Genomic DNA, 43111 nt, shown 5'->3' on the forward strand with positions numbered 1-43111 from the left:
GAATTTTGGCTTCAGGAACTGGAGTTTCAGCTTATCGCCCAGATGTAAGACGAGATAATAGAGGACGCAAGAAATCTACTATAATGCAGTCTGTTGGGTAAGAAGCTCACATTTCAGCGTAGCGAATGTGAGTAGTTCACCTTCAAGGAATATAAATAAAGAAAATTTGCAGTTATTAATATAATATAAAAAAATCCCCAAAGCTGGGGATAATAGCAGAAAATATTATGATTATTTTATCGGTGGAAAATCAAACTACCTATTCAGCAGTCGCAAATTCCCCTTCATTATTTTGGTTACGACGACGACGGGTAGTTAAAGTATTAAATAACATTTTACCGATCGCCATTATCAAGTTACCTTCTAACTCTTGGAACATTTTCATATTCATACCAAAAGCATCATTAGCTTCTTGTACAATGCGATCAGCGGTTTCTTGATCTACGGGTAAATCATTTAAAGATTGACGATATTTATTTTTAAAGACTTTTTCATCATCAATGGTTTCAAACTCATAAAAAGCAGTACCCTCACCGTCAAGGTTCATGGCTTTTTGGGCGATATTTTTGAGAATTTGACCCCCAGAAAGGTCTCCTAAATAACGAGTGTAGGAATGGGCGGCAAATAATTCGGGAGCGCTTTGGGCAATTTCACGAATACGATCTACATAAGCCTGTCCGTGGGGAGTGATTTCGATTTCATTTTTCCAGTTAGAACCATAAAAGAATTGAAGGTCTTTGGCTAAATTCGGTTGACGATTCAACTCAGGGAAATAAATAGGTTTAATGAGGGGATGATCTTTGAGACGCTCCATTTCTTCTTCCATGGCACCATAGACGAAGTAAAGGTTAGCGGCTAGTTTACGATAGGAATTTTTTTCGACTACCCCTTTTAAAAAGCATTTGATAAACCCCATGTTTTCTGCCATAGAGTGGGATTTTTTGGTGCCTTCTTTCAGCATTGTGGCTAGATTTACGCTCATATTTTATTTATTCCTGAATTATTAAGTTTTATGTTTATAAAAATTTACAAAAAGTGTTTGATTCCTAATTTCTTACCTTAAACTGAATTAATGTCATTTTGTATTAAGAATTTTTACAAGTTGTCGTAATTATTGTTTACAAAAATAAAAATCCATAGTTCACGAAGAAAATGATTTTGTTAGGGTGGGGGATGGGTAATGGTGATCCAATATTAGATATGGGGTATTTTTCTTTCTACTCTAAGTTTAGCGATCGCACCTTAATTGTCGAAATTCCATAAAACGGGGTTGTCATCAAAGTGTTTACTTACTTCTTTGCCGATGTCACTGATTTTGGCTAAATCTTCTTTGCTAATTTTTAGATCCCCTGCCTTGATGTTTTGTTCCACCTGTTGAGCATTCCTAGCTCCTACGATGGCATGGGTTTGGGGTTGGGCAGTTAACCAGGCGATCGCACATTGACCCAAAGTACAATCATATTGTGTAGCGATGGGTTTTAGTAAATCTAAGGCGCGTTGTACCCTATCCCAGTGGGGTTGTTGAAATAAACGATTATTAACCCGATGATCTCCTTCTTCAAATTGGGGTTGTGAGCCGAATTTTCCTGTTAAAATACCTTGGGCAAGGGCGCTATAGGAAAGAATAGAGATGTTATGTTCCACACAGTAGGGCTGAATCTCCTTCTCTACCCCTCCCCAAAATAAAGAGTAGGGGGGCTGAATACTGACAATTTCCCCATACTGCTTGGCTTCTTTTAGCTGTGCCACGGAAAAGTTTGATACCCCAATGGCTCTAATTTTGCCGTCATCTTTGAGTTTGTTGAGGGCTTCCATGGTTTCTTGGATGGGTACAATGTCGCTATTCCATGTACCAGAAGGCCAATGAATTTGATACAAATCGATATAGTCTGTGTTTAAGTTGTTTAAGGAATTTTCACAGGCTTTGATTACTTGGTCATATTTAAGATGGTTAGCAAATACTTTTGTGGCATAAACAACCTTTTCCCGAATGTCCTGCACCGCTTGGGCGACTATTTTTTCTGAATGTCCTTCCCCATAAACTTCGGCAGTGTCGATGGTGGTGATTCCTCCTTCTACGGCGCTGCGAATTGCCTTGATGCTATCATTGTCGTCAATGCCAGACCACATTCTTTTTCCTGCTTGCCATGTACCCATTAAAATAGGGGTAATTTCAATATTGGTACTGCCTAATTTTCTCTTTTCCATGGTTAATAATTGCTATTTTTTTCATGGTAACATAAGATTTTTGGACTAATAAATGTTATTTAATTTTCTGTTAGTTCTATTTTATTAGGGAGTTTATTGGTTAAAATATTTAGGTTTTTATGGCTTGGTTGATCATAGAAATACTCATAGGTTAATTGAATTAGTTTTTTTATCAATAATGGTGTTAACATCTCTTTTTGATAGTCAGGATAAATCATTAAAATCATTTCAGGAGAAGTCTGTTCAGACAAATCAGGCAATAGATAAGAAACGTCTTTTATAATTTTTGCTCCTAATCTGAGGTAAAAATCAACCCGTCTTTGTTTTATTTCTTGGTCGGGAGGAAACAGGGGATTTTCTACTTCTAACAGTAACCATTGATTTTCCTTTTGTAGAGTCTTTTTGATAAAAGCCATAAACTCTTTTCCTAGTCCTTTTCCTCTATATTCTGGGGCAGTTGCTAAGTATCCTAGTAAGGTAAAATCAGTTTCGGGTAGAGGACACAAAATTGCCATTAAAATAATTTTTTCTTGATCTTTTTGAATCCATAATTGGAAAATATTTTTCTTAATTTTATCTTTTATGGTTGCAGTGGGTAGTTTTTCACTGGGGGGAAATGATTGCTCATAAAGGGCGATCGCCCCTAAAAAGTCATTACTATCGGGATCACTAACTTGAAAATAATTGTAAACAAACATTATAAAAATTAAAAATAAGTGCTATGTAAGGATACAAAGAAATAAAATTGAATAAAAAAAAGAAATAGACTATAATCAATTCTGTAAGGTTCTAAAACTTCCTTTGAGAAAAAAAATACAAACACTTTGTATTGGGTAGCCATTTGATTGAGTCCATAAAGATTTGGAAATCATCGTTAACAAAAGGACTACATTGGCTAAAAAGTAATTAGAGCCTAAAGCGCCAATGACGAGAAATAATCTCATTAAAGTGGGTGACACCCGCTTTTTTTGTTGCTTTCTACCAATTATCAACTAAATTTTAACGCTGATTTTTTTATGACCCATCCCTTGATACCACAAATCACAGAGTTAGCCAATCCCATTGCCGAAAAGCTCAACATTGAGATCGCTAACATTGTTTTTCAAACCAACAAAAATCCTTCCCTACTGAGGGTCGATATTCGCCGTAACGAAGGAGATACAAGCCTCGATGACTGTGAACAAATGAGTCGTTTACTAGAGGAAGTCCTAGAGGCTAAAGATATTATTGCCGAGGCCTATTCTCTGGAGATCTCCAGTCCGGGTATTGCCGATGTACTAACCACCGATAGGGAGTTTATTAGTTTTCAAGGTTTTCCTGTGATGGTAGAAACCCATACTCCCCACAAGAAGAAAACTCAATTTCAAGGCACTCTTCACAGTCGGGATGAAAACTTTGTTTCTCTCAACTGTAAAGGGCGGATTGTGAAAATTCCGAGGGAATTGGTTGCACAAGTCACCCTAGAAAGCGCCACCGAATAGATTTAGTATTCACCATTTAAAATTTCAGACCAATTATTAATTAATATTTATGAGTATTGTTCAATTACCAGGCTTAGGTTTTTTAATCGAGGAAATCAGTGAGAATCATAATTTATCCCAAAGTGCGGTACAAGAAGCCTTAAGGGAAGCACTTTTCAAAGGTTATGAACGTTTTCGTCGTGCCAAAGAAACCAACCCTCAAAATAGTTTTGGGGATGATTATTTTGCTAATTTCCGAGTGGAATTAGACATTGATGAGGAAGGATTTAGAGTTTTAGCCCTCAAAACCGTGGTAGAAAACGTAGAAAACCCAGATCATCAAATTCCCCTAGAGGAAGTGATGGAGGTTAATCAGGAGGCAAGGGTAGGAGATGAAATGGTGGTGGATGTCACCCCTGAACAAAAAGATTTCGGACGCATGGCAGCCATTCAAACCAAGCAGGTTTTACAACAGAAACTGCGAGATCAACAAAGATTGATGATTCAATCAGAGTTTAATGATTTAGAAGGGACTGTACTTCAAGCCAAGGTACAAAGATTTGAGCGTCAGTCGGTGATTATGACCATCCAAAGCGCCCATGGCAGACCAGAAGTGGAGGCAGAATTACCCCGTTCTCAGCAGGTAAATAGTGATAACTATCGAGCTAATGCTACCTTCAAGGTTTATCTCAAGCAGGTGCGTGAAGGTTCTCAAAGGGGTCCTCAATTATTAGTCTCCCGTGCCGATGCGGGATTGGTGGTTTACTTATTCGCCAATGAAGTGCCTGAAATCGAGGAAGAAATTGTTAGAATAGTGGCGATCGCCCGGGAAGCCAACCCCATGAGTAGATATGTCACCGCCAGAACAAAAATAGCCGTAGATAGCCTTGATAAAGACGTAGATCCCGTAGGCTCTTGTATCGGAGCAAGGGGTTCTCGTATTCAAGCGGTGGTAAACGAACTAAAAGGGGAAAAAATTGACGTAATCCGCTGGTCTCCAGACCCTGCCATCTACATCGCCAACGCCCTTAGCCCCTCCCAAATCGACCTAGTCGAACTACTAGACCCCGATGAGCGTCAAGCCATGGTAGTAGTACCAGACAACCAACTTAGCCTCGCCATTGGTAAAGATGGTCAAAACGTGCGTCTTGCCGCCCGATTAACAGGATGGCGCATCGACATCAAATCAAAAAGTGATTACAAAAAAATGCAACAAGCCCAAACCACCGAACCTCCAGAAATAGAACCCGAATCAGAGCCAGAAACAGCAAATTCCTCCGAAGAAGAATAACAACACCCAAACCAGAGCAGTTCTATAAATTTATAAAAAACTAATCTAACTGCTGCCAAGGGGAAAACTAATATTTTTTCCCCCTCCCATTGTGACTTTAAAAGAAAAAATGCCCCCAAAAAATCATCGCCGTTGTATTAGTTGTGGATTAGTCGCCCCCAAAGATTATTTTTATCAAGTGATAAGAAATTTTCCTGACCATCACATCACCATTAACCAAGGCATGGGTAGATCCGCCTATGTTTGCCCTACCCTAGAATGTATTACCGTGGCTCAGAAAAAAAAGCGTCTGGGAAAAACCTTGCGTACTAACGTCCCCCCAGAAATATATGACCAATTAAAAAGTAGATGTTAGGGTAAAAAAAGCTAACCATTACACCCATTCAATAACTAAATATTACGAAAATGTAACATATAGTTTTATCACCTAAAAACCATGGAGACAACGAAGAAAACAAATCTCAATTAAAATAAAGAATAAACCAACATAAAATAAATTATAATATATTAGACTTAGGGCAATTTTTGGATGAAAAACGGAAAAATAAGAATATACGACTTATCAAAGGAACTAGCATTAGAAAATAAAGACGTATTGGAAATATGTTCTCAATTATCAATTGACGTAAAAACTCATAGTAGTACTATCTCAGAATCTCAAGCACAGAGTATCAAAGAAGCCGCAAAAAATTATCGTATGACATCGTCAAACCATAAAAAAGGGAAAAACCACGACCATCAAAAAACTAAAAATCAAGTGCCTGAATCAAAATCCCATAAACCGAAATTAGAAATTGTTGCCTTGTACAAAAAAAATCGTAACGAAGAGCAGAACTCTGGACAATCTCAAGAAAGCAAAGATGATACTCAGGATGCTCCTACCCTTCTAACGCCCCCCCGTCCTCAACGCCCTTCAGCAGATCAAGGTAAATCAGAATCAGGGGAACCCCAAGAAAAATCTGGTGCTCTCAAAAATCCTCCCCCCAGACCAACTTCCCCTAACAATAATAATAAAAATGGGGAGGAAAAAAATGCTCCTAGACCAGAACTAAAAAGCCCCCCAGCACCTCCTAAATCCAATTCAGATCAAGAGGAAAAATCCCCATCGGGTAAACCTCGCTCTGTGGCAAAATTAATGGATTCCATAGAAGGGGACAGAAAACCAAAACCAAAAATTAAGGGTAAACCCTCCCTAGGAAGCAAAAATAGACAGGAGCAATCCTCTGATACCGATACTCCAGAGAAAAAAGTAACTCCCCCCGTCGCTACCAAGGATGATGGAGAGAAAAGAACTTCTACCCTAAAATCTCCCCCTAAACCTAAGTTACAAAAACCTCCCCAACGTCCTGCGGCCATAAGCCCAGAACCTGATTTGGATGATGATATTGATAATACTCAGAATAATGATGATGATTTTGATAATGAACCAGTATTATTAGAAAAACCAAAACGTACCAAGCAGAAAGTTAAGAAACCCTTGGTTAATGACTCCCCTGCGGTATGGGAAGATGATGATGATAGTGGAAAAGAAAATAAGAAGGCCGCTAAAAAACGTCGTTCTTTTGTCCTGGAGGATGATGACGAAGATTTAATTGATTATCTCGATGATGACAATGATGGAGAAAACCCCTTAAGTTTAGCCCTCGCTCGTCCTGATAAACCTGCGAATAAATCTCCTAAACCAGCCGATCGCATCAAGTCCCCCCGTCGCCAAAAACCAAAATTAGACCGTTCGGACAGCAGTTCTTCTAGTAAGTCTAACGACAGTAATAACAAAAAAGTAAAACAAGAAAAACAAGTTCCTGAGGAAATCGTTCTCAAAGAGAGTCTCACCCTCCGACAGTTGGCCGATAGTCTTAATACGGCGGACACTGAAATTATTAAGATGCTTTTCTTTAAGGGTATTGCCGTTAATATCACCGAAACCCTTGACCTCGAAATTGCCAAAATGGTCGCCGAGGAGTTGGGAGTAACAGTTATTACCGAGGAAGAAAAAGCCAGTGCTACTAAGACGGAAATGTTGGCAGAGGCTGATTTAGATAATCTTACCCTTCGTCCTCCTGTGGTAACAATTATGGGTCACGTTGACCATGGTAAAACCACCCTTCTTGATTCCATCCGTAATACTAAGGTAGTACAAGGGGAAGCAGGGGGCATTACTCAGCACATTGGTGCTTACCATGTAGATGTAGAGCATGAAGGAAATACCCAACAAATCGTATTTTTAGATACTCCAGGTCACGAAGCCTTTACCGCTATGCGGGCAAGGGGTGCTAAGGTTACTGATATTGCCATCCTTGTGGTGGCGGCGGATGATGGGGTTCGTCCTCAAACCAGAGAGGCTATTAGTCACGCTAAGGCGGCGAAAGTTCCCATTGTGGTAGCTATTAACAAGATTGATAAACCCGAGGCTAATCCAGACCGAGTTAAGCAAGAGTTGAGCGAACTAGAGTTAGTCCCAGAGGATTGGGGTGGTGATACGGTGATGGTGCCTGTAAGTGCTTTAAATGGTGAAAACCTTGATACTTTACTAGAGATGATTGTTCTGGTGTCGGAGGTGGAAGATTTATCGGCTAACCCCGATCGCCCTGCTAAAGGTACTGTTATCGAGGCTCACTTAGATAGAGCGAGGGGCCCTGTGGCTACCCTGTTGGTTCAAAATGGTACCCTAAGGGTTGGGGATGTGTTTGTAGCTGGTTCTGTGGCGGGTAAAATCCGTGCCATGATCGATGATCGTGGGGATAAGGTAGAGGCGGCAAGTCCTTCTTTTGCGGTGGAGGTACTCGGTTTAAATGAAGTTCCCCAAGCAGGGGATGAGTTTGATGTTTATCCTAATGAAAAAGAAGCAAGGGCGATCGCCGAAAGCCGTGCCCAAGAAGATAGAACCAGCCGTTTACAACAGGCATTATCTTCCCGTCGAGTAACCCTAAGTACCCTTTCTGCCCAAGCACAACAAGGGGAACTCAAGGAGTTAAATCTAATCCTCAAAGCCGACGTACAAGGTTCCATCGAAGCAATTTTAGGTTCTCTCAAACAACTACCTCAAAAAGAAGTTCAAATCCGTGTACTTCTCTCTAGTGCTGGAGAAATTACTGAAACGGACGTAGATTTAGCAGCTGCTAGTGGTGCGGTAGTGGTTGGTTTCAATACCACCCTTGCTCCTAATGCCCGTCAAGCTGCCGAACAAGAAGGGGTTGACATCCGAGAATACAACGTCATCTATAAATTGTTAGATGAAATTGAGGGTGCCATGGAAGGTTTATTAGACCCTGAAGAGGTAGAAGAAGCTCTAGGTAAAGCGGAAGTCCGTGCGGTATTCCCTGTGGGTAAAGGTGCTGTGGCAGGTTGTTACGTTTTATCTGGTAAGGTAGTTCGTAACCGTTTCATCAGAGTATTACGTAATGGAGAGGTTGTTTATAACGGTAATCTCGACTCTTTACGCCGTGTTAAAGATGATGTTAAAGAAGTGGCATCGGGATTTGAGTGCGGTATTAGTATCAATAAATTTGGTAATTGGAAGGAAAAAGACATCATTGAGGCCTATGAAATGGTCTTCAAACGTCGTACTCTTTCTCAATAATTGAATTGACATAACTTTTTTAGGGGCAGATTTTCTGCCCTTTTTTATGTGGTGGGTTCAAATCGACAATTATTTTCCCCTACATGACCTAATCCAAGGATATTATTTTCTAAGGTTTGATAGTCTTGGTTACTCAGGGTATTATTGAGGGTTTCTAGGTCAATTTCTAATGTTCCATTTTCTGCGAGGGTTGCTAGGGGGTTAAATCCGAGGGCATTGAGGTTGATTTCATCGCTATCTTCTTTTTCCCCGTTACCAAAAATATGGTCAAAGTTAAATGTCATTTCTAGGGCGGTAACTTCCTCTGGATTAACTATACCTTTAATTTCATCGCCCATAAATTCACCGCAGGTGTAGGTAATATCCATGGGTAATTGAAGGGTGAAAGCAATTTGTTGATCATCTTTCTGGGCTGTGCCTTGGAGACTCAGACTGGGGGGAGCTTCAGGTTCATTATACATTTGCCATGAGATGGCGTTGTAATGGCCTGGAGGGGCTTCTACTTCGGTGATAAGGATGGCAGGATTATCTATGGTGCCTAATGTTAAATCGATGGTGGTGGGGGATGTGACAAGGTCAAGGGATTGTTGGGCTTGGAGAGGCGTGTCTGACTGGGCTTCAAATGGGGGGTTTGTTTGGTGGGCGACAACGTTATTGACGGTGATGTAAACATGATCAAAGTTGAGTTGCCATCCGTCTTTGGTTTCAAATCCCTCGATGGTGGAGTTTTCTCCGTTGGCCATGAGTTGTAGGAAGCCAACATTTTCGGATGGGGTTGAGGGGTTGTTTTCCCCTTGGGGCATTGGAGATGGGTTACACCCTGTAATGGTAAAGGCGATCGCACTGGACACCACCATGGCGCTAGATACTATATTTTTGTTGTGAGGGGGGAAGAAATATTTAATCATTAAAATTTAAAATAGTTTTTTATTAATTATCAGGCTATGGGAGTCTGGCTACAATACCCCTCGTGGGGAAAAAGGAGAAATGTTTGATTTTCCCTGTAGAGGTTAAAATTGTGAAGGTAAAAATAATTAATTATGGAGTTGTTGAGCTTGGATATTGAGGATTTAATTGAAATTGGCACCATTGTGGGTGTTTCTGGGTTGAAAGGAGAAGTTAGGGTAAATATTACTACGGATTTTCCCGAAAGGTTTGAGAATCCAGGACAAAGATGGTTAACCATGAATAATCATTCGTCCCCCCAAGCAGTCGAATTAATTAAATCGAGAAAAATTCCGGGTAAAAATATTTATGTGGTAAAACTTGAACATATCAACGATCGCACTCAGGCAGAACATTTAAAAGGTGCTATCCTATCAGTACATAAGGGCGATCGACCAAAGTTAGCAGAAAACGAATACCATGTGGCAGATTTAATTGGTATAGAAGTTTATAATCAACAAGATGGGGAAAATATAGGAGTTGTCATTGATGTATTTTCCGCCGCCCACGACATTTTAGAAGTTCGACTCCACAAACAACCAAGCCCCGAAGACAATAAAGTACCCACTAATCTGGAAACCATCAGCCGTGTTTCTCGACGTAAAAAAGTAAAAAACAAAAAACCCAAAGAATTAACCGTTTTAATTCCCTTTGTGCCAGAAATTGTCCCCATAGTTGACATCACCCATAAAAAAATAGAAATTAATCCCCCCCTCGGCTTACTAGATAGTGAAGAAAAAGAGTAGGCGTTTGGTGGCAAGTTAAAATAACTGAGCTTTTAAAATATCATTACTATTGCCCATAGCCTATTCCCCACCTAAAATTGATGTTCCAATCTTTAATCATTGCCGAAACCCTCACCGAATTTGACATTGACTCATTACCAACCCAAAACGCCGACATCACAGGATTAGTAAATGCCCTTATTATCCTACTGCTCATTGCCACCGTTGTCGCCCTAGTGAGTAGAAAGTTAAAAATTCCCTATGTGGTGGGGTTAGTTTTGGCAGGTTTAATCGTCACTCAAGGGGCGCTACCCGATTTTATTAGCCTTAACCCTGACGTTATTCTCAATTTATTTTTACCTATCCTCATTTTTGAGGCTGCCATCAACACTGATATTAGTCGTCTCAAAAGCACCATTAAACCTATCGCTGTGTTAGCGGTGCCGGGGGTGTTAATTGCTTCTACGATTACCGCTGTTTTTTATCAACTGGCCATGGGTTTACCTTGGATTACGGTGGCGGCGATGGCGGTTATTCTCACCATTACGGATACTGTGTCGGTGATTGTTGCCTTTCGTACGGTATCTGTGCCTTCCCGACTAGCCACCATCGTAGAGGGAGAAAGTTTATTTAATGATGGGGTTGCTCTTGTATTATTAAATATTATCGCTGGAATACATTTACAGGGTTCTTTTTCTGTGGGGGATGGTATTACCCAAGTTTTAATTGCCTTTTTGGGGGGTGGTTTATTGGGTTGGGGTTTAGGTTATTTATGTGTGGGCTTGTTTCAACAGTTGGATGATGCCCTCAGTAGTATTTTATTAACCGTGGCGGTATCCCTTGTCACCTTTCAAATTGGGCAATTATTAGAGGTATCAAGTGCGATCGCAGTGGTTATTGCAGGACTTGTCATCGGTAACTCAGGATTTAAAAAAATATCTCCCACCACCAAAGTAACCCTCCTCAACTTTTGGGAATATGCAGGATTTGGGGTTAATACCTTCATTTTCCTCTTAGTAGGCATTGTGATTGAACCTCGCACCCTAATCTCCACCTTACCCCTAGCCATTCTTGCTATCATCGGTTATCAGATGGGCAGAATATTATCTATTTATCCGCTACTATCTTTACTAAAAAAATTAGATCGTCCCATTCCTCTCAAGTGGCAACACGTTTTAATATTAGGAAACGTTAAAGGCTCATTATCCATGGCTCTTGCCATTAGTTTACCGTTTACTTTACCAGAAAGAACCCAAGTAATTGCCATTGTTTTTAGTACCGTATTAATATCCCTTGTGGGGCAGGGATTGAGTTTGCCTTGGCTAGTGAACAAATTAGAGCTTTCTAAACCATCCCCCCTCAAACAAACCATCGAAAATTTACAATTAACCCTCATCGCTTCTAAGGCAGCCCAAAAGGAGTTAAATAGTTTATTAGAATCAGGGAGTCTTTCTCGCTCTTTGTATGAAGAAATTTTTGCCAGTTATCAAGCCAAAATTGCCCAAGGAGAAAAGCAGTTAAGGGATATTTACAATCAACGGGGTAAAACTATTACGGAGGATAAATATATTAATAACTTGAAAAGAAGGTTATATTTAGCCGAGCAAGGGGCTATCACTGATGCCATCAGAAAGGGTATTTTAGAGGAAAATTCTGCCCAAGTCTATCTTGCCACCATCAATGAACAATTATTATCTTTGAAGGAGGAAAATTAGCCGTTAATGTTATGGGGCTTGGCTCGTGAGCAGAAAATTTTGAATAAATTCGGTAAATTCAGAAACGCCCATGGGCATACTAAGCCATCTTCCCTGAATAATATCACAATGAAATTCTTTAAGGATATTTAGTTGGGCTTCTGTTTCTACCCCTTCGGCTACCACCTGCATGTTATAGCCTTTTCCGAGGGTAATTACCGCATCAATTAAAGCCCTATCCTGTAGGTTTACCGTCAAATCTCGCACAAAAGATTGGTCAATTTTGATGGTATGGAAAGGGAATTGTTTTAGATAGCTTAGGGATGAATAACCTGTCCCAAAATCATCTAGGGAGAATTTAACCCCTAGTTTAGATAATTCTTTAATTAATAAGGCAGTTTTGCCCCTATCTTGCATCAGGATACTTTCGGTAATTTCTAATTCTAAATATTTGGGATCTAAATTTACCTCTTCTAAGACATTTTTAACGATGTCCACAAAGTTTTCTTGTCTAAATTGCTTCACGGAAATATTAACGGCAATGGTTTCTAAGCCGTAGCCTAAATCAATCCATTGTTTTGCTTGAATACAAGCGGTTTTTAATACCCATTCTCCGATGGGAATGATTAACCCTGTTTCTTCGGCTAGGGGAATAAATTTCCCCGGGGAAATGACGCCAAGGGTGGGATGTTTCCACCTTACGAGGGCTTCTGCACTGTCAATTTTGTGGGTGGCGAGGTTTAATTTTGGTTGATAGTTTAAGTATAGTTGGTTCTGGGCGATCGCATCATAAAGACTGGTTTCCAACTCAAACAAAAGCATTTGCTCTTCACTCAATCGAGTGGTGTAATATTGAGAGTTATTTTTGCCCATTTGTTTTGCCCGAGAAAGGGCTATGTCGGCATTTTTAATCAGTTGCTCTTGGCTTTCCCCATCCTGAGGATACACCGCAACCCCAATACTACAAGTAACATAAATAGTATAGTTATCAATCAAAAATGGATTTTTCAAACTATCCATAATAACTTTGACTGTATCATTGATAGTACCAGTATGATTTTTTTCATCCCCCAGAGGTATGCCTAAAATAAACTCATCTCCCCCCCAGCGAGAAAAGATACAATCGGTGGATAAACAAGAAAGAATACGAAAAGAAAAACTTTCTAATAATTTATCTCCCGTTGAGTGATTAAGGGTATCATTAATATTCTTGAATCTATCTATATCAATGAATAAAATGGCTAAATCCTGCTGCTTTTCTTTTACCTCTCGAAGACGATTATTTAGTTGCCAGTGGAAATAATCACGATTACCGATACCTGTCAAAGAATCATGAAATGCTTGATATTGTAATTTTGCTTCCGACATTTTACGCTCGGTAATGTCAAAAATATAGCTTCTAATTACATCATATTTTGAGAGATAATGTATATATTGTTCAAAGTGGCGATCGTCATAACTAATTTCCCTTTGCTCCAATTGGCTGTAGGTTTTATCTTGAGCAATATTAATATTCATCACCAAAGGATGTCTCGCATTATTTTCCTCACGAGACAAATCAGGAAAAGATAACTTAGCAGAAGGGTTCATATATGTAATCTTCCCGTCAAAATCTATTTCAATAATAGGATGGGGAGACAACTCAGGAAAAGAAGCCAACCTCTTAAACTCATCACTTTGTAGATTGCCTGATAAATTTTCTTCCGAGAGAATTAGAGTATTTTGTAACTCCTCCCTTGCGGAATTAGTGCGATTTTTTTCTATGCGCCAATTATCATTTTCTTGTACATTGCGACTAACTTGTGCCTCTGATTCCAGATAATATAACCCTTTAATATCTTCTCCACCAAACAAAATTTCATCCCCATCTCGAAGACGACGACGAATAATTTTTTTACCATTAACTAAAATACCATTTTGACTTCTATGACCTTTAAAATCTCCATCAATGAGGGTATAAGCATATTCATCATCCCCCAAGTCATCCCGAATAATAGTGCAATGGTGCCGAGAAACAGGGGCAGAGTTTAATTTTATGTCACTACTAGAATGTCTTCCAATTGAATAGACCTCGGATTCGAGGGTAAAGAATCTCTGAGTATCAAGTTCTTCTACCACCAGAATATGATTTAATTTGGTCTTATGGTTACTCATGTAATGGGAAATATGATAAATAGTTTATGATAAATTGAAATTGCGAGTTGGATTAGCTAAAAAGTTGGTCGTATCACCCATTTTTAGGGGTTCTGTTAACAAATGACCCTGTATCTCCTCACATCCTAATTCGGATAAAAGATCTAATTGTTCTTTAGATTCAATTCCTTCTGCCACCACGGCTATGTTAAAGTTTTTTCCTACCCCAATTATAGCTGATACTATCGCCAAATCTTGAGAATTATGTTCTAGGTTTTGGATAATATCTTTGTCTATTTTGATGGTGTCGATGTGAAATTTTTTGAGGTAGCCTAAAGCCGACATTCCTTTTCCAAAGTCATCTAGGCATATTTTCACCCCCATTTGTTTCAATTCTAAGAGGGTTTTTTCTGCTAAATCTAGTTCCTTGGCAATGGTTTCTTCCGTTATTTCTAGTTCTAAAAAGTGAGCTGGTAAATCTGTTTTTTCTAAAATATTTGCAATTACATTAGTAAAATTAGGTTGTTGGAATTGATAGTTAGAAATGTTAACGCTAATGGGTTGTTGAATGACATTATTTTGTAACCAGATTTTATGTTGAAAACAGGCGCTTTCCAATACCCACTCCCCTATTTCCATGATTAATCCTGTTTCTTCGGCTAGGGGTAAAAACTGCCCGGGGTACATACACCCTAATTCAGGATGATTCCAGCGCAAAAAAGCCTCTACCCCTGAAATTTCATTATTTTTTAGATTAATACGGGGCTGATAGTGAAGGGATAACTCTTTGTTCTCAAGGGCGGAAGTTAAGAGTTTCTCTAGCTTTAAAAGTCTTTCTATTTCTGCTTGAATGTTGCTTTGGACAAATTTATAGTTATTACTCCCTAATTCTTGGCTTTTTTTTAATGCTTTTTGAGCATTCGATAAAATTATCTCTGTGGTGTTATTTTCCTCGTCATATACTGCGACACCCATACTGGTTTTGATATGGATTTTTTGATGTTCTAGGAAAAAAGGTGGTTTAAGGGTTTCCAAAATTCGGTGACAGACTTTGCCAATGTCTCTAATGCTTCTGACTTGGGGTAATAAGCAAACAAATTGATTTCCTTGCCATCTCGCAACGGTATCTCCACTACGTAAAGAAGATCTCAGTCTCTTAGAAAACCCTTCTAATAAGGTGGATTGAGTTTTACTATTTATTTTTTCTTTTAAGTTTTTTGGTAATTCTAGTTCTACGAAAATGACACACAGCAGTTGTTCTAAACGATAACTATTGGCGATCGCCGTGTTTAACTGCTCCAAAAATAATTGGCTATTAGGTAAATTTGTTTCCAAATCAAATAAACCCTGCTCTTGAATTATCGTCTCGGTGCTTAAATTTTGATTAACAGGATGTACCGTAAAAGAAACAATTTTTTGATCCCCATAACTAATAATAGAATGGCTAGATTCCAACTCAAGTAAAAAACCATTTTTACGACGATAACTTAACTTTTCCGAACCACTATAATTAGGATTACTCAACCACCAATCTACTTTTTGTTCTAACTCTCCTCCGCCCAAAAATAACAAATCCGATAAACTAAGGGAGTGTAAATCATCTAAACCATAACCCAAAAGATTCGCCAAAGCGCTGTTTGCTTCTAAAACCTTTTTACTTGACGCATCAATCAGAAAAATGCCCTCTTGAATTTGATTTAAAACCGCCTTATATCTTTGCTCACTTTCATTAACCTGAGTTGAAGAAATCTTCCTGCCAGTAAAATCAAAAATATAACATCTAACTAATTTTTGTTCTGACAGATAATGAATATACTGTTCAAAAACTTGATCCTTAAAAGTTATTTCCCTCACAAATAGATTAGAACTAGCACTATTTTTCTTAATACCCTGAACCAAACCTTCTAAAACAGGATGATTAGGATTAGTTTCATTCAATCTCAAATTCGGAAACTTCGTTATGGCAGAAGGGTTTAAATATGTTACCCTCCCAGACCAATCAATCTCAATAATAGGGTTGGGGCTCCACTCTGGGAAAGAAGCCAAACGACTCAACTCATCAGACTGAGCCTCAGAAACCTCCGAAGAATTAAAATTATTACTCTCCTCAAAAGACTCTACCGTAGGCTCGGAAATAAACAGAGTATCAGTGCTACTAATTATAGTGGGGGTATTGTCTCGATCATAATCTATCGTCTTACGGGCTTTATTATCATCCCCATTTCTATCAGTCGCTCCCGATGTACCCTGACTAGAATCAAAATCTTGCTCCCTCAAACTTTCTAGCTGATTAACATCAGAAAGGATATGGTATTGTCCTTCCACTTCCATACCCAATGTGATAACATCACCATTTTTTAATTCTTGAACCAAACATCTTTTATCATTAATAAATATTCCATTGGTACTACGATTACCCATTAAGTCACCATCTAAAAGCCAATAGGAAAAAGTTCTATTTTGCGCATCTTCTCTACGCAGAACAGTGCCATGGACACGGGATACTTTTTTTGACTTAATAGGAATATTATTACGAGGATCTCTACCCAGAGTATATCTTTGATCTTCAAGTAAAATAGTCTGACGAGAATTTTTATCCTTAAGCACCAAAACATGGAGTAAGTTTCGCAATTTACTATTAAAGATAGTGGCCGTGTAATCGCTATTCATAGTTAATAAAAATATTTCTATTCAATCATAAAAGACTATTGTTCTATAATTATCAAAAGTATAAACCTACTCTTAAAATTTAATAATAAACTTAATAGTAAGTTTTTTGATCAACGGGGTTTACAACACCGTTAAATACTTATTAAAAAAGAATATTGTAACTACCTCTTTCCAAGAAAGCCGTAGCATCTTGCCCGGGTAAAGGATTACTGAATAAGTTGCCTTGAATTTGTGAACAATTTAGATTCTTTAATAATTCTAATTGTGCTGATTTCTCCACCCCTACAGCAATAACTCTTAAATTATAGCCTTCACTAAAGGACACGATCGCCCTTATAAATGAATTAAAAGCCTGATTAGATTCTAACCTACTAATGACCGTCGGGCTAATTTTAACAGTATTAAAAGGAAATTGTTGTAAATATCCTAAAGAAGAACCACCCACCCCAAAATTATCAAGACATAAACGCACCTTCAAATCGGATAACTGTTTTAGAGTCTGAGCCGCAAAAGTAGGATTTTGTAATAAAGAATTTTCAGTAATTTCTAACTCCAAATATTGAGGAGGTAAACCCGATTCCCGAAGAATCGTAGCCACCAAATCCACAAAACTATCTTGATTAAACTGACGACTAGAAATATTAACCGTCACAGGAAATGTAGAGAAACCTTGACTTGTCCATTGTTTCATCTGAGCTACCGCTGTTTGTAAAATCCATACCCCCAAAGGCAACATAAAATCAGTTTCTTCAGCCAATCTCAAAAAATGTTTAGGGGTAATTTTGCCCAACTCAGGATGATTCCAACGAAGCAAAGTCTCCATACCCGTCAAACTATTATTCTCAAGATTGAACTGGGGTTGATAGGATAGATAAAACTGTTTTTCTTGGATAGCACTGCCGATCAAATTTTCTAACCGTAGCAAACTAGCGGTTTTAGGACTAATTTTAAACCCACCCCAACTAATACTAGACTCATCTTGCCCCGATTGCTCTAAGGACATCAACGCGCCCTGGAGCAGATGTTCGGCATTCTCTCCATCTAAGGGATACACCACCATACTAATATTCAAATCTAGGTCAGTATTGCCCTTTTGTTGCTGAATATACTGCTCGAAAACCATAGACATCCTTTTGGCAATTTTAGCAGGATCTCGAGGCCCCCTGATACGGGAAAATAGAGCAATAAATTTATTCTCATCCCACCTAGCGGCTAAATCAAAACTCCGTAAACAAGATTCAAAGGTTTGGGCAAAATTTTGTAAAAATTTATTAGTTTCTTCTTCTCCCCTAATCTTCAAAAATCCATCTAGTCCTTTGATTTCTACTGCAATTAATCCCAGAAAATGTTGATAATGTTTAGCAGAAGAAAGGGCAAAATCTAATTGTTTTTCTAATAGTGTTTTATTAGCTAAATTAGTTAAACTATCATAAAAATGATAATAACTAGACTTATTAGTAGTTTGAACAGCTTCGGGAACATTTTTCACCACAATGGAAAAAAGATCCTTATTTTGATAACTAATAACACTAATATTAGACTCTAAATTTAGTAAAGTTCCATCCTTACACCGATGAATATACTGAGCAATGGTATCTTGTTTTCTCTCGGCAATACGGGCTAAATCTTGGTTAAATAGCTGCAAATCACTGGCAATGAGATTATAAAGGGTCATCTCCTTGATTTCCTCTGAGCTATAGCCTATCATCTTGGCATAGGCTCCATTTACTTCAATAATCTTCTTATTGTGCGCATAGGCGAGGATAATTCCTTCGGAGGTTTGACGCAATATTGCTCGATAACGGGCTTCACTCTCTTTTAGTTGGGCTTCGGCTTGTTTTCTCTTGGTAAAGTCGAAAATATAACTTCTAATTAATTTCTTTTCAGAAAGATAATGAACATATTGCTCAAATACTTCTGCCCCTATTTTCACTTCCCGTAAGAAAAGATTTCCCTGACGATTATTTGACTCTATCAATAAATCAGCAAGAATGGGATGATTGAGTTTTTCTTCGTAAAGGTTTTCAAATTTGATACTAGCAGCGGGGTTTAGGTAAGTGATATTACCTTCCCAGTCAACTTCAATGATGGGATGGGGAGATAATTCGGGGAAAGAAGCCAGACGGATTAATTCTTCTTGATCTTGAGGATTTTCCTGCTCTTGTTGCTTGGAAATCATCGTTTGGGTGGTGGGGCTGGTGAGGGTGCTTTTGGCGTTCAGATTTCCTAAGTCATCGGGGTTAAAAAGATCGATGCCTGATTCTGTGGCGATAATGTAGTAGTTTGCCTTGGCATCGTTAGCAAAACGGATGGAGTCTCCGTGTTTTAACTCATGGGTAAGGGTAGCGTGTCCATTAACTAAAATTCCATTGGTACTTCTTTTACCTTGCAAGTCTCCGTCAACTATGCGATAGGTACTTCCTTGGGCGTCTTCTTTTTTTTCTAAAGTTGCGTGGGTGCGGGATACTTGATAGTCGTAGATAACGATGGGGTTATTGGAGTCTCTGCCAAGGGTGTAGTTGTTGTCTTCTAAGGATATAATTCTTCTTCCTTTACGATCTTCTATGACCAATATGTGACGGAATTCTTGGGTTTCGCTCATGGACTTGCACCTATACAACTTTTCTATATAATAAACGAATTTTTGCCCATAAAATTAACGAGAAAAAATGGCTCCACCCTCAAAATATTAAAAGATGAAGACATTTTGTAATGGAGAATGGATAATACAAGTTGAACTCAATTTTATCTTAATTTATTCTCTTTTATTCTACGATGAGGATACGGCTTGACCGATACGGGGTTCTTTTCCTGCCATTAACCGTTGAATATTGCTACGGTGTCGAATGATGACATATAAACCGGCAAGAAGGGCAAAGGTTAGGTAGGGGATGGAGGGGTTAAATATTGTCATAAATACGCTAACGGCGATCGCACCGCTAAGGGAACTTAGGGAAACGATGCGGGAAAAATATAATACGATGAGGAAGGTTGCCAAAGTACCTAAACCGACAAAGGGATTCATCACCAATAACACCCCAAGGCTAATGGCGGCGGATTTTCCCCCAGAAAAATTGAGCCAGATAGATTTACTATGACCTAACACCGCTACCAAAGCGGCCATCATTACTAACCATTCTTGCCACCCTAGGGGTAGTACACCTCCTCCTCCATAGTTATAGGCTATCTTCACAAGGGCGATCGCCATCATTCCCTTAAACATATCGACCAACAAAACCCCCATAGCGGCCCCTTTACCCACGGTGCGTAACACATTGGTAGCACCCGTCGATCCTGAACCATGTTCTCGAATGTCAATTCCCTTGAGGATACGACCAGCGAGATAACCCGTAGGAATAGAACCGAGCAGATAAGCGGACAGGATCAAGGCAAAACCAATGAAAATTGAGAAACTCATCATTTATCCTCATAGACACTGGATCTATTATTAGGGATAAGATGTATATTGTTAAGGGGTTTTTAACGTAAATTTAGAAAAATATTTTTGGTCTTCGAGAAGTAAGGTTTCGGGGGTTAATTTTATGAACCACATCCTCTAGTTTTTTGCTGGAAAAATGTTGCCCAAAACTATCGACCTGATAAACCATGGAATTATTTAACTCCAGGGCGGTTAATTTACCACACCCATGGTGATAAGCTCCCGTATCAATGCCAATCCAGCCATTTCCTTGGGCAAGTTGACCCGGTTTTACCCCCGGAAAAGTAAAGGTAATGGTATGACCAATGACAATGGTTTTGTCTTGAAAATAAGGCTCAGAAATGCTGTGAAATTCGTTTCTAATCCAGCAAAATTCGTCAGAGTCTTGGTTCTGATAAGGTTTGCGAGGATCAACCCCCGCATGGACTAACCAGTAGTCTCCCAAATCAATGTTGAGGGGCATCTGACGCATCCATTCTAGGTGTTCTGGGGGAATTTTGTTCTTATAACTGGTAATGGTAGAATAACCCCCATTTTGTAGCCATGATTGAAAGGACATATGATTTAAGCCCTTTTGGGTGAAAGATTGCAGGAGCATAACTTCATGATTACCCAAAATACATTGGTAGTTATTTTCCATGGCAAAGCTCACCACTTTGGCGCTGTCAGGGCCTCGGTCGATCAAGTCTCCTAAAAAATAAATTTCGTCTTCATTCGTTGGTGCGATCGCCTCTAGCAAACCCATAAGAGCCTGAAAATGACCATGAACATCACCAATTACAAATCGTCTGTTTGTCTTTGCTGTCATTATACCTTTAATCTTGAAACAGCCCACTAATGATCTTATTGTAACCTGAATCGATCATCAATCGTCCATTTGCCACGGCTCAGTTAAATTATTCTCATCTAATATTCTACGAGCCTTAAGAATTACTAATAGTCTGCCCAAAATTTCTTCCTCCCCCTGAGTCGGTAGCCAAGAAAACTTAATTTCTCCCCCATGGTTTACCAAAAAGTAATATTGTGAACTCCATTCGGTATTATGAGCATCCACCACCACTAAAACAGGTTCATTTTTTTCATCTTGCTGTTGGGGTAAATCATGGGTATGGGCTTTTATCACCACGGGTTTTTTTGCCTGTAATACCACCTGCCATGTGGGAATAGACACCAAAGACATGGTTTGAGACACTTCTACTATATCAAAAGGCTCTTGGGGTGAAAGTACAGGAATATTATCAAAAGGTGATGAGGTAAGGGGAAAAGTACCAACCACAGGAAGGATACAGGGAATTTGTTCCTCTGCTTCTAGGCGATACACTGGTAATAGGGGGGTGCTGCTGACGGTTTGGGCGGTGGCAACATCCGTTAATAGTTGTTGAATTTTATTCCTTGCCCCTTCAGAGTGGGCATATTTTAAACCCTCAGCAATGAGACGGGTTTTATCGGAGAGGGTTTTCTTTTGTTTAGCACTTCTCCACAGTTGATAGGCTACGGTATCTCCCGGGTGAGTGGTAAAACCTTCGGGGGGGTGAGAGATACGGGCAAATAATTTCATGTTTTTCGCCACTTCCTTCGCCCCATCCACATCTAATTTTTTTTGTTCGCAATAGAGGGCGGCTTCTTTTCTGTCTTGGTGATTTAGTACCCTTAATTCGTAAAGTACGTCACTACGGGGCCCTTGGTAATATTTGAGGGTGCTTTCTTCCACCTCTGTTTTCACCAAGCTATCATAAACTTGAGACGCTACAATGACGAGGTTTTGTTGACTGTTTTGTAATCCTGTACGCTCAAAAATTTCTTGGGCATCAACCCCTGCTTTTTGTAGTTGTTGGCATTTTTTGCCCCAATCTACCCAACACCCTTCTTTGTGTAGGAGCGATCGCATTAATTCTTGTTTTTCAGAATCAGAGATTTGAGGAGAGTTATTAATAATATTTTCTGCCATTTATTTTTATTATCTAATATATTGTCACAAATTTTGGATAAAAAAACCCCTCCAATGATGAGGGGGTAAATATCAAGGAGACAACAGCTATACTTTTACTGTTTCTTTTCCTGTGGTGTCGTTACTATCTTGAGCAGAAGGATAATGAGGATTACTAAATGATTTTGTCATCAAATTTTTCTCCGTAATCTCCCCAGTAATTAACCTAGCACCCCTACCACGGGTAAGATAATTCCAACCCCATTGAAGCATGACCGTTAACTTATTATCAAACTCGATGAGATAGTAAATATGGGCAAATACCCACACCAACCAAGCCGCCAAGCCTGATAATTTCATAAATCCTAAATCAACCACTGCATGGTTATCACCGATTACCGCCAAACTACCCTTATCTACGTATTTAAAAGCATTAACGGGTTTACCTTTTATCTCGTCCCTGATGGATTTTGCCATATATTTACCCATAGCCATGGCCACAGGGGCAATGCCAGGGAGGGGTTTATCTCCTTGGTGGGCAAAGTGGGCTAAATCTCCCACCACGTGTATATCAGGACATTCAGCTAAACTTAAATCTGGCTCTACCATAATTCTACCAGCGCGATCGGTTTCGGCGTTAGTTCTTTCGGCTATTACCTTGGCTAATCCAGAGGCTTTTACCCCTGCTGCCCAGAGAATAGTACGGGCTTTAATTTCTTCTGTTGCTTCTCCATGGCGCATATTGAGGGTACTATTTTCGATGTTAGTTACCATGCGTTGGGTTAATACTGTCACCCCTAATTCTTCCAATGATTCTTGGGCTTTTTGGGATAAATCGGGGGAGTAGGGAGGTAAAACCCTGTCCATTCCTTCAATTAAAAGAATTTTTGCTTTGGTAGTATCAATTTCTTGGAAGTCGTCTTTGATTACTCTGTGGGCAATTTCTGCGATCGCACCTGCTAATTCAACCCCCGTAGGGCCACCCCCTACAATGGCAAAAGTCAACCATTCTTGTTTTTCTTCGGGAGAAGATACCTTTTCGGCTTCCTCAAAAGCGAGGAAAATTTTGCGACGAATATCAAGGGCATTTTCAATACTTTTCAAACCGGGGGCTTCTTCTTCCCATTGGTCATTACCGAAATAGTGATGACTTACCCCAGTACCAATAATTAATTTATCATAATCTAATACCCCTTCCCTCATGATAACCTGTTTTTTTTCAGGATCAATATCTACCACTTCATCCAACACAACACGGGTATTAGGATTTCTACCAACCACTAGGCGCAAAGGAGAGCAAATTTCGGCGGGGGATAAACTACCAGTGGCAACTTGATATAACAAGGGCTGGAATAGGTGAAAATTACGTTTATCTACCAAGGTAACTTTTACGGGTGCCTTGCCCAACTCTTTGGCGGCGTATAAACCAGCAAAGCCACCACCAACTATGACGATGTGAGGAGTTTTATTTGCTGAAGGGTTGTTATTCATGATGATTTTTCGGGTTTTTTATCGTGTGTCTAATTTACAGGTTATCGGATATGTCTGTTTTTTGCGGTGTTAAATCATACATTCTACACGGTGATGAGTATTTTTGCTTAACTTTTTTTAACAATTAGCTCAAACCTATGATACATAAGGTAAACTCTCTAATTTTTGACGCTGTCCACCAGTTGAGATGCGCTAGCCACTGCTTCCCACAATAAATGGGGATAGTCTTCTAGTTGATTTTGGGGAGAGATTAATTCCAATTTGTGAAGGGTATCTGCCAATATTTTTCGAGCTTTACTACCAAAGGCAATGCCGTTAATTTTCTTATTAAGCCCCATCTCTTTTACTTTAACCGCTGTATGTTGATTTGTTCCCCCGGCTAGTTGTAGGTAACCCTCAAATTTTTCCTCCATCATGGCTTGGGCATATTTAATGGTGAGATGGGTAGTGCCTTTACCGATGTCTCCACTCATGGGGCGCCCGTCGGTTTGCCAAATGAGGGGGATGGGTAGGGGTTGGATGTGGTTTTCTATCTGGTGTAAATAATGGGTAACGGTGGGAGTATAGGGGCAACTGATGGCTATTAGTTGTAGTTTAGGTAGGTGAGGTTTAACGGATTGCCATAGTTTACAAAAATGCTCAAAATGTCCTTCTTGGGTATGGATTTCTAGGGCGTTGATGGGTAATTCTGTTAACCAGTTTAATATTTCTGGGATACTTATGATGTGGGATTGGGTATCAATTAATCCATAGGGGCAGATAGGCACACAGCGTCCACAACCGTAGCATAGTTTTTCTTTTACTCCTTCGGTGGGATGTTCAAATTTTATGGCTTCGGCGGGGCAAATATTTTCACAGGGGCGATCGCACTCAGGGGGACATTTGCTAGGATTAAAGTAGGCTTTGCGAAAATGGGGATCTTCTCCATCATTCACACTTACCATTAAAAGAGGATTACTAGGATTATAACCAAGGGCGATCGCTTTTGATTGAAAACTTTGAGCAACCTTTATTCCCCCCAAAGCCGAATTAATAACCGCCCTATCTGCCGCCACATCAATGCAATCAACCCCTGCGAGGGTATAAGCCAAAGCCAAATTACGAATAGAAGGTAAATGCTGATAACTAGCACCACAAATTAACTTAAACCAACTACCCGACTCCAAAGACAACAACGCCGAATCTTGTAATAACAATATTTTTGATTCCCAAAAATTTAATTCAAAAAATCTCCTTAAATAATTATCAACTATCCATTTTCAATTATCAATTAGTTTAAGTTTTTGCTTCCGCCATCTCAATTACCCTATTTTCCAAATCCTTCACCAAAAAATTAAGAGGATTATCACTACGAATTTTATATTTAAGACGGCGAGATTGTACCCTCAATAGTAAATCGTCTAAACATTCATGATCAAAACAAACATGACGCTGAGAATTTTTATAACCTAACGTAGCACCCCCAATCACGTGCAACTGAGTATTTTTGCGAAGCTGATACCATAAACCCCTATTTTCTTGCAACACAGCAGGAGTACCCCGACTACCCGTATAAATAGGATCTAACATTGCCGAGCCTAAACTTTGATCATAATTATAATAGTAATGTAAAGGTACATCCGCCACGGGTAAATTTAATAACCCCTCATAAAACTCTTGGGCTACCGCTAAATCAGATACCATAATCGTATGCACCTTAGGGGCGCTGGTTAAAAACATCCACATCGCACCACCATAAGCCACCAAAAGCATTACCATAATGCCCTGAGTCGAGAATAAACCATCCGTAATACCGGGTAAAAACGCCCCCAAAATATTTACCATAGTTAGACTGCTATTTATTATCATATAATTTCAGTGTTGAACCTCGTATTAATATTGTGGGATATTTCGTGGCTATTTAGCAATAATTAACTTAAGCACACCTAAATCTAACGATTAACTATTTTGTCATTATATGAATCCGACTGATTTTCCCGAAGCCAATCACCCTTTAATATATCCCCTACTACAAATAGATGATGGCACCCTCCTAGAATTATTACAAACCCATTTAGATAAGGGAAAGTATTTAGTATCTCTTTTTTGTCGTTATGGTAATAAGGTAAATGAGGTAATTTCAGGATTTTATGAAGCAGAATATCTTCCTTTTATTTCTTTTCAATTGTGGAGGGAAATTAGTTACTTTTTCTTTAATATAGACTTGAATGAAGTTAATAGAATAAACAATAATTCCTATGAAGATTTAATAATTGAATATGTTATTGATTGTTTACCAAAGGAAGATTTAGAAGAACAGTATATCAAAGAAATTTCCTTAGATTTAAGATATTTTCCTTTTCATTTTTACTTAGAGCAGTCCATAAACTTATTATCTCCCAAAGAACGCTTAATTATTATAACTAAAGATAAATTTGGATGGCAAGAAGAACAAATAATTAATTACTTAAAAGCCGAAGGAAAAAGTATTTTACCAGAAGATATTGAATATTTATATAACCACGCCCATAAACAACTTTTGAAATTAATCCCCCTCGATATTCGTCTTATTTATTTAGATAAACGAGATAGCTTAATTTAACCAGTATCTAGTAAAATCACATTAACCTATCTAGCAATTAAAACAAATATTGCCACTACTAAAACAAAATAACCAAACCCTTTTTGTAGATATTTAGCATCAATTTTTTTACTTAAATAAGAGCCAAAAACAATCCCTACACTGGCCGCCAAAGTAAAGCCAATGGTTAACATCCAATCAATATTAACTAATGTTAAATAACCCACAAAAGCACTGGCAGATTTCGTGGCAATAATTAATAAGGACGTGCCGACGGCTTCTTTCATGGGAATACCACCAGCTAAAACAAGGGCTGGAATAATCAAAAAGCCTCCCCCGACTCCTACAAATCCCGTTAAAATACCGACCACTAGACCTTCTACAATGGTGAAAAGAATCTTCTTAGTTTTATCTTGACTAACAGGTTTTACTGTTTCGGGAGTTATTTCTTTTTCTGATGGCTTACCACTGCTTTTTTTTATCATCAAAAGACTAGCCAAGAGCATGACAATTCCAAAGGCAACCAACTGGATTGTATCGGTAATGAAGGGTAACTGGGTAATTCTAGCCCCCAGAAAAGAGCCTACCATGGCAGGGGGAATAAAACTAATGGCTACGGGAAAGTTGACGTTACCTTGTCGCCAGTGGGGAATGATACCGATAAGACTCACCACGCCTACAATAAAAAGGCTCATGGCGATCGCACTGCGAGGCTCCACCCCCATAACATAACGAAGGATTGGCACGGCCAAAATTGAACCACCACCACCGATTAAGCCTAAACTAAGTCCGATGATGATGGCAAGTATTAATCCAAAGGTTAAGCGCATTTAAAGTAATTGATAGTTGAGAATGGATAATTGATAATAAAGATATTCTCTGATCTAATATTGAAAGGGGTTTGATGGTGTTTAATCAAGCTGATAAATGTCCTTAAGCCACCACGGGAAAATGAGCTTGTTGCCATGCAGATATGCCCCCTTGTAGCTCGGTTATGGTAGTGAGTCCTGCTTCGATCAATTTTTCGGCGGCGGTGTGAGAACGCTTCCCAGAACGACAATAGAGGACGATATTAGGATAGGATGCTAACTCTTTGGCACGAAATTCGGAGAGAGGTTTTAGTAATGCCCCCGGAATATGTCCTTCTTGATATTCATCTTTTTCTCGCACATCAATTAAAACTACGGAATTGTTTTTCATCCTTTGCTCTAATTCTTGGGGAGTAATGAGTTGATACTGAGATTGGATGATATTAGCAATGATCATAATTCTGTTTTGGGTATGGTTTACAAAAATTGTTCTAAACTTTGCCACAAAGTTGATTGGCAGGTACGGCTTCCATGATTTTGTGAGGATTGGGTAAATCAAGGTTATCCATTAGTTCGATAAATTCATTCCTTTCCTTGCCACTGATGCGGGGATTGTGGGCTTTTTCTTCCGCAATGGTGGACACCATATGTCCTCGGTAATCATGGCCTGGATATACTAAAACATCGTCAGCAAGGGTAAAGAAACGCTCGGTAATGGTATCGTAAAGCATTCCTGCATCCCCACTTTGGAAGTCGGTACGACCGCAACCACGGATAAATAAAGCATCCCCAGTGAGTAAATGGGTATCATTCACTAAATAGGCAAAATGGCAGTCTGTATGCCCCGGAGCGGCGATCGCTCTGATTTCTATATCACCCACCATGACCACTTCATTATCGACCAAGTGGCGATCGGCACAATTTACTTGAGCCTTTTCTGGTACTAATCCTTTACAACCAGTCAACTCCCGCATTTTACCAGTACCCGTAATGTGGTCTGCATGAACATGGGTTTCAATGCAATATTTGAGAGTTAAACCCAACTCCTGTATCAACTTCAAATCCCTTTCTACCTGCTCAATTACAGGATCTACCAATACCGCTTCCTTTGTATCAGGATTGGCAATGAGGTAAGTATAAGTCCATGTGTCTTGATCAAATAATTGACGAAATAACATCTTGATCTCTTTTTTTTAGTTACTCATTCTATTATATAACTATTTTACTATTTCGTTATATGTTTAATGAACTTTTTTGAATCCTAAGGATTTTGACCTTTAAATTGTCCATGGGTCATTGATTCTAGGTCATGATGTACGATAATGATATAAGGAAAAATACTATAAAAAATAAAGACCGTGACCACCACACCCATAAGACCTAGCAATCATTCTATTCGAGTACCAGACAACTTCGGGCGCTTCGGCAAATACGGCGGAAAATACGTTCCCGAAACCCTCATGCCAGCCCTTAGCGAACTAGAAACCGCTTACAACCAATACAAAAACGATCCCGAATTTAACCAAGAATTAAACCAACTACTAAAGGACTACGTTGGTAGATCCAGCCCCCTCTATTTCGCCGAAAGACTTACCCAACACTACGCCAAAGCCGATGGCACAGGGCCACAAATTTACTTAAAAAGAGAAGATCTTAACCACACAGGCGCCCATAAAATTAATAATGCCCTCGGGCAAGTCTTATTAGCTAAACGCATGGGCAAACAAAGAATTATCGCCGAAACAGGAGCAGGACAACATGGGGTAGCCACCGCCACCGTGTGCGCACGTTTTGGTTTAGAATGTGTAATCTACATGGGCGTAGAAGACATGGAACGCCAAAAATTAAACGTCTTTAGGATGCGTCTTTTAGGGGCTACCGTCCAGCCCGTTTCCGCAGGTACAGGAACTCTCAAGGATGCCACCTCAGAAGCCATCAGAGACTGGGTAACAAACGTAGAGCATACCCATTATATTCTCGGCTCCGTCGCCGGTCCCCATCCTTATCCCATGATGGTAAGGGATTTTCATGCGGTAATCGGTGTGGAAACCCGTGAACAGTGCCAAGAAAAATGGGGCGGTTTACCTGATATTCTCCTCGCTTGTGTGGGGGGAGGTTCTAATGCCATGGGTTTATTTTATGAATTTGTTAAAGATAGCTCCGTGCGTTTAATTGGTATCGAAGCCGCAGGGAGTGGGGTAAACTCTGGAAAACACGCCGCCACCCTCACCGCAGGACAACCTGGGGTATTACATGGTGCCATGAGTTATTTATTACAAGATCAAGATGGACAAGTTACCGAAGCCCATTCCATCAGTGCAGGGTTAGACTATCCAGGAGTAGGCCCTGAGCATAGTTATTTGAAAGATGAAGGTAGAGCCGAATATTACAGTGTTACCGATCAAGAGGCGCTCGATGCTTTCCAACTCCTTTGTAAGTTAGAGGGAATTATTCCAGCTTTGGAAACTGCCCACGCTTTTGCTTACCTTGACAAATTATGCCCTGCCCTAGAAGGTAGTCCCAAAATTGTGATTAATTCTTCTGGTCGTGGTGATAAAGATGTTCAAACCGTCGCTTGTCATATTGAAGGGATTGATTTATAGAATCTGTAGGGTGGGCAATGCCCACCTTTTTTTATATCCTGTTATTGACTAGAAAATTTAATGGTTAATTGTCCATTGCTTAGGCTTCTTGGGCAAAATCAGCAGGTGCATTGTCTGGGTTGTACTTTAACAAAACTCCCTGTTGTCCTAAAACAAAACCTTGCTCTGGACTGGGGAAAACGATGCGATATAAATTAGAAGGAACATCCTCCACTTCTCTATCTTTAAACCAAGTTTCACCGCTATCGTTACTAACTAAAAGGTTTCCACTACCCCCTGCTAACCAAATTTCATTCTCACGGGTACCTAAATCTAAAAATCCCCAACTGGTGGAATATTCAGGGGTAATGACATCTTGCCAATCTTCAAAATCAGCAGAGCTAGTTAATTGAATGCGTCCACCCCTAGCGATTAACCAGAGTCTTTCATCATCAAAAAAGCCCATATTTTGTAAACGGCGGGAGGAGTTGCGTAAATGGGGAGTCCATTCGGTGTCTCCGGGGACCCAAGTAGAATAAAAATTACCCCTAGCACTGACTGCTACATATTTTCCACTGGGGGAGCGACTGACGTTACGGGCAACACCCACCGCACCTTCTACCAATGCTTTCCAAGTTTTACCACCATCGCTGGTTTTATAGATAGCACCAAGGTTAGTAATCATTTCAGCGGTATTGGGGGCAAGGGCGGTTACACCGTAGGGTAATCCGGGGAGTTGATCACTGAGGGGAATTCTTTCCCAGTTTTTGCCACCATCGGTGGTGTGTAGAAGAATGAATGGCTCACCGGAAATCCAGCCTTCTTCGCCGTAGAAGCTGACACCGTTAAAGTTAATTTTTTCTTCCCCTAGCTCGATGATTTTTTCTTGCCAAGTGTCTCCACCGTCAAGGGTTTCAAAGAGACTGGCTTTTGTACCTACTAACCATCCATGGTTGGAGTCGTCGGTAAAGGCAATGTCGGCTAAGATGGCATCGGTATCTAGGGTAATTACATCCCATGGGTTACTACTGAGGTTGTTTGCCACGGCACAGCTTACACATAATAAGCTGACTGTGATAACTACAATAATTTGTTTTAGCTTATTTAATAATAAGTTCATTTTTAATTCCATAATATATTTTAAATTTAGTCTAACCTAAGGTATAAAGACTCAAAAACAATAGAAATCCTACGAATAATGCTCCGAAAATTAGGAGATTTTTTTGTCCGGGGGTTAAGTTATTGACTCCAAAGCCATATTCTAAGTTTTCAGCAAATCCTGAGGGGGCATCGGTGGCTCCAATGTTTACAAAGGCGGTTTTGCGAGCGCCACATATGGGGCATCTCCAAGTTTTGGGTAAGTCGGTAAATAATGTACCTGCTGGGGTTTCACTTTTAGCATCTCCTTTGGAGGGAACATACCTATATCCACAGGAACGACATTCATAACTCGGGGGTGCTTGTTCGGCAAGAGTTTTTTCGTTGGCGGCTTCACTCATGGCTTTATTTTAGAAATCTTAAAAGTTCTTTAAGAATTATTACATAAAAAGGGGAGTTAACAATTGACAATGAACAATTGACGATGGATAATTAGATTTTGATTAATTTAGTATTGGTTTTTTTGAATTTTTGGAGTGAATAACTCATAATTTATCTCGTCGAGGTGGGTAATATGGGTTTGATTTGCCAATGGTTGCTTAGGTCAGTTAATAGTTGATCTTGGCGATTTCTGAGGTCGTCTAAGCCGTTAGCGTAGTTCATGATGGCAAAATAGACGGTTTCTCGTTCTTGGGTGTCGATCGCCCCTGATAAGGCACTGACAACGGCTAGGGATCCTGTTTTAACGGGTATGCCCGATGGAATGTTCCGATCTTTTATTGTTCCTTCATCGATGCCTGATACGGGGAATAAGTCGGCGATGGTGAGGTTATCTGGTTTTATTTTTTGTTCGATGGCAATGAGGATTCTACAGGCTGCCCGGGGTGACATGCGATTATCTACCCCCAATCCTGATCCGTTTATTAATTGGATTTCTTCGGGGGGTACATTACTTAGTTTAGAGGCGATCGCACTTAGTTGTTGTCCTCCTCCTATTTTTTGAGCAAGGTTATCGGCAATAAAATTATTACTATAAAGATTCATCGCCCTGAGAATTTCTTGGAGAGATTTTGATGGATGGGTATATAAAGCATTGGCTTGGGGGGGTAAACTGTCACGGAAAATATTTTCCCCTTGGATGGCTAATTGGGGGCGTGGGGGGGCATTTTCCATATTTTGATACTGGGTTTCTACCGTATAATTCCAGTTTTGACTATTAAAAGCCCGTCGTAAGTCATCCCCAGAGGTGCGGTTATTTTCTTTAAAATTCATCTGCCAATTACCCACTATGATGAGATTCCCCGTAACAGTTTCGATGCCCAATTCTTGAATTTTATTAGCAAGGGCGATCGCATCTTCCCACACAAAAAAAGGGTCTCCCCCCGCTTCCACAATCAAATCCCCCTGTAATGTTCCCCCATCAATAACTCCTGTGGTGTAAATTTTAGTCAAAAAACGATGATCCACCGACCAGTTATCTAAAGCCGCCAAAGTCGTTGCCACCTTAGTAATAGAAGCCGCCGGGGCAAGGGTTTTACCCCGATTATCCGCCAAAGTTGCCCAATGGGTTTGAATCCAGATACCCTGTTGATTAAGGGGTATATTTCGACTTTCTAACCCCTGCAAATATCCCTCAAAAATTATATCTACTTGCTCATCCCCTTCCGTGGGTAGCTGAAAAATAGAAGCCTCATGCCAAGGAATTAAAGGCACTTGATGGGAAGTGGGGAAAAAATTAAACCAACCAGAGAGAATCGTTAACAATCCAAAAAACATCTCTTTATTTTTTTGTTAATTTTAATTAGTATTGCTCAGTTTGTCATCATTCAAAGACATCTTGATTTTTATTCTGGTACAGACTTGATAATATTTGCTACCATTACTTTCACAAAGGTTAATCAGATTCTTCTAAACTGTTTTTACATCTAATCTATCAGTTAAATTCACCCCCAAGATAGAAAAGAAAACAATTTAAGTTAGAGGGTTATTACCATTGTTTTTCGTTTAATATTTTTCACATCTCAATGGTAGGGAGGAAATCAAAATGGATTGTAGTCACATCAAATTTTGTACCGATAAAGAAAAAATTGACCTAAATCAATTACTAACTCTCTATCGAAAAAATGCTTTTTGGACAAAAAACCGTTCCCTTGAAGATTTAGCCATTGCGATCGCCCATAGTAATCCAGTAATCTCAGTGTGGGATAATCAAAAACTTATCGGTAGTGCCAGGGCCACCTCCGATGGCATTTATCGAGCCACCATCTGGGATGTGGTAATTGACGAGGAATATCAAGGACTAGGATTAGGACGAAAATTAGTAGAAACCTTAATTAGTCATCCTCTCCTTAATAGAGTTGAAAGAATCTATCTCACCACCACCCATCAACAAAAATTTTATCAAAGAATCGGCTTTGTCGAAAACCAAACTACCACCATGGTTTTACATAATACCTATCCTAACCCAGAAGACCTCATGCAACAGTCTCACAATTGGGAAGAAATATCTCTAAACAGGTAGTTTTGTCCGTCCCTTCCCCCATGCGACATTGCCCCCCCATTAAATTAATTAAACTTTGGGCAACGGTAATTTTTGCACCATCAGACAACATTGGGGGAGTCTCCATACCCCCTTGCTCATGGAAAGATAACTCATCAAATCGGCTAGACTCATTAAACTCCTGATTACAAAAAGGAAAGTGGAGGGTAATCCTTGAATAATGGGCAGGGGCTTGAGAATCTGCCCCGAGGGTAATAGTGCCTAACTGACTAATATCCATAGCTACTTCTAACCAGTAAAAAAGTGCCTGGGCCAACTTTTCACGGTCTGCTAAAATAGTTAAACTTTCATCCACCATCGCCACATCTAAAACTACATTCCGATTAGCCCCTTGCATTTTCATTCTCTTTTGCACAAAAGTAAAAAAATCAAGACATTTGAGGGGGGTTAACTCTAGCTCAAATTTTCCCGCTTCTAGTTTAGAAATTTCAATCAATTCATCCAACATATTCATTAACTTTTTGCCGTACTCATAGGCTTCCGCAATAAACTGTCTTTCTTCCTCTTCACTTTCACATAAATCATTCAAAATCAGCTGATGAATACTCATTAAACTACCTAGGGGCGATCGAATTTCGTGGGACACCCTTCCTAAAAAACCAGCTTGAAAACGAGCGTACAACGAAGCATTATGATAAGCAATTTGAGCTTCTTTTAGTTTTTGAGCTAAGGATGTATTTTCATTCATAACTATATAGATTTAAAAAAGTTTTCTACTATGCAAAAAAAGTCTTACTTTTATAGTAAGTTAATCATGAAAAAAGTAACTAATTCCATTTTATGATTTAATCTTAAGTAAGTTTTTGTTATTAAGCAAAAATAGCTATCATCATACAAACGTTGTAACTAAAGTTAAAGCAGTGAGACAGAAAATTTTTGGCGGCTTAGAAAAACTAAAAAATATTGTCAATGGACCTAATCGAGATTATGATTCCTTTGAGGAGGAGGATAATTACAGTCCTTATGAAGAAGAAATGGAAGAAATGATGTCCGAGGAAATAGAAGAAGAAGAGGAGCAGGAAAATTCTGAGTTATTGCTACAACAAAGGATTAAACCCCGCAGAGAAAACACAACCATCAATCCTTCCCCTTCTTTTAGTCGTCGTCGCCGTCATACACCTTCCATGGATATGGATAGTAATCATGATTTAGATATGGAGCAAAATAGTAGAATGTCTAGTCGTTTCCCTAGCAATGTAGTTGGATTACCCGGAGTTAACACCACCATGAATGAAATTGAAATCTTTGAGCCTCATACCTTTGAACAAGCATCAGAAGTAATCAAATTATTAAAACAACAAAGAACTGTTGTACTAAACTTAAATTTAATGGAATCCTATGAAGCTCAGAGGGCTGTAGATTTCGTTACGGGAGGTACCGCAGCCCTTGATGGTAACTGTGAAAGGGTGGGAGAATCTATTTTCCTTTTTACCCCCAGAAATGTCCATGTAACTAACTCTAAGGGGGCTTCTAGTGTGGGTAAGAAACAGGAGAATGGCATCTCTGATGATTTTACTTCTAGCAATTTCTCTGATAATCTCTGGAGTAATACCCCTTTACCTGATTTATCTTCCCCCTTGGCTCAATAGTCGAGTTTTCAGCTTTTTTATAATCCAAGAAGTATAGTAATTATTTATTCTGTGTCTTATCAACTAGGCGTTATTGGTGGGGGTGTGATGGCTGAGGCTATCATCTCCTGCCTGTTAGAAAAAAAAATATACCAATCCCATCAAATACAAATTAGTGAACCCCAAATCTCTCGCCGAGAATATTGGCAAAATAGTTATGGGGTAGCAACAACTAATAGTAATCAAGAACTTTTTGACCATTGCGAGGTTTTACTTTTGGCCATTAAACCTCAAATATTTTCATTGGTAGGGAAGGAGTTGGATGGGGCAAACTCTGCTAAGGCCCCTCGTTTAGTCCTTTCTATTTTGGCTGGTACTTCTTTGGAGAAGTTGGAGTCGGTTTTTACTCATTCGGGAGTGATTCGAGTGATGCCCAATACCCCTGCTTTGGTGGGTAAAGGAATGAGTGCGATCGCCCCTAATGATAAAGTAAGTAAAGATGATTTAACCATAGCCCTATCCATATTTAACGCCATTGGCGAAGTGATAGAAGTGCCAGAATATCAAATGGACGCAGTGACAGGATTATCAGGCTCTGGTCCGGCTTTTGTAGCCGTGATGATAGAGGCTCTAAGCGATGGCGGTGTGGCGGTGGGCTTACCCCGTGCCATAGCCTCTCAACTAGCATTACAAACGGTGCTAGGTACCGCAGAATTAATCAAAACTAAACAACTCCATCCTGCCATCTTAAAAGACCAAGTTACTAGCCCAGGGGGTACCACCATTGCAGGGGTTTCTCAGCTAGAAAAAAATGGTTTTCGTCACGCCCTGATAGAAGCCGTAAAAGCCGCTAAGGAAAGATCTCAAGAGTTAAATGGTTAATGATCTGGGGAAATAGGTGAAAGACCATTAATCATTTTCAAGTCCCCCTTATTAATTAATGAAGATTTAGGGGAGGAACTTTTTATTTCATAACCATAATAGTTGCTATATTATCTATTCTCAATTTTCAATTGTTCAATTCCTGTTTCCAAAATAAAGATTAATAAACGAAACAATTAGATATAGAATAGTGTGCAATTGACTGATAAGATAACAATCAATAGCAAGATTACTTATATAAAGTATATTAGTTTCACATATAGAGGAAAAATGACTCAAGATAAAGTAGTAATTATTGGAGTAGCTGGAGACTCTGGCTGCGGTAAATCAACCTTTTTACGTCGCCTAGAAGACCTATTCGGCAAAGAATTTATGACCGTTATCTGTCTTGATGACTATCATAGCCTAGACCGCAAAGGTAGAAAAGTAGCAGGGGTCACAGCTTTGAATCCTAAAGCCAATAACTTCGACTTAATGGCGGAACAAATTAAAGCCTTAAAAAATGGTCAAGCTATTGATAAACCTATTTATAACCATGAGACTGGAGAATTAGATCCTCCTGAAAGAATCGAACCCAACAAAGTAATTGTTATCGAGGGCTTACATCCCCTTTTCGATGCAAGAGTTAGAGAATTAGTTGACTTCAGCGTTTACCTCGACATTAGCGAAGAAGTAAAAATTCAGTGGAAAATTCAACGTGACATGGCCGAAAGAGGTCATACCTATGATGACGTTGTGGCTTCTATCAATGCTAGAAAACCAGATTTTACCGCTTATATTGAGCCTCAAAAGCAATATGCAGACATTGTTATCCAAGTATTACCTACCCAATTAATTGAGGAAAAAGAAGGTAAAATTTTAAGAGTTCGTTTAATCGAAAAAGAAGGTATCGAACACTTTGATCCTACCTACTTATTTGATGAAGGTTCTACCATTGACTGGCGCCCCTGCGGACGTAAACTCACCTGTTCTTATCCTGGTTTAAAAATGTATTATGGACCTGATAACTACATGGGTAATGAAGTTTCTATCCTTGAAATTGATGGTCAGTTCGACAATTTAGAAGAAATGATTTATGTTGAAAGTCATCTTAGCCGCACTGGTACTAAATACTATGGCGAAATGACTGAGTTATTATTAAAACATAAAGAGTACCCCGGTTCTAATAATGGTACTGGTTTATTCCAAGTTTTAGTAGGTCTAAAAATGCGTGAAACCTACGAAAAAATTACTGGTACTGTAGCTAATAGTCAAGCTGAAAAAGTAGCTCAAGTGTAATTAAATTTAGGTTTAGGTTTTAAGTGTTAGGTAATTTTTCTGGTGAAATGAGTTATTAATATATATCTATAAATCATCAATTTTAATTTGTTTTTATGCCTTTTCAAGCTAGTCCGATTAAATTTGGTACGGATGGATGGCGGGGAATAATTGCCGCTGACTTTACCATGGAAAGGGTGGCAAAATTAGCCCCTATTTGTGCAAAGGTATTACAGGAAGAAAAACCCCATAATAAGTTGATGGTGGTGGGTTTTGATCGCCGTTTTTTGGCTGAAGATTTTGCTTTGGTAGCCTCGGAGGCTTTGCAGGAATACGGTTACGATGTGTTATTGGCTGATAGTTATGCCCCTACTCCCGCTTTTAGCTGGGCGGCTTTTAGTCAGGATGCTTTAGGGGCTTTGGTGTTGACGGCTAGTCATAATCCTGCTCAATATTTAGGGTTGAAGGTTAAGGGGGCTTTTGGGGGTTCGGTTTCAGGAGATGTAACGAGCAAGATTGAGGCTTTATTGGATAGTGATTTACCAAAACCGTCCGAGGTGGGTAGTATTACAAAGTTTGACCCTTGGGATAGTTACACAAAGCAGTTAGCTAGTTTGGTGGATGTGTCTGCCATTGTGGAGGCAATTTCTGCGGGTAGGTTAGATTTGGTGGTGGATGTGATGCACGGTGCGGCTTCTACGGGCTTGAGTCGAATTTTGGGATGTAGTGTTAATGAAATAAATGCCCATCGAGATCCTTTGTTTGGGGGTAATGCTCCTGAGCCTTTAGCTCGTTATATTCCTGAGTTGTTTCGTCAGGTTAAAGAAAGGGGTAAAACTCATTCTGATGCCCTTAGGGTGGGTTTAGTGTTTGATGGAGATTGCGATCGCATTGCGGCGGTAGATGAGCAGGGAAATTATTGTAGTACACAAATTTTGATCCCTCTTTTTATTGAACATTTAGCCAAAAGAAAAGGATTTGATGGTGAGATTGTTAAAACCGTTAGTGGTTCGGATTTAATACCGAAGGTGGCGCAGTTGTTTAATATTCCCCTCTCGGAGACACCCATTGGTTATAAATACATTGCCGAGAAAATGTTGACAACCCAAGTTTTAGTGGGGGGTGAAGAATCTGGGGGAGTGGGTTATGGTACCCATATTCCTGAGCGAGATGCGCTTTTATCGGCCTTATATGTCCTTGAAGCCATGGTACAGTCAGATAAAGGCATTGGGCAGTTATATAGAGAGTTACAGGGAAAGACTAATTTTATTTCTGAGTATGACCGTATTGATTTAACTTTAGCTAGTATGGCGCAAAAAAATCAATTACAAGAAACTTTAGCTAGTAAACCGTTAGAGGAAATTGCAGGAAAAAAGGTGGTAGATTGTCTTACCATTGATGGTTACAAATATCGTCTTGAGGATGATAGTTGGTTATTGATACGTTTCAGTGGCACTGAGCCTTTATTACGGTTATATTCTGAAGCACCATCTTTAAAGGCTGTCCATGATAATCTTAATTGGGCTAGGCAGGAGTTTAGTTAGGGCGTTGTTAATCTTATAAATTAAACATAGCAAACCGATCGTACATTTTTTATGTCAAAATCTCTTTTATTGCAACCTGATTTAGTTTTGGGTGATGTGGTGACGAAATTAAGTCCTTCTATAATCCAAAAGTATGGTTTAAAAGGTTTAGTGTTGGATGTGGATGAAACCCTTGTACCTTTTAAGCAAAGTACCATTTCTCCTGAATTAAGGGAATGGATTTCCCAAGTGCGTCCTTTGGTGGATTTATGGTTGGTGAGTAATAATCTTAGTAAAAGTCGCATAAGTGCGATCGCATCTAGTTTAGATGTTCCTTTTATTTTTGGAGCAAGAAAACCATCTCGAAAAAAACTCCGTCAAGCGGTTGATGCGATGAATCATCCTGTGGATAGGGTTGCCATGGTAGGAGATAGATTATTTACGGACGTATTGGCGGGAAATCGTTTAGGGATGTTTACGGTTTTTGTGGAACCCATGGAAAGCACTGAAATGTCCAAAAAACCTTTATTTTCTATTCGTAATTTTGAGGTTTGGTTATCTCAAAAAATCGGAGTTTCTGTTTACAAAAGTTGATGTTTGTAACATTTCTTATTATTTATTCATTTTCCGAAAATAAACATTAAATAAATATTAAGAAAATTAAGAAAACTTTAGATATATGTAATTATAGTTCTCGAAGATAAATTGAGGTCAGCTTATATAAAGACCTTAAGTATATATAAACCCATATAAAAAAAGCGGGACATTTTGCTACGGCAGAATGTCCTTTATACTTTTTATGAAAAACAAATTAAAAAATATTGCCTTAAGACACTAACTCTAGGTTTTCTTCGTTGTCACCCTCATGGACAGTTTTAACCCACTTGAGACGTTTTTGGCGCACAGACATTCTAGCCGTTGTCAGGGGCATGACGATAAACCAGTGAATCATGTAAATCATACCAAGGAAACTTTGAGCGATGATGGTAAACTGTTCCCCCATGGTGAATGATTCTTTCTCCTGACTGCGTTTTAAGCCCGTGTACATACCCCAAAAAGCAAGAAATAGGGTAAGGCTACTTAAGGGGGCGACTAAGGGCATACGATGGCGTGTTAGTACCATTACCAAGTCGGGAATGGCTGCGGTAGGAAAGATATATTGCACCACAAAAAAGAAAATAAGGTCAAATTTTTTGCGCCACCCTAGGCGATTACTGAGGATAAAGCGCCAATAGTCGAAGTATCGTTGATAACCCCCTTCTGCCCAACGGCTTCTTTGGTGCCAGAGTGCGATCGCACTTTTTACCCCTTCTTCCCCCACCGCAGGATGTTCTAAAATATCAATGTCCCAACCGTCGAGGTGTAAACGAATGGTAAGATCAAGATCATCAGTAATGGTTTCTTCATTCCACCCACCGCAACTATTGAGGGCATCACGACGCACAAACTGTCCATTACCCCGTAATTCCCCGATACCACCACAGTTAATTCTTTGGCGTTGAAAATAACTATCCAGGGACATTTCCACCCATTGCCCCCTCGTCCAAAAATTTTCTTTAAGATTAGAGATAGCTTTTCTTACCTGCACTGCGCCGATGTTTTCCCGAACGAATAGGGGTACTACCTTTTGTAATAAATTTTCAGGAATAACAGCATCCGCATCAAAGACACCCACAATGTCCCCTTTACACTGAGAAAAAGCGAGGTTTAAAGCTCCTGATTTACCACCTTTGCCCAAACTATCTCGGTGGATGACATTTAATTGGGGATATTCTTGGGCTAACTCATCTAATATTTTACCAGTGCGATCGCCACTATTATCATCCACAATCCAAAATTCATAAAGATGACGGGGATAATCAATATTAAGTAACATCGTCACCAACTTTTTAATTACCGCCTCCTCATTTTTGGCAGACACCAATAAAGAAACAGAAGGCAAAGTCTCCATATCAGAAAAAGCAGGAAGATGATTATCGGTAGGATTGCTAAAAACTAATCTAACGGTTTGAAAAACAATCAGTAATCCTAAAAACGCAATGATGGCAATATTCCAAGGAATAAGGTGTAAGCCAATGGTTACACCCCAAATAAGAGTCAAAGCAAAAGCAGCCTTTTTTCTTCTGCCCGACAACCCTTGAAAGAAATCATTTCTAAACTCCTCTTCTTCTATTTCAGGACTTGAAAATTCCGCTAACAATGAGGGAATAGGGTCAATTTCTGGGTTTTTTTTGTCTGGCATAGTTAAATATCAGCTCCTTTTCTTCTATTTACCTAAAATTTTCTCTATTCTAACTTGACTTATGCACAAAATTATATTCAAACCTTCCGCACTTAACAGTAAACAATTAATAACTATTATCTTTTTGCCCGTTGCCTTCTGCCTTTTACCCACATTAGAAATTCCGTAACCCTCAATTATTGCTCTATTTTTAAGCAGAATTACAAAAATTAAGACAAAATAAAGAAAAGAACTATTAATCTGAGATAGTAAAGGCAGATAGAAAAAAAAGGGGAATCAAAATATAATGCATATAAGCGAACTTACTCACCCAAATCAACTACATGGCTTATCCATACGCCAACTAGAAGATATTGCCCAACAAATACGAGAGAAACACCTAGAAACCATTGCCGCTACAGGAGGGCATTTAGGCCCCGGACTCGGAGTTGTAGAATTAACCATCGCTCTATACAATACCCTAGACTTAGAACAAGACAAAGTAATCTGGGATGTAGGACACCAAGCCTATCCCCATAAAATGTTAACAGGACGTTACCACGATTTTCATACTTTACGCCAGAAGGATGGCATTGCTGGATACCTAAAACGCTCGGAGAATAAATTTGACCATTTTGGAGCAGGACACGCATCTACGAGTATTTCTGCTGGGTTAGGAATGGCTTTAGCAAGGGATGCTAAGGGAGAAAATTTTAAGGTTGTTTCCATCATCGGTGATGGTGCTTTAACGGGGGGTATGGCATTAGAAGCTATTAACCACGCTGGACATCTACCCAATACTAATTTAATGGTGGTGTTGAATGATAATGAAATGTCCATTTCTCCTAATGTGGGAGCGATTTCCCGTTATCTTAATAAAGTACGTTTATCTGACCCCATTCAATTTTTGACGGGTAACATTGAGGAACAGTTTAAGCATTTCCCATTTTTTGGCGATGGTGAAAATCTTTCTCCCGAAATGAAAAACCTAAAAGAAGCCATGAAACGCTTGGCGATGCCCAAGGTAGGGGCGGTAATTGAGGAGTTAGGATTCACTTATTTTGGTCCAGTGGATGGTCATAATATTGGGGAGTTAATTAATACTTTCAATAAAGCCCATAAGGTGAAAGGCCCTGTATTTGTCCATGTTGTCACTGTCAAGGGTAAAGGTTATTCCATGGCAGAAAAAGATCAAGTGGGTTATCATGCCCAAAGTCCTTTTAACCTAACTACGGGTAAGCCTATTCCCTCTAATAAACCTAAGCCCCCTAGTTATTCTAAGGTTTTTGCCCACACCCTCACTACTTTGGCGGAAAATGACCCTAATATTATCGGTATCACCGCCGCTATGGCTACGGGTACGGGTTTGGATAAGTTACAGCAGAAGTTACCAAAACAGTATATCGATGTCGGTATTGCTGAACAACATGCGGTTACTTTGGCAGCGGGTTTAGCCTGTGAGGGCATCACTCCTGTGGCGGTTATTTATTCTACTTTCCTTCAAAGGGCTTATGATCAGATTATCCATGATGTCTGTATTCAAAAAATTCCTGTGTTTTTCTGTTTAGACAGGGCTGGTATTGTGGGGGCCGATGGTCCTACTCACCAAGGAATGTATGATATTGCTTATCTTCGTTGTATTCCTAATTTGGTCATTATGGCACCGAAGGATGAGGCGGAGTTACAGAGAATGACTGTTACTGGTATTAAATACAAAGAAAGTGCGATCGCCATGCGCTACCCCCGTGGTAATGGTTTGGGAGTACCTTTAGCCGAAGAAGGCTGGGAAGAAATTCCCATCGGTAAGGGTGAAATTTTACGTAATGGGGATGATGTTTTATTGGTTGGTTATGGTTCCATGGTTAATAATGCCATGCAAACCGCCGAGATTTTGAGTGAGCATGGAGTGGAAGCAACGGTAATTAATGCCCGTTTTGTGAAGCCCCTTGACACAGAATTAATCGTACCTTTAGCCGAAAAAATAGGTAAGGTTGTCACCCTCGAAGAAGGTTGTATTATGGGAGGTTTTGGTTCTGCTGTACTAGAGTCATTAATCGAGCATAATGTTAATGTACCTGTTAAGCGTATCGGTGTACCCGATATTTTAGTAGATCATGCCACCCCGGCGCAGTCTTTTGCTGATTTAGGTTTAACTAGTCCTCAAATTGCTGAACGGGTTTTAGATGCTTTTTTTAGTGATAAACCCGAAATGGCTGTTAATAAATAGTTAGTTGTATCGATGGTGGGTTGATGCCCACCTGTTTTCGTAAATTCTTAACAAGGGGTTTAAACCCCTTGCCTCTTTGATACCGAGAATAAAGAGTGAGAAATAGCCACCTGTTTTAACGGGTGGCAAAACGAACGTAGCAGAATTTATTCTGCCTGTGCCTTGTCCAAGCTAATACGATCAATATATGACTCAATTATTTGTGTCATAGTCATATCTTTTAATTGAGCATATTTTTTCAGTTTAAGAAATCTTTTCTCC

At 39.4% G+C, this 43111-nt stretch carries 36 protein-coding genes; 15 read left to right on the forward strand and 21 right to left on the reverse strand.

Features of this window, described 5'->3' with window-relative positions; translation table 11 throughout:
- Positions 1 to 259: 259 nt before the first annotated feature.
- The 3 genes from ACXITR_RS00965 to ACXITR_RS00975 all read right to left on the reverse strand — a co-directional run bounded on the left by ACXITR_RS00965 (position 260) and on the right by ACXITR_RS00975 (position 2906).
- The gene (locus ACXITR_RS00965) at positions 260 to 982 is read right to left on the reverse strand and encodes a biliverdin-producing heme oxygenase (RefSeq protein ID WP_457995361.1); all 723 of its coding nucleotides are present in this window, start codon (positions 980 to 982) and stop codon (positions 260 to 262) included.
- A gap of 260 nt (positions 983 to 1242) precedes the next feature.
- On the reverse strand, positions 1243 to 2208 hold the full coding sequence (locus tag ACXITR_RS00970) for an aldo/keto reductase (RefSeq protein ID WP_457995362.1): 966 nt from the start codon (positions 2206 to 2208) through the stop codon (positions 1243 to 1245).
- 59 nt (positions 2209 to 2267) lie between these two features.
- Positions 2268 to 2906, reverse strand: coding sequence for a GNAT family N-acetyltransferase (locus ACXITR_RS00975; RefSeq protein WP_457995363.1), 639 nt, complete (start codon positions 2904 to 2906; stop codon positions 2268 to 2270).
- A gap of 318 nt (positions 2907 to 3224) precedes the next feature.
- On the opposite strand from ACXITR_RS00975, the gene rimP reads away from it, so the two are divergent.
- From rimP to infB, 4 genes are all read left to right on the forward strand, one after another.
- Positions 3225 to 3689: a ribosome maturation factor RimP gene (gene rimP / locus ACXITR_RS00980; RefSeq protein WP_457995364.1), complete on the forward strand. Its 465-nt coding sequence runs from the start codon at positions 3225 to 3227 to the stop codon at positions 3687 to 3689.
- A 49-nt stretch (positions 3690 to 3738) separates the two neighbouring features.
- Positions 3739 to 4959: a transcription termination factor NusA gene (gene nusA / locus ACXITR_RS00985; RefSeq protein ID WP_457995365.1), complete on the forward strand. Its 1221-nt coding sequence runs from the start codon at positions 3739 to 3741 to the stop codon at positions 4957 to 4959.
- 91 nt (positions 4960 to 5050) lie between these two features.
- Positions 5051 to 5314, forward strand: coding sequence for a YlxR family protein (locus tag ACXITR_RS00990; protein WP_457995366.1), 264 nt, complete (start codon positions 5051 to 5053; stop codon positions 5312 to 5314).
- A 174-nt stretch (positions 5315 to 5488) separates the two neighbouring features.
- Positions 5489 to 8539: a translation initiation factor IF-2 gene (infB, locus tag ACXITR_RS00995; RefSeq protein ID WP_457995367.1), complete on the forward strand. Its 3051-nt coding sequence runs from the start codon at positions 5489 to 5491 to the stop codon at positions 8537 to 8539.
- 44 nt (positions 8540 to 8583) lie between these two features.
- On the opposite strand, the gene ACXITR_RS01000 is transcribed toward infB, so the two are convergent.
- Complete coding sequence (locus tag ACXITR_RS01000; protein ID WP_457995368.1) at positions 8584 to 9447, reverse strand: DUF4382 domain-containing protein; 864 nt, start codon at positions 9445 to 9447, stop codon at positions 8584 to 8586.
- A 132-nt stretch (positions 9448 to 9579) separates the two neighbouring features.
- Between ACXITR_RS01000 and rimM the strand changes: the two genes are divergently transcribed.
- Both rimM and ACXITR_RS01010 read left to right on the forward strand, forming a co-directional pair.
- Positions 9580 to 10230, forward strand: coding sequence for a ribosome maturation factor RimM (rimM, locus tag ACXITR_RS01005; protein WP_457995369.1), 651 nt, complete (start codon positions 9580 to 9582; stop codon positions 10228 to 10230).
- Between the two features lie 80 nt (positions 10231 to 10310).
- Positions 10311 to 11924, forward strand: coding sequence for a cation:proton antiporter (locus tag ACXITR_RS01010; protein ID WP_457995370.1), 1614 nt, complete (start codon positions 10311 to 10313; stop codon positions 11922 to 11924).
- A gap of 9 nt (positions 11925 to 11933) precedes the next feature.
- On the opposite strand, the gene ACXITR_RS01015 is transcribed toward ACXITR_RS01010, so the two are convergent.
- From ACXITR_RS01015 to ACXITR_RS01055, 9 genes are all read right to left on the reverse strand, one after another.
- Positions 11934 to 14057 carry an EAL domain-containing protein gene (locus tag ACXITR_RS01015; RefSeq protein ID WP_457995371.1) on the reverse strand — a complete coding sequence of 708 codons (2124 nt, stop codon included), beginning with the start codon at positions 14055 to 14057 and terminating at the stop codon, positions 11934 to 11936.
- A gap of 24 nt (positions 14058 to 14081) precedes the next feature.
- Positions 14082 to 16706: an EAL domain-containing protein gene (locus tag ACXITR_RS01020; RefSeq protein WP_457995372.1), complete on the reverse strand. Its 2625-nt coding sequence runs from the start codon at positions 16704 to 16706 to the stop codon at positions 14082 to 14084.
- Between the two features lie 142 nt (positions 16707 to 16848).
- Positions 16849 to 19308: an EAL domain-containing protein gene (locus ACXITR_RS01025; protein WP_457995373.1), complete on the reverse strand. Its 2460-nt coding sequence runs from the start codon at positions 19306 to 19308 to the stop codon at positions 16849 to 16851.
- A gap of 168 nt (positions 19309 to 19476) precedes the next feature.
- On the reverse strand, positions 19477 to 20124 hold the full coding sequence (gene plsY / locus ACXITR_RS01030) for a glycerol-3-phosphate 1-O-acyltransferase PlsY (protein WP_457995396.1): 648 nt from the start codon (positions 20122 to 20124) through the stop codon (positions 19477 to 19479).
- Between the two features lie 73 nt (positions 20125 to 20197).
- Positions 20198 to 20953 carry a metallophosphoesterase family protein gene (locus tag ACXITR_RS01035; RefSeq protein WP_457995374.1) on the reverse strand — a complete coding sequence of 252 codons (756 nt, stop codon included), beginning with the start codon at positions 20951 to 20953 and terminating at the stop codon, positions 20198 to 20200.
- 57 nt (positions 20954 to 21010) lie between these two features.
- Entirely contained in the window at positions 21011 to 22093 is a 1083-nt protein-coding gene (locus ACXITR_RS01040; protein WP_457995375.1) for a RuBisCO accumulation factor 1, read from the reverse strand.
- Positions 22094 to 22180: 87 nt separating this feature from the next.
- The gene (locus ACXITR_RS01045; protein ID WP_457995376.1) at positions 22181 to 23563 is read right to left on the reverse strand and encodes an NAD(P)/FAD-dependent oxidoreductase; all 1383 of its coding nucleotides are present in this window, start codon (positions 23561 to 23563) and stop codon (positions 22181 to 22183) included.
- A gap of 158 nt (positions 23564 to 23721) precedes the next feature.
- On the reverse strand, positions 23722 to 24759 hold the full coding sequence (gene ldpA / locus ACXITR_RS01050; protein ID WP_457995377.1) for a circadian clock protein LdpA: 1038 nt from the start codon (positions 24757 to 24759) through the stop codon (positions 23722 to 23724).
- Between the two features lie 79 nt (positions 24760 to 24838).
- Positions 24839 to 25411, reverse strand: coding sequence for a glyoxalase-like domain protein (locus ACXITR_RS01055; RefSeq protein ID WP_457995378.1), 573 nt, complete (start codon positions 25409 to 25411; stop codon positions 24839 to 24841).
- 109 nt (positions 25412 to 25520) lie between these two features.
- On the opposite strand from ACXITR_RS01055, the gene ACXITR_RS01060 reads away from it, so the two are divergent.
- Positions 25521 to 26144, forward strand: a complete 624-nt coding sequence (locus ACXITR_RS01060; protein WP_457995379.1) for a hypothetical protein — start codon at positions 25521 to 25523, stop codon at positions 26142 to 26144.
- A 26-nt stretch (positions 26145 to 26170) separates the two neighbouring features.
- Here ACXITR_RS01060 and ACXITR_RS01065 read toward each other — a convergent pair whose 3' ends face one another.
- From ACXITR_RS01065 to ACXITR_RS01075, 3 genes are all read right to left on the reverse strand, one after another.
- On the reverse strand, positions 26171 to 26953 hold the full coding sequence (locus ACXITR_RS01065; RefSeq protein WP_457995380.1) for a sulfite exporter TauE/SafE family protein: 783 nt from the start codon (positions 26951 to 26953) through the stop codon (positions 26171 to 26173).
- Between the two features lie 103 nt (positions 26954 to 27056).
- On the reverse strand, positions 27057 to 27389 hold the full coding sequence (locus tag ACXITR_RS01070) for a rhodanese-like domain-containing protein (RefSeq protein WP_457995381.1): 333 nt from the start codon (positions 27387 to 27389) through the stop codon (positions 27057 to 27059).
- A 34-nt stretch (positions 27390 to 27423) separates the two neighbouring features.
- A complete protein-coding gene (locus ACXITR_RS01075; RefSeq protein WP_457995382.1) occupies positions 27424 to 28110 on the reverse strand; it encodes an MBL fold metallo-hydrolase in 687 nt (228 codons plus the stop codon).
- 180 nt (positions 28111 to 28290) lie between these two features.
- On the opposite strand from ACXITR_RS01075, the gene trpB reads away from it, so the two are divergent.
- Positions 28291 to 29535, forward strand: a complete 1245-nt coding sequence (gene trpB / locus ACXITR_RS01080; RefSeq protein ID WP_457995383.1) for a tryptophan synthase subunit beta — start codon at positions 28291 to 28293, stop codon at positions 29533 to 29535.
- A 79-nt stretch (positions 29536 to 29614) separates the two neighbouring features.
- Here trpB and ACXITR_RS01085 read toward each other — a convergent pair whose 3' ends face one another.
- The 3 genes from ACXITR_RS01085 to ACXITR_RS01095 form a co-directional block, all read right to left on the reverse strand.
- The gene (locus tag ACXITR_RS01085; protein ID WP_457995384.1) at positions 29615 to 30634 is read right to left on the reverse strand and encodes a photosynthesis system II assembly factor Ycf48; all 1020 of its coding nucleotides are present in this window, start codon (positions 30632 to 30634) and stop codon (positions 29615 to 29617) included.
- Between the two features lie 31 nt (positions 30635 to 30665).
- Entirely contained in the window at positions 30666 to 31013 is a 348-nt protein-coding gene (locus tag ACXITR_RS01090; protein ID WP_457995385.1) for a rubredoxin, read from the reverse strand.
- Between the two features lie 151 nt (positions 31014 to 31164).
- Positions 31165 to 32388: a D-alanyl-D-alanine carboxypeptidase gene (locus tag ACXITR_RS01095; RefSeq protein ID WP_457995386.1), complete on the reverse strand. Its 1224-nt coding sequence runs from the start codon at positions 32386 to 32388 to the stop codon at positions 31165 to 31167.
- Positions 32389 to 32656: 268 nt separating this feature from the next.
- On the opposite strand from ACXITR_RS01095, the gene ACXITR_RS01100 reads away from it, so the two are divergent.
- Positions 32657 to 33133 carry a GNAT family N-acetyltransferase gene (locus ACXITR_RS01100; RefSeq protein ID WP_457995387.1) on the forward strand — a complete coding sequence of 159 codons (477 nt, stop codon included), beginning with the start codon at positions 32657 to 32659 and terminating at the stop codon, positions 33131 to 33133.
- Here the strand turns inward: ACXITR_RS01100 and ACXITR_RS01105 are convergent.
- Positions 33087 to 33860, reverse strand: coding sequence for a histidine kinase dimerization/phospho-acceptor domain-containing protein (locus ACXITR_RS01105; RefSeq protein WP_457995388.1), 774 nt, complete (start codon positions 33858 to 33860; stop codon positions 33087 to 33089). The two genes, ACXITR_RS01100 and ACXITR_RS01105, sit on opposite strands and share 47 nt — an antisense overlap.
- 172 nt (positions 33861 to 34032) lie before the next feature.
- Between ACXITR_RS01105 and ACXITR_RS01110 the strand changes: the two genes are divergently transcribed.
- The 5 genes from ACXITR_RS01110 to ACXITR_RS01130 all read left to right on the forward strand — a co-directional run bounded on the left by ACXITR_RS01110 (position 34033) and on the right by ACXITR_RS01130 (position 38996).
- Positions 34033 to 34761 carry a cell division protein SepF gene (locus ACXITR_RS01110; protein ID WP_457995389.1) on the forward strand — a complete coding sequence of 243 codons (729 nt, stop codon included), beginning with the start codon at positions 34033 to 34035 and terminating at the stop codon, positions 34759 to 34761.
- Positions 34762 to 34812: 51 nt separating this feature from the next.
- Positions 34813 to 35622, forward strand: coding sequence for a pyrroline-5-carboxylate reductase (gene proC, locus ACXITR_RS01115; protein ID WP_457995390.1), 810 nt, complete (start codon positions 34813 to 34815; stop codon positions 35620 to 35622).
- 270 nt (positions 35623 to 35892) lie between these two features.
- Positions 35893 to 36900, forward strand: a complete 1008-nt coding sequence (locus ACXITR_RS01120; RefSeq protein ID WP_457995391.1) for a phosphoribulokinase — start codon at positions 35893 to 35895, stop codon at positions 36898 to 36900.
- A 95-nt stretch (positions 36901 to 36995) separates the two neighbouring features.
- Positions 36996 to 38423, forward strand: coding sequence for a phosphoglucomutase/phosphomannomutase family protein (locus ACXITR_RS01125; RefSeq protein WP_457995392.1), 1428 nt, complete (start codon positions 36996 to 36998; stop codon positions 38421 to 38423).
- 51 nt (positions 38424 to 38474) lie between these two features.
- Positions 38475 to 38996 carry a YqeG family HAD IIIA-type phosphatase gene (locus ACXITR_RS01130; RefSeq protein WP_457995393.1) on the forward strand — a complete coding sequence of 174 codons (522 nt, stop codon included), beginning with the start codon at positions 38475 to 38477 and terminating at the stop codon, positions 38994 to 38996.
- 232 nt (positions 38997 to 39228) lie between these two features.
- Here the strand turns inward: ACXITR_RS01130 and ACXITR_RS01135 are convergent, their stop codons facing one another.
- A complete protein-coding gene (locus tag ACXITR_RS01135; RefSeq protein ID WP_457995394.1) occupies positions 39229 to 40644 on the reverse strand; it encodes a glycosyltransferase in 1416 nt (471 codons plus the stop codon).
- A gap of 286 nt (positions 40645 to 40930) precedes the next feature.
- Here ACXITR_RS01135 and dxs point away from each other — a divergent pair, with 286 nt between their 5' ends.
- Positions 40931 to 42850: a 1-deoxy-D-xylulose-5-phosphate synthase gene (gene dxs / locus ACXITR_RS01140; protein WP_457995395.1), complete on the forward strand. Its 1920-nt coding sequence runs from the start codon at positions 40931 to 40933 to the stop codon at positions 42848 to 42850.
- Positions 42851 to 43111 lie beyond the last annotated feature (261 nt).

The sequence above is a fragment of the Cyanobacterium sp. genome, from assembly GCF_054166785.1.

What these genes read in the sequence shown, in the direction of transcription:
- ACXITR_RS00965 (WP_457995361.1), bottom strand. Translation starts at nt 982, where the DNA reads ATGAGCGTAAATCTAGCCACAATGCTGAAAGAAGGCACCAAAAAATCC.
- ACXITR_RS00970 (WP_457995362.1), bottom strand. Translation starts at nt 2,208, where the DNA reads ATGGAAAAGAGAAAATTAGGCAGTACCAATATTGAAATTACCCCTATT.
- ACXITR_RS00975 (WP_457995363.1), bottom strand. Translation starts at nt 2,906, where the DNA reads ATGTTTGTTTACAATTATTTTCAAGTTAGTGATCCCGATAGTAATGAC.
- rimP (WP_457995364.1), top strand. Translation starts at nt 3,225, where the DNA reads ATGACCCATCCCTTGATACCACAAATCACAGAGTTAGCCAATCCCATT.
- nusA (WP_457995365.1), top strand. Translation starts at nt 3,739, where the DNA reads ATGAGTATTGTTCAATTACCAGGCTTAGGTTTTTTAATCGAGGAAATC.
- infB (WP_457995367.1), top strand. Translation starts at nt 5,489, where the DNA reads ATGAAAAACGGAAAAATAAGAATATACGACTTATCAAAGGAACTAGCA.
- ACXITR_RS01000 (WP_457995368.1), bottom strand. Translation starts at nt 9,447, where the DNA reads ATGATTAAATATTTCTTCCCCCCTCACAACAAAAATATAGTATCTAGC.
- rimM (WP_457995369.1), top strand. Translation starts at nt 9,580, where the DNA reads ATGGAGTTGTTGAGCTTGGATATTGAGGATTTAATTGAAATTGGCACC.
- ACXITR_RS01010 (WP_457995370.1), top strand. Translation starts at nt 10,311, where the DNA reads ATGTTCCAATCTTTAATCATTGCCGAAACCCTCACCGAATTTGACATT.
- ACXITR_RS01015 (WP_457995371.1), bottom strand. Translation starts at nt 14,057, where the DNA reads ATGAGTAACCATAAGACCAAATTAAATCATATTCTGGTGGTAGAAGAA.
- ACXITR_RS01020 (WP_457995372.1), bottom strand. Translation starts at nt 16,706, where the DNA reads ATGAATAGCGATTACACGGCCACTATCTTTAATAGTAAATTGCGAAAC.
- ACXITR_RS01025 (WP_457995373.1), bottom strand. Translation starts at nt 19,308, where the DNA reads ATGAGCGAAACCCAAGAATTCCGTCACATATTGGTCATAGAAGATCGT.
- plsY (WP_457995396.1), bottom strand. Translation starts at nt 20,124, where the DNA reads ATGAGTTTCTCAATTTTCATTGGTTTTGCCTTGATCCTGTCCGCTTAT.
- ACXITR_RS01035 (WP_457995374.1), bottom strand. Translation starts at nt 20,953, where the DNA reads ATGACAGCAAAGACAAACAGACGATTTGTAATTGGTGATGTTCATGGT.
- ACXITR_RS01040 (WP_457995375.1), bottom strand. Translation starts at nt 22,093, where the DNA reads ATGGCAGAAAATATTATTAATAACTCTCCTCAAATCTCTGATTCTGAA.
- ACXITR_RS01045 (WP_457995376.1), bottom strand. Translation starts at nt 23,563, where the DNA reads ATGAATAACAACCCTTCAGCAAATAAAACTCCTCACATCGTCATAGTT.
- ACXITR_RS01055 (WP_457995378.1), bottom strand. Translation starts at nt 25,411, where the DNA reads ATGATAATAAATAGCAGTCTAACTATGGTAAATATTTTGGGGGCGTTT.
- ACXITR_RS01060 (WP_457995379.1), top strand. Translation starts at nt 25,521, where the DNA reads ATGAATCCGACTGATTTTCCCGAAGCCAATCACCCTTTAATATATCCC.
- ACXITR_RS01065 (WP_457995380.1), bottom strand. Translation starts at nt 26,953, where the DNA reads ATGCGCTTAACCTTTGGATTAATACTTGCCATCATCATCGGACTTAGT.
- ACXITR_RS01070 (WP_457995381.1), bottom strand. Translation starts at nt 27,389, where the DNA reads ATGATCATTGCTAATATCATCCAATCTCAGTATCAACTCATTACTCCC.
- ACXITR_RS01075 (WP_457995382.1), bottom strand. Translation starts at nt 28,110, where the DNA reads ATGTTATTTCGTCAATTATTTGATCAAGACACATGGACTTATACTTAC.
- ACXITR_RS01085 (WP_457995384.1), bottom strand. Translation starts at nt 30,634, where the DNA reads ATGAACTTATTATTAAATAAGCTAAAACAAATTATTGTAGTTATCACA.
- ACXITR_RS01090 (WP_457995385.1), bottom strand. Translation starts at nt 31,013, where the DNA reads ATGAGTGAAGCCGCCAACGAAAAAACTCTTGCCGAACAAGCACCCCCG.
- ACXITR_RS01095 (WP_457995386.1), bottom strand. Translation starts at nt 32,388, where the DNA reads ATGTTTTTTGGATTGTTAACGATTCTCTCTGGTTGGTTTAATTTTTTC.
- ACXITR_RS01100 (WP_457995387.1), top strand. Translation starts at nt 32,657, where the DNA reads ATGGATTGTAGTCACATCAAATTTTGTACCGATAAAGAAAAAATTGAC.
- ACXITR_RS01105 (WP_457995388.1), bottom strand. Translation starts at nt 33,860, where the DNA reads ATGAATGAAAATACATCCTTAGCTCAAAAACTAAAAGAAGCTCAAATT.
- ACXITR_RS01120 (WP_457995391.1), top strand. Translation starts at nt 35,893, where the DNA reads ATGACTCAAGATAAAGTAGTAATTATTGGAGTAGCTGGAGACTCTGGC.
- ACXITR_RS01125 (WP_457995392.1), top strand. Translation starts at nt 36,996, where the DNA reads ATGCCTTTTCAAGCTAGTCCGATTAAATTTGGTACGGATGGATGGCGG.
- ACXITR_RS01130 (WP_457995393.1), top strand. Translation starts at nt 38,475, where the DNA reads ATGTCAAAATCTCTTTTATTGCAACCTGATTTAGTTTTGGGTGATGTG.
- ACXITR_RS01135 (WP_457995394.1), bottom strand. Translation starts at nt 40,644, where the DNA reads ATGCCAGACAAAAAAAACCCAGAAATTGACCCTATTCCCTCATTGTTA.
- dxs (WP_457995395.1), top strand. Translation starts at nt 40,931, where the DNA reads ATGCATATAAGCGAACTTACTCACCCAAATCAACTACATGGCTTATCC.